This window comes from Lactobacillus hamsteri DSM 5661 = JCM 6256 (genome assembly GCF_000615445.1).
In the GTDB taxonomy this organism is placed as follows: domain Bacteria; phylum Bacillota; class Bacilli; order Lactobacillales; family Lactobacillaceae; genus Lactobacillus; species Lactobacillus hamsteri.
Genome location: NZ_BALY01000012.1, coordinates 1 through 48,332, shown reverse-complemented (window position 1 = coordinate 48,332; position 48,332 = coordinate 1). Strand labels below are relative to the sequence as shown.

General features: G+C 33.0%; 49 protein-coding genes, 3 pseudogenes and 1 riboswitch. Of the genes and pseudogenes, 10 read left to right on the top strand and 42 right to left on the bottom strand.

Annotation, left to right across the window (positions count from 1 at the left end; translation table 11 throughout):
* Window positions 1–162: 162 nt before the first annotated feature.
* The 7 genes from JCM6256_RS04590 to lysA are packed head-to-tail and all read right to left on the bottom strand — an operon-like array spanning window position 163 to window position 7,314.
* A complete protein-coding gene (locus JCM6256_RS04590) occupies window positions 163–1,221 on the bottom strand; it encodes an aspartate-semialdehyde dehydrogenase (protein ID WP_025080606.1) in 1,059 nt (352 codons plus the stop codon).
* 1 nt (window position 1,222) lies between these two features.
* Window positions 1,223–2,401, bottom strand: coding sequence for an aminotransferase class I/II-fold pyridoxal phosphate-dependent enzyme (locus tag JCM6256_RS04585; RefSeq protein ID WP_025080605.1), 1,179 nt, complete (start codon window positions 2,399–2,401; stop codon window positions 1,223–1,225).
* A 12-nt stretch (window positions 2,402–2,413) separates the two neighbouring features.
* Window positions 2,414–3,193 carry a 4-hydroxy-tetrahydrodipicolinate reductase gene (dapB, locus tag JCM6256_RS04580; RefSeq protein ID WP_025080604.1) on the bottom strand — a complete coding sequence of 260 codons (780 nt, stop codon included), beginning with the start codon at window positions 3,191–3,193 and terminating at the stop codon, window positions 2,414–2,416.
* Complete coding sequence (dapA, locus tag JCM6256_RS04575) at window positions 3,186–4,121, bottom strand: 4-hydroxy-tetrahydrodipicolinate synthase (protein WP_025080603.1); 936 nt, start codon at window positions 4,119–4,121, stop codon at window positions 3,186–3,188. Before dapA ends, dapB begins: the two co-directional genes overlap by 8 nt.
* Window positions 4,122–4,123: 2 nt before the next feature.
* Window positions 4,124–5,275, bottom strand: coding sequence for an N-acetyldiaminopimelate deacetylase (locus JCM6256_RS04570; RefSeq protein WP_025080602.1), 1,152 nt, complete (start codon window positions 5,273–5,275; stop codon window positions 4,124–4,126).
* A gap of 1 nt (window position 5,276) precedes the next feature.
* Complete coding sequence (gene dapD, locus JCM6256_RS04565; protein WP_025080601.1) at window positions 5,277–5,987, bottom strand: 2,3,4,5-tetrahydropyridine-2,6-dicarboxylate N-acetyltransferase; 711 nt, start codon at window positions 5,985–5,987, stop codon at window positions 5,277–5,279.
* Window positions 5,988–6,006: 19 nt separating this feature from the next.
* Entirely contained in the window at window positions 6,007–7,314 is a 1,308-nt protein-coding gene (lysA, locus tag JCM6256_RS04560; protein ID WP_025080600.1) for a diaminopimelate decarboxylase, read from the bottom strand.
* Between the two features lie 88 nt (window positions 7,315–7,402).
* Window positions 7,403–7,583: riboswitch (Lysine riboswitch) on the bottom strand.
* A 187-nt stretch (window positions 7,584–7,770) separates the two neighbouring features.
* On the opposite strand from lysA, the gene JCM6256_RS04555 reads away from it, so the two are divergent.
* Together JCM6256_RS04555 and dapF are read left to right on the top strand one after the other, a co-directional pair.
* A complete protein-coding gene (locus tag JCM6256_RS04555) occupies window positions 7,771–9,123 on the top strand; it encodes an aspartate kinase (RefSeq protein WP_025080599.1) in 1,353 nt (450 codons plus the stop codon).
* 13 nt (window positions 9,124–9,136) lie between these two features.
* The gene (gene dapF, locus JCM6256_RS04550) at window positions 9,137–10,138 is read left to right on the top strand and encodes a diaminopimelate epimerase (RefSeq protein ID WP_025080598.1); all 1,002 of its coding nucleotides are present in this window, start codon (window positions 9,137–9,139) and stop codon (window positions 10,136–10,138) included.
* Window positions 10,139–10,199: 61 nt separating this feature from the next.
* Here dapF and JCM6256_RS04545 read toward each other — a convergent pair whose 3' ends face one another.
* From JCM6256_RS04545 to JCM6256_RS04535, 3 genes are all read right to left on the bottom strand, one after another.
* Window positions 10,200–11,921, bottom strand: coding sequence for a glycoside hydrolase family 3 N-terminal domain-containing protein (locus JCM6256_RS04545; RefSeq protein ID WP_025080597.1), 1,722 nt, complete (start codon window positions 11,919–11,921; stop codon window positions 10,200–10,202).
* Between the two features lie 162 nt (window positions 11,922–12,083).
* Window positions 12,084–12,872: a glucose 1-dehydrogenase gene (locus tag JCM6256_RS04540; protein ID WP_025080596.1), complete on the bottom strand. Its 789-nt coding sequence runs from the start codon at window positions 12,870–12,872 to the stop codon at window positions 12,084–12,086.
* Window positions 12,873–12,975: 103 nt separating this feature from the next.
* On the bottom strand, window positions 12,976–13,356 hold the full coding sequence (locus JCM6256_RS04535; protein ID WP_025080595.1) for a nuclear transport factor 2 family protein: 381 nt from the start codon (window positions 13,354–13,356) through the stop codon (window positions 12,976–12,978).
* A gap of 141 nt (window positions 13,357–13,497) precedes the next feature.
* Here JCM6256_RS04535 and JCM6256_RS04530 point away from each other — a divergent pair, with 141 nt between their 5' ends.
* Window positions 13,498–14,097 carry a TMEM175 family protein gene (locus tag JCM6256_RS04530; RefSeq protein ID WP_025080594.1) on the top strand — a complete coding sequence of 200 codons (600 nt, stop codon included), beginning with the start codon at window positions 13,498–13,500 and terminating at the stop codon, window positions 14,095–14,097.
* A 133-nt stretch (window positions 14,098–14,230) separates the two neighbouring features.
* Here JCM6256_RS04530 and JCM6256_RS04525 read toward each other — a convergent pair whose 3' ends face one another.
* From JCM6256_RS04525 to JCM6256_RS09775, 6 genes and pseudogenes are all read right to left on the bottom strand, one after another.
* On the bottom strand, window positions 14,231–15,124 hold the full coding sequence (locus JCM6256_RS04525) for a LysR family transcriptional regulator (RefSeq protein ID WP_025080593.1): 894 nt from the start codon (window positions 15,122–15,124) through the stop codon (window positions 14,231–14,233).
* Window positions 15,125–15,289: 165 nt separating this feature from the next.
* Window positions 15,290–15,927: pseudogene (locus tag JCM6256_RS09785) on the bottom strand (NAD(P)H-binding protein).
* Between the two features lie 20 nt (window positions 15,928–15,947).
* Window positions 15,948–16,574, bottom strand: coding sequence for a GntR family transcriptional regulator (locus JCM6256_RS10365; RefSeq protein ID WP_025080592.1), 627 nt, complete (start codon window positions 16,572–16,574; stop codon window positions 15,948–15,950).
* Between the two features lie 189 nt (window positions 16,575–16,763).
* Window positions 16,764–17,927: a hydroxymethylglutaryl-CoA synthase gene (locus JCM6256_RS04510; RefSeq protein ID WP_025080591.1), complete on the bottom strand. Its 1,164-nt coding sequence runs from the start codon at window positions 17,925–17,927 to the stop codon at window positions 16,764–16,766.
* On the bottom strand, window positions 17,927–19,147 hold the full coding sequence (locus JCM6256_RS04505; protein ID WP_025080590.1) for a hydroxymethylglutaryl-CoA reductase, degradative: 1,221 nt from the start codon (window positions 19,145–19,147) through the stop codon (window positions 17,927–17,929). Before JCM6256_RS04505 ends, JCM6256_RS04510 begins: the two co-directional genes overlap by 1 nt.
* Window positions 19,147–20,309 (bottom strand): annotated as a pseudogene (locus JCM6256_RS09775) (thiolase family protein). Before JCM6256_RS09775 ends, JCM6256_RS04505 begins: the two are co-directional and overlap by 1 nt.
* Window positions 20,310–20,469: 160 nt before the next feature.
* Between JCM6256_RS09775 and JCM6256_RS04495 the strand changes: the two are divergent.
* Entirely contained in the window at window positions 20,470–21,579 is a 1,110-nt protein-coding gene (locus JCM6256_RS04495) for a glycosyltransferase (protein WP_025080589.1), read from the top strand.
* Between the two features lie 16 nt (window positions 21,580–21,595).
* Here JCM6256_RS04495 and JCM6256_RS04490 read toward each other — a convergent pair whose 3' ends face one another.
* The 6 genes and pseudogenes from JCM6256_RS04490 to JCM6256_RS04465 form a co-directional block, all read right to left on the bottom strand.
* Window positions 21,596–21,991, bottom strand: coding sequence for a DUF1828 domain-containing protein (locus JCM6256_RS04490; RefSeq protein WP_025080588.1), 396 nt, complete (start codon window positions 21,989–21,991; stop codon window positions 21,596–21,598).
* Window positions 21,988–22,461, bottom strand: a complete 474-nt coding sequence (locus JCM6256_RS10360) for a DUF6978 family protein (RefSeq protein ID WP_025080587.1) — start codon at window positions 22,459–22,461, stop codon at window positions 21,988–21,990. The genes JCM6256_RS04490 and JCM6256_RS10360 overlap by 4 nt, the downstream gene beginning before the upstream one ends.
* Before the next feature lie 126 nt (window positions 22,462–22,587).
* A pseudogene (locus tag JCM6256_RS09765) lies at window positions 22,588–24,347 on the bottom strand (ABC transporter ATP-binding protein).
* A 120-nt stretch (window positions 24,348–24,467) separates the two neighbouring features.
* Window positions 24,468–25,136 carry a putative quinol monooxygenase gene (locus JCM6256_RS04475; RefSeq protein ID WP_025080586.1) on the bottom strand — a complete coding sequence of 223 codons (669 nt, stop codon included), beginning with the start codon at window positions 25,134–25,136 and terminating at the stop codon, window positions 24,468–24,470.
* 1 nt (window position 25,137) lies between these two features.
* The gene (locus tag JCM6256_RS04470; RefSeq protein ID WP_025080585.1) at window positions 25,138–26,052 is read right to left on the bottom strand and encodes an amidohydrolase family protein; all 915 of its coding nucleotides are present in this window, start codon (window positions 26,050–26,052) and stop codon (window positions 25,138–25,140) included.
* A 29-nt stretch (window positions 26,053–26,081) separates the two neighbouring features.
* Window positions 26,082–27,119: an aldo/keto reductase gene (locus JCM6256_RS04465; protein WP_025080584.1), complete on the bottom strand. Its 1,038-nt coding sequence runs from the start codon at window positions 27,117–27,119 to the stop codon at window positions 26,082–26,084.
* Window positions 27,120–27,243: 124 nt separating this feature from the next.
* On the opposite strand from JCM6256_RS04465, the gene JCM6256_RS04460 reads away from it, so the two are divergent.
* Entirely contained in the window at window positions 27,244–28,119 is an 876-nt protein-coding gene (locus JCM6256_RS04460) for a LysR family transcriptional regulator (protein ID WP_025080583.1), read from the top strand.
* Between the two features lie 34 nt (window positions 28,120–28,153).
* Here the strand turns inward: JCM6256_RS04460 and JCM6256_RS04455 are convergent, their stop codons facing one another.
* The 3 genes from JCM6256_RS04455 to JCM6256_RS04445 form a co-directional block, all read right to left on the bottom strand.
* Complete coding sequence (locus JCM6256_RS04455; RefSeq protein ID WP_025080582.1) at window positions 28,154–29,317, bottom strand: MalY/PatB family protein; 1,164 nt, start codon at window positions 29,315–29,317, stop codon at window positions 28,154–28,156.
* An 8-nt stretch (window positions 29,318–29,325) separates the two neighbouring features.
* Entirely contained in the window at window positions 29,326–30,216 is an 891-nt protein-coding gene (locus JCM6256_RS04450; protein ID WP_025080581.1) for a DUF3737 family protein, read from the bottom strand.
* 172 nt (window positions 30,217–30,388) lie between these two features.
* Window positions 30,389–31,393: an alpha/beta hydrolase gene (locus JCM6256_RS04445; protein ID WP_025080580.1), complete on the bottom strand. Its 1,005-nt coding sequence runs from the start codon at window positions 31,391–31,393 to the stop codon at window positions 30,389–30,391.
* Window positions 31,394–31,535: 142 nt separating this feature from the next.
* On the opposite strand from JCM6256_RS04445, the gene JCM6256_RS09760 reads away from it, so the two are divergent.
* Complete coding sequence (locus JCM6256_RS09760) at window positions 31,536–32,432, top strand: LysR family transcriptional regulator (RefSeq protein WP_035438294.1); 897 nt, start codon at window positions 31,536–31,538, stop codon at window positions 32,430–32,432.
* Window positions 32,433–32,441: 9 nt separating this feature from the next.
* Window positions 32,442–33,515, top strand: a complete 1,074-nt coding sequence (locus JCM6256_RS09755) for a low temperature requirement protein A (protein WP_035438293.1) — start codon at window positions 32,442–32,444, stop codon at window positions 33,513–33,515.
* A gap of 58 nt (window positions 33,516–33,573) precedes the next feature.
* Here the strand turns inward: JCM6256_RS09755 and JCM6256_RS04430 are convergent, their stop codons facing one another.
* The 9 genes from JCM6256_RS04430 to JCM6256_RS04390 form a co-directional block, all read right to left on the bottom strand.
* Entirely contained in the window at window positions 33,574–34,398 is an 825-nt protein-coding gene (locus JCM6256_RS04430) for a dihydrodipicolinate synthase family protein (protein WP_025080579.1), read from the bottom strand.
* A 107-nt stretch (window positions 34,399–34,505) separates the two neighbouring features.
* Window positions 34,506–34,874, bottom strand: a complete 369-nt coding sequence (locus tag JCM6256_RS04425; protein WP_025080578.1) for a DUF2255 family protein — start codon at window positions 34,872–34,874, stop codon at window positions 34,506–34,508.
* A 24-nt stretch (window positions 34,875–34,898) separates the two neighbouring features.
* On the bottom strand, window positions 34,899–35,840 hold the full coding sequence (locus tag JCM6256_RS04420; protein ID WP_025080577.1) for an aldo/keto reductase: 942 nt from the start codon (window positions 35,838–35,840) through the stop codon (window positions 34,899–34,901).
* Between the two features lie 9 nt (window positions 35,841–35,849).
* A complete protein-coding gene (locus JCM6256_RS04415; protein ID WP_025080576.1) occupies window positions 35,850–36,257 on the bottom strand; it encodes a MerR family transcriptional regulator in 408 nt (135 codons plus the stop codon).
* A 117-nt stretch (window positions 36,258–36,374) separates the two neighbouring features.
* Window positions 36,375–37,271: an alpha/beta hydrolase gene (locus JCM6256_RS09750; protein ID WP_025080575.1), complete on the bottom strand. Its 897-nt coding sequence runs from the start codon at window positions 37,269–37,271 to the stop codon at window positions 36,375–36,377.
* Between the two features lie 105 nt (window positions 37,272–37,376).
* Window positions 37,377–37,895 carry a cyclophilin-like fold protein gene (locus tag JCM6256_RS10355; protein ID WP_025080574.1) on the bottom strand — a complete coding sequence of 173 codons (519 nt, stop codon included), beginning with the start codon at window positions 37,893–37,895 and terminating at the stop codon, window positions 37,377–37,379.
* A 2-nt stretch (window positions 37,896–37,897) separates the two neighbouring features.
* The gene (locus tag JCM6256_RS04400) at window positions 37,898–38,638 is read right to left on the bottom strand and encodes a dihydrofolate reductase family protein (protein ID WP_025080573.1); all 741 of its coding nucleotides are present in this window, start codon (window positions 38,636–38,638) and stop codon (window positions 37,898–37,900) included.
* A 9-nt stretch (window positions 38,639–38,647) separates the two neighbouring features.
* A complete protein-coding gene (locus tag JCM6256_RS04395; RefSeq protein WP_025080572.1) occupies window positions 38,648–38,992 on the bottom strand; it encodes a cyclophilin-like fold protein in 345 nt (114 codons plus the stop codon).
* A gap of 158 nt (window positions 38,993–39,150) precedes the next feature.
* Window positions 39,151–40,191, bottom strand: a complete 1,041-nt coding sequence (locus JCM6256_RS04390) for an alcohol dehydrogenase catalytic domain-containing protein (protein WP_025080571.1) — start codon at window positions 40,189–40,191, stop codon at window positions 39,151–39,153.
* Window positions 40,192–40,414: 223 nt separating this feature from the next.
* Here JCM6256_RS04390 and JCM6256_RS04385 point away from each other — a divergent pair, with 223 nt between their 5' ends.
* Both JCM6256_RS04385 and JCM6256_RS04380 read left to right on the top strand, forming a co-directional pair.
* Entirely contained in the window at window positions 40,415–40,672 is a 258-nt protein-coding gene (locus JCM6256_RS04385; protein WP_025080570.1) for a hypothetical protein, read from the top strand.
* On the top strand, window positions 40,672–40,983 hold the full coding sequence (locus JCM6256_RS04380) for a type II toxin-antitoxin system RelE/ParE family toxin (RefSeq protein WP_025080569.1): 312 nt from the start codon (window positions 40,672–40,674) through the stop codon (window positions 40,981–40,983). Before JCM6256_RS04385 ends, JCM6256_RS04380 begins: the two co-directional genes overlap by 1 nt.
* Window positions 40,984–41,191: 208 nt before the next feature.
* Here JCM6256_RS04380 and JCM6256_RS04375 read toward each other — a convergent pair whose 3' ends face one another.
* The 7 genes from JCM6256_RS04375 to JCM6256_RS04345 all read right to left on the bottom strand — a co-directional run bounded on the left by JCM6256_RS04375 (window position 41,192) and on the right by JCM6256_RS04345 (window position 46,297).
* Window positions 41,192–41,830, bottom strand: a complete 639-nt coding sequence (locus JCM6256_RS04375; RefSeq protein ID WP_025080568.1) for an SDR family oxidoreductase — start codon at window positions 41,828–41,830, stop codon at window positions 41,192–41,194.
* A 97-nt stretch (window positions 41,831–41,927) separates the two neighbouring features.
* Window positions 41,928–42,431: a GNAT family N-acetyltransferase gene (locus JCM6256_RS04370; protein ID WP_025080567.1), complete on the bottom strand. Its 504-nt coding sequence runs from the start codon at window positions 42,429–42,431 to the stop codon at window positions 41,928–41,930.
* A 59-nt stretch (window positions 42,432–42,490) separates the two neighbouring features.
* Window positions 42,491–43,351: an SDR family oxidoreductase gene (locus JCM6256_RS10510; RefSeq protein ID WP_025080566.1), complete on the bottom strand. Its 861-nt coding sequence runs from the start codon at window positions 43,349–43,351 to the stop codon at window positions 42,491–42,493.
* 4 nt (window positions 43,352–43,355) lie between these two features.
* Window positions 43,356–43,994 (bottom strand): ABC transporter permease, encoded by a 639-nt coding sequence (locus JCM6256_RS04360; RefSeq protein ID WP_025080565.1) that lies wholly within the window; start codon window positions 43,992–43,994, stop codon window positions 43,356–43,358.
* Window positions 43,991–44,758, bottom strand: a complete 768-nt coding sequence (locus JCM6256_RS04355) for an ABC transporter ATP-binding protein (RefSeq protein WP_025080564.1) — start codon at window positions 44,756–44,758, stop codon at window positions 43,991–43,993. The genes JCM6256_RS04360 and JCM6256_RS04355 overlap by 4 nt, the downstream gene beginning before the upstream one ends.
* Window positions 44,739–45,383 (bottom strand): ABC transporter permease, encoded by a 645-nt coding sequence (locus JCM6256_RS04350; protein WP_025080563.1) that lies wholly within the window; start codon window positions 45,381–45,383, stop codon window positions 44,739–44,741. The genes JCM6256_RS04355 and JCM6256_RS04350 overlap by 20 nt, the downstream gene beginning before the upstream one ends.
* Window positions 45,384–45,391: 8 nt before the next feature.
* Entirely contained in the window at window positions 45,392–46,297 is a 906-nt protein-coding gene (locus tag JCM6256_RS04345; protein WP_025080562.1) for a glycine betaine ABC transporter substrate-binding protein, read from the bottom strand.
* Between the two features lie 147 nt (window positions 46,298–46,444).
* On the opposite strand from JCM6256_RS04345, the gene JCM6256_RS04340 reads away from it, so the two are divergent.
* Window positions 46,445–46,900, top strand: a complete 456-nt coding sequence (locus JCM6256_RS04340; RefSeq protein ID WP_025080561.1) for an Rrf2 family transcriptional regulator — start codon at window positions 46,445–46,447, stop codon at window positions 46,898–46,900.
* Between the two features lie 52 nt (window positions 46,901–46,952).
* Here JCM6256_RS04340 and JCM6256_RS10645 read toward each other — a convergent pair.
* Window positions 46,953–48,332, bottom strand: a 1,380-nt coding sequence (locus JCM6256_RS10645; RefSeq protein ID WP_035438292.1) for a hypothetical protein, incomplete at its 5' end; no start/stop codon positions are given.

Here is a 48,332-nt window from a genome sequence, read left to right as displayed (position 1 = left end):
CCACAATTCTTTTACGCATTTTGCATCCCTCTTTCTATTTAAAGAAAGTCTATCAACGGAAATACTTTATGTGAAATATCAATAACTTAGTTTCAGCTATAATCAAATCTTATGTATCTTTTTTAACAAAAAAGAGTCCATCACTGGACTCTTTTAATATTTTTATATCAAATTCATTTTCACAAGATATTCCGCATTTTCAACAGTATTCCAAGCGGCCCCTTTCAACAAATTATCAGCAACGACCCACATATTAAAGGCACCAGGATTTTCGTAATCCGGACGAATTCGGCCAACAAAAGTATCACGTGAGCCTTCCGCATTAATTGGTTGCGGATAAATTTGATGCTTAATATCGTCTTGCAATACATCACCAGGAAACTTAGCAATTACATCCATAATATCTTGAGCAGTTGCATTTTTATCTTCAACAGTAAAGTAGACACTTTCCCCATGAGCGATTGGAACTGGCACACGCACACAAGTTGCCGTAACCTTGATATCCTTAGCATTCATATCATTTAACATGATTTTCTTAGTTTCATGAATCATTTTCCATTCTTCATGTGAATAACCACTATCTTCTAAAACATCAATCTGAGGAAGCAAATTAAATGCTAAAGGATAATGCTTTTTATCACCCTTAGTAGGCAAAATATGCGCAGCTTCTTGCATATCCTTGCCATCAAGGTAATCTTGAGCTTCATTTTTTAATTCTTCAATTGCAGATTGTCCAGCACCAGAAGCAGCTTGATAAGTAGAAACAATAATCTGTTTTAAACCAAACTTTCTTCTAATTGGTTCAAGTGCCATAACCATTTGAATAGTTGAACAATTTGGATTAGCAATAATGCCATGATGATGTTTTAAAGCTTCGGGATTTACTTCAGGAACAACCAAAGGCACGTCGGGTTCCATTCTAAACGCACTTGTATTATCAACGCAAACAGCACCACGCTTAACAGCTTCTGGTAAGAATTTTTTAGATACTGAACCACCTGCTGAAGAAAGAACTAAATCAATTCCATCAAACGATTCTGGAGTTGTTTCTTCAACAGTTAATTCTTGATCACGAAACTTTAATTTAGTTCCTGCTGAACGATATGATGCAAGCAATTTAACATTTTTCACTGGAATAGTCGATTTAGCTAATTGGTCAATCATTCTACGTCCAACAGCACCTGTAGCACCTAAAATCGCAACATTGTATTCCTTACTCATTTTAATTTGCCTCTTCCTCTAAAAATTCTCGAATTCTATTTAAAGCTGTATGCAAATTCTCATCCGAAGATGCATATGACAAACGCATATAACCTTCACCACCAGGACCAAATGCCGATCCAGGAGTAACGCCGACTTTTTTCTTATAAGCTAAATCAAGTGCAAATTTCATATCATCTTGTCCATATTTTTCTGGAATTTTTGCAAAAACATAAAATGCACCTTGCGGCTTAACCGTTGACATTCCTACCTCATTTAAAGCCTTAACTACAAAATCACGACGCTTTTGATAAACTTTGCGATAATTTTCAGGATCATCAAGACCATTTGTTAAAGCTTCAATTGCAGCTGCTTGAGAAGCATCTGTAGTAGTTGTTACCATCAAGCCATGAACTTTAGAAATTTGTTCCATAATTTCCTTAGGCCCAGCAACATAGCCTAAACGATATCCTGTCATAGCATGTGATTTAGAAACGCCAGAAATATAAATAGCTCTTTCTGGAATTTCTGTTGCAATTGAGTAATGCTTGATTCCATAAGTTAGAGAACTATAAATTTCATCTGTAATAACATATAAATTATGTTTAGCAATTACCTTGGCCAAGGCTTTAATGTCGTCTTTTGAATATTCAACACCGGTTGGATTAGTCGGATAATTTAAAACTACAGCTTTTGCTTTTGGATTTTCGGCAATGATCTCCTCTAGATGTTCAGGAGTTAATATAAAATTATCTTCTGCAGTATTAGCCAAAACAAAATCAGCGTCAGCAAGCGTAGCAACTGGCCAATATAGTGAAAAGACTGGCGTGGGAATAATAATTTGATCACCTGGATTAGTAATTGCGAATAAGGTTGCGTTAATTGCTTCTGTTGCTCCTACGGTTACAACAATTTCGCTTTCAGGATCATAATCGACATTAATAGACTTTTTTAAAAAGTTGCTAATAGCTTTTCTTAATTCAAGCTTTCCTTTTTGAGGAGCATAATGAGAATCATTATTTTGAATACTTCTAATCGCAGCTTCTTTAACATGTTCAGGTGTATTCATATCTGGCTCACCCAAAGTCAGCTTAATAATTCCAGGAATTTTTGAAACTTTATTATCAAAAATTCTGATACCTGATGCCTTTAAATCTGTGACTTTTTGACTAAATCCAAGATTTTTTGCTAATTCTGGCATAATTTGCTTCCTTTATAAAATATTTTCTAATCCAATTACTAATTCAGAAAAGTCTGAAATTTTTTCAAGTGCCACTTTCACACCACTCATAAAAGAATCACGGTCAAATGAATCTTGACGAATCGTTAGTGCTTCACCATTTCCACCAAACAAAACTTGTTCATGAGCAATATAACCCGGCAACCGAACAGAATGAATTTTAATACCTTGATAATCTCCACCACGAACATTATCCAAAGTTTCCATCTCGGCAGGCGAAGTTTCATGTTCTGGACGATTTTGGGCGATTAACTTGGCCGTACTTAAGGCCGTGCCAGAAGGAGCATCTTTTTTATCAGCATGATGCATTTCAATAATTTCTACATCAGGGAAATACTTAGCAGCTTCTTGAGCAAATTTCATAAGCAAAACTGCGGACATTCCAAAGTTAGGAGCAATTAACCCGCCAACTTTTTCTTTTTTTGACAGAGTAATTAATTCGGATTCTTGGCTATCCGTTAAGCCAGTTGTACCAACAATTGGTGAAATGTGATTTTCAATTGCATATTTAGTATTTTCATACACTGAAGTTGGCATCGTAAAGTCAATCCAAATATCTGCAATTTTTTCAGGAATATCAGTTAATTGATTAAAAATTTGTACATTCTCATTCAAACCATATTTCTCTGAATCATGTTTAGCATGAGGAGCATAACCTGCAGAAATTTCAAAGCCATCCATACTATTGACTAATTTAACTGCTTTTTGTCCCATAGCTCCTGTAAAACCCGCAATTAAAACTTTTTTATTCATCTTTTTCAGCCTCTTTTAAATCTAATGGCAATTTTTGTGATAATGCATTATCTTTTAATCCTAAATGTTGAGCTAAAATAATTTTTTCTTCATTATTTAAACTAACTAAAGGCAACCGACAATCGCCAGTCTTAAATCCCTGAGCGTTTAAGACTGCTTTTACCGGAGATGGTGACGGATACATGAATAATGCCGCCATCTTAGGCGTTAACCATCTTTGAATACGGGCTGCCTTGGGATATTTTCCATCATATAAAGAGTCATACATTTGACGCATTTGCTTACAATAAATATGCGAAGCCACCGAAATAACGCCATTTGCTCCTAAAAGACGAGCCGTCAAAGCTTGTGCATCTTCACCAGTAAAAACCTGGAAATCAGTATCTTTATGATCAACGATATATTCCAATTCTTCCAATGAGGCACATTGTTTAATACCTTTAATGTTTTCTAAATGTGATAATTGCACGATAGTTTCTTGCGACATCTTAACGCCTGTACGGCCAGGGATATTATAAATAAAGATTGGCATTTCAACATTATTAGCAACTTCGGTAAAATGAGCTACCATGCTTCGTTGATTAGGTTTGTTATATGGAGGAACAACAACTAAGGCATAATCGATACCATGAATTTTAGCTACTTCATTAGTAAATTGAATTGTTTCTGCGGTATTATTGCTACCTGTTCCAGCAATTATTGGAACTCGATTATCAACCATCTCTGCAAATTTAGTATACAATTCGATTTTTTCATCATGACTTAAAGTAGGAGTTTCGCCAGTTGTCCCACCAATCACAAAGCCGTTGCATCCCTGATCAATCAGATAATTCGTCAATTTTTTTAAACTATCAAAATCAATGTTCTTGTTTTCATCAAACGGTGTTACCAAAGCTGTTAATAAATCTGAATCAATAATAGTTTTCATTTTTAATTTTCCATCCTATCAATTAAAAATCCTTTAATTACTTCAATACCGCGCCAAATACTTTTTTCATCAGGAGTCAATGTTGCCGAATGAAGTTGAGAATCATCTTCTACTCCTAGCCAAAACATTGTTCCGGGAAATTTTGCAAGTAAGTAACCAAAATCTTCCCCCGTCATCGCAGGTTTTGTTTCGATGAACTCGACCTTCGGATTATTTTTCATGTAAGAAATAAATCGCTTAGTTAATTTAGGATTATTCTCAACCGGCCAATATCCTCCTTGGTTAAGCTCAATATTTACCTCCATGTTATAGCTACGGGCAATTCCTTTACACAAATCTTTTAAACGTTGATCAATTTTCAAAATCATTTTTTGCGTTAATCCACGAATCGTACCTTCAATACGAGTATGACCTGCGATTACATTACGGATCGTACCTGCTTCAACTTTTCCTAGAGTAATTACCCCACTCTGAATGGGATCAATACTTCGTGAAATTACGGTTTGAATTTGCATAATTAAACTTGCTGCAGCGACAACTGTATCATTAGCCTCTTGAGGAAACGCAGCATGGCCACCTTTGCCGATTAAATCAATATTTACTTCTGTCGTTCCGGCAAATAAAGTCCCTTCTCTGCATCCAATTGCGCCAGCAGGCAAATCTGGATTATCATGCAAACCATAGAATTCATCAGGTTTCCATTTTCCATGAAAAATTCCTTTTTCATAGGCAAGTTTCCCACCACTTTTGCTTTCTTCGGCGGGTTGGAAGAAGAATAATAGATTGTCTTGAGTTTGGTTTTCACTGAAATAATTCAACAAGCCCAATGCAACTGTCATGTGAATATCATGACCACAGGCATGCATAACTCCTTCATGCTTAGAAGAATATGGCAAATTGGTCTTTTCACTAACTGGAAGAGCATCAATATCTGTTCTATATCCAATTGTTCTCTGCGGATTACTTCCTTTAATTAAAACCATAATTGCAGTTGGTAATTCAGCGGGAACATTTATTTCTAAATTATCTTGCTTAAATTTTTTTATTACTTCGAGCAGATATTGATGTGTCTCAGTCTCTTCTAAGGCTAGTTCAGGAATTTCATGCAAATGTCTGCGTATTTTTATTAATTCTTCTTCATTTAAAACTGTCATATTAAATCTTTCTCAAATTTTCTTCTAGACCTGTTTTGCTTTGTGTTTTTTCATCAACATTTTTAATAAATTTAGCAGGAACACCAGCAACCATAGTATGAGGAGCAACATCATGAGTTACAATTGCGCCAGCCGCAACAACTGCGCCTTCGCCAATATGAACACCTTCAATTACAACAGCATTTGCACCAATTAATACATTATCGTCAATTTTGACCGGCTTGGCGGAAGCGGGCTCGATAACTCCGGCTAAAACTGTTCCGGCGCCAATGTGACAATGTTTACCTACAATTGCACGTCCACCTAAAACGGCACCCATATCAATCATTGAATCATCACCAATTTCGGCGCCAATATTGATAATTGCCCCCATCATAATGACGGCATTATCACCAATTTCAACTTGATCACGAATAATTGCACCGGGCTCAATACGTGCATTAAATTTCTTTAAATCAAGCAAAGGAACTGCTGAATTACGCGCATCATTTTCAATGTGATAATCTTCAATTAAAGCCTTGTTATTATCTAATAACGTTTTGACATCTTTCCAATCGCCAAAAATCACTCCGGAATGTTCTTCAGTGAAATTTTCAATATTTTTTGGAAAATCAATTTTTGTTAATTCACCTTTGATAAAAACCTTTACAGGCGTTTTCTTGGGTGCATTTCCTATGTAATTGATAATGCTTTGCGCATCTAATTTTGTCATTTTCTTACCTTCTTACATGTTATTCATAAAAACGATCCAAACTAATCAAATTATCTAAAGTTTCTCTCTTTATTACTAAACTTGCTCGCCCATTTTCTGCAAACACAACAGCTGATCGCGGATTACGATTATAATTTGAAGCCATTGAATATCCATATGCTCCTGTATCAAGCATAGCCAAAATATCACCTGGTTTTGTTGATGGTAAAGCTTGATTTTCGACTAAAATATCACCTGATTCACAATATTTTCCTGCAATTCGAACAGTTTCAGTTGCCTTAGCTCGAGGATCACTTGCCAAAACCGTTTCATATTTTGCTTGATAAAGAGCTGGCCGGATATTGTCACCCATTCCACCATCAACCATGACATATGGTTTCAAGCCTTGAACATCTTTACGACTGCCAACTGTATATAGGTTATAACCAGCTGGGCCAACAATAGATCTTCCTGGTTCAATATCAATTTCAGGAATTGGAAAATCAAATTCTTGGGCTTTTTCTTTAATTGTTTTGACAATTGCCTTAACAAATTCTTCTGGTTTTAATGGATGATCACTTTGAACATACTTAATACCAAAGCCACCGCCAACATTAATTATCTTAGCTGTATAGTTGTATTTTTCACGCCAGTCATTAGCAATCTCCATCAACTTTTCAGCGGCCATTTGAAAACCATTTAATTCAAAAATCTGCGAACCAATATGGGCATGAATTCCTAGCATATGCATACGTGAATTCTTTAAAACCTTTTGTAAGGCTTCTTCTGCTTGCCCCGATTCAAGATCAAAGCCAAATTTGCTATCGACTTGACCAGTTTGATCGTATTCATGCGTATGAGCTGAAATTCCAGGCGTAATTCGTAGCATTACATCAATTTCACTATTTTTTTCTTTTAGAATTTCACTTAATAAATCAATCTCGTGAAAATTATCTATTATTATTTTGCCAACACGATTTTCAACTGCCATTTCTAATTCTTTACGAGATTTATTGTTGCCATGGAAACTAACTTTTTTCATTGGAAAGTTTGCTTTTAAGGCCGTGTATAATTCTCCGGCAGAAACAACATCTGTATATGCTCCTTCTTCATTGGCAACTTGATACATTGCAATAGCAGAAAAGGCTTTGCTTGCATAAGAAATTGCATAATCAACATTTTCTTCTTCAAAAATTTGCTTAAAAGCACGAATCTGTTGGCGAATTTTTTCAACATCATAAACTACTAATGGTGTGCCATATTGATGTGCCAATTCAACACTATCAACACCGCCAATTATTAAATGTCCATTTTGACTGATTTGATTTTCTCTAATTTGTGAATTCATATTTTCTCCTACAAAATCTTAGTAGAAGCGCCAAATAAAAAATCCATTGTCTGCGCCAACAAACAATGGATTAAATACTTTTTAATCTTATGGTCGATAGCGCTCCGCGAATCATACGTTTTTTCGCGACAGTCCGTAACTTATTAAATTACGGCCCAGCAAACAATTTTAGCCTTTTGCTTACTTCGGCAACCTCCCCTTTTGTAATTCGTCATTGTCTTGCTAGACTCAGAATTATTACTCATGTCGGCTGCGCCTCTTCGATTTGACTAAAGTGTATATTTTATTAAAATTTTTGTCAATATATTTTTAATATTTTAAATTAAATCATTTATTTATTTTGCTTATATTTCAACTTTTTGTTGCATATTCAAAAGTTAATGTTAGAATTCAATTAAATTATCTTGCTTAAATTTTATAAAATGAATCAAAAATTAATTATGAAAGAAGCACAAAATGAAGGTATTGAAGTTCGGTGGTAGCTCGCTTGCTAATGGTAGCAGCGTTGACCAAGCTATAAACATTTTACTTAACGACAACGAACGCCAAGTAATGGTTGTATCGGCCCCTGGAAAAAGATTTTCTGATGATATTAAAGTAACCGACTTATTAATTAAATATGCAAAAAATATTTTAAATAATACAAATCCAAATAAAACGGTAGAAGAAATCTATTTACGCTATCAAGAAATTGGTACATATTTTGATTTGAGCAATTCTGATTTAGATATCATTAAACAAATATTACTTGATTTACCCAATCATTCTTACCCCAATGATGACTATCTATTAGCAGCATTCAAAGCTCATGGTGAACGATTAAATGCTCGCTTGATTGCTATGATTTTAAATAAAAAAGGCATCAATAGTCGCTTTTTAGATCCAACCGAAGCCGGCTTAATCGTAACTGGCGAACCTAACGATGCGATTGTAAGTCCAGAAACTTATATTAATTTAGATAAGATTAACATCTCACCCAATGAAAAAATAGTTTTCCCCGGCTTTTTTGGAATTACGCCTTCAGGTCATATTGCTACATTTTCTCGTGGAGGTTCAGATATTACAGGCGCTATTTTAGCTCGCGGACTACATGCCGACCTTTATGAAAACTTCACAGATGTTAACGGTATTTTTTCCGCAAATCCATCTATCATAGATCATCCCGATTCTATTAAACAAATGACTTACCGCGAAATGCGAGAATTATCTTATGCCGGTTTTTCGGTATTCCACGACGAAGCATTGATTCCTGCCATTCAAGGAGGAATTCCAATTAACGTTAAAAACACGCATGATCCTATAAATCCTGGAACAATGATTGTCCCAGAAAAGAGATTTAAACCAACGAATATAATTACTGGGGTCGCAAGTCAAAAACACTTCTCTGCCTTATATCTTCACAAATATTTGTTAAACAAAGAAGCTGGGTTTACTTTACGAATTTTGCAAATTTTGTACCGTCACAATATTCCTTATGAACATATGCCTTCAGGAATCGATGATATTACTATTATTTTCAATCGAAAATTTTTAAATGATCAATTAATCGATCTCATTTGTAACGAAATTCAAGCAACAATTAATCCTGATCAATTGGAATGGATAGATGATTACGCAATTATTATGGTTGTTGGTGAAGGAATGAAATATCACGCTGGCGTAAGTGCTCAAATTTTATCATCACTTAACCAGCAAGGGATTTCTCCACAAATGATTAATCAAGGTGCATCCCAAATTTCAATCATGATCGGTACTAAAAAAGAAGAAGCCGATCAAACCGTCAAAACCATCTACAAGCAATTTTTCTAAGGAGGATATAACTATGGTTTTTTTATTAAAAGTGCATGGCTCTCAAAACTCATTTTTCATTCTTGACCAAACAGAATTAAAAAAACAATTAACTGATAATGAACTTGTATCCTTAACTAAAAAAATTACTAGCCAAAAAACCGGAATTTTAAATGGCGCTGATGGCGTATTGGTTGTTAATAATTCGTCCCATCCTAATGTCTTAGGACAAATGCGTGTAATTAATGCCGATGGTAGTGAAGCTTCGATGTGTGGCAACGGCTTACGTACAGTATCACGCTATCTAGCAGAAAAATATCATCAAAATAATTTTCAAGTTGAAACTTTAAATGCCGATCTTCGTGTTAAAAAGTACGAAAACTTTACTGAAGGCGTCCCAGCATATGCTGTTGAAATCTCACCTGTTCGTTTTAACAAAGAAGATTTACCTTTTGATAATTTAGGACATAATCGTTTAATTGATCAATATGTACCAGAACTTTATCCTGGCCTAAAATTTACTTCAATCGCTGTTCCTAATCCTCATTTAATTAGTTTTATAAATCAAAAACAAATTGAAAGCAATATTCTAGGAAATTTAGGGAAAAGATTAAATGACAAAAATATTTATTATCCTGATGGCGTAAATGTTAACTTTGCACAAATATTGGGTAAAAACAATCTCTTCGTAAGAACCTATGAACGTGGTGTTGGCTTTACAAATGCATGTGGGACAGGGATGTCCGCGACTTCGCTCGCCTTTTGTTTAACCCATCCTGAAGAAGCAAAATTTAACGAACCAATTACAGTCTATAATCCTGGCGGTATGGTCAAGACTATTGTTCACTATGAAAAAAAACAATATTGGATCGAATTAATTGGAAATGCCACATTTACTAATAAAATTGAAATTAGCGAATCTGATTTACATAACGCTAACTTTGAAAATATAAAAATCACCTCAACTAGTGAGCAAGAAGCATATTTAAAATTTATTAATAATTTACCTCATTTCAACAATGTAAAAACAATATAAAAATACCCTCTAACTATTAGTGATGAGACTAAACAGTTGGAGGGTATTTAATTTTATAAAATTATTTAGCTTTTAAAACAACATTTTGATCAGCATAATCACTATTATTTTGGGCACTAACTTTTATAGTTTCATTCTTTTTACCTACTGACAATTTAATTGAGAATTTACCGTCTTTACCTACAACGGTTGATCCTAAATTCTTATTTGTTTTTGCATCCTTAAAAGCAATAGTCAATGAGCCTTCTTCGCCACTATCTGCAACTTGACCAGAAATCGTCGCAATAGTGTTAGACTTATTATATTTCACTTTATTTAAATTAATTTGTTTTTTAGCAACTTGATTCTTGCCTGAATTAATGTGAACATTCGTACCAAGGTAATTATCGCTATTTAAAATAAAGTTTTGTGTAGTTGCTTTTAATGGAACAGTAAGTTTGAATTGTCCCTTTTTATTTGCTTTACCTGTTAAAACTTTCTTTGTATCAGTATTATCTAAAGAAACTTTAGCGTATTTATGGGCCACACCAGAAATTACTGCAGTATTTTTCTTAGTGTAGGAAATATTGTTTAACTTAAAGAACTTCTTGCTATTTTTTCTTACTTGCAAATCACTTGCAGATAACAAGCCCAATTTATTCTTCATAGTCAAAATACGTTTAACTGATTTGTTAATTTGTGACTTAGAAATTTCACCCTTATTAACTGCCTTTGCAATAGCAGGGATGCCCTTGGCATAATCCGCAGTCATTAACATATCATTGCCAGCTTTAACGGCCAGTACATCTACGCTTTGGTTGCCATGTTTCTTAGCAAAGTTTTGAATAGCTCCCATTTCTAAAGCATCAGTAACAATCACGCCATTAAATTTGCAATCCTTGCGCAATAAAGAAATTACCTTTTTAGAAAGAGAAGCTGGATAAGTAGGATCGATTTTATCATAAATAACATGAGTAACCATCACCGAATCAGCGCCAGCTTTAATTCCTGCTTTAAATGGCAAAATGTCCGTCTTCATAATATCGGCTTTAGATTTTTTAACATGAGCAAAATCAGTATGTGTATCTGTTGCATCACTATAGCCTGGAAAATGCTTCAAAGTCGCAGCAACCAAACCATCATGTTGCCAAGCAGGAACAACATTTTTAATATAATTAGCTGTAGCATTATAACTGCTTCTACCCTTTACGCCGCCAAAACCACGTTGATAAATAAATGACGAAGAATCATCACTATAGTCGGCATCAGGTGCATAGTTCCAATTAATCCCTAATTTATGAAGCAAACTAGCATTGTCACGAGCATACTGAACAACTGTACTCATGCCACTGCCTTTTTGTGCTCTCTCAGCATTTTCATATTGATCACGTGGAAACTTGAATTCATCCCCATTAGATTTGACAAGGCCACTATGAGTCAATCTGGAAACAGAGCCACCTTCTTGATCAATACCAACTAGCAAAGGAAGCTTGACATTTTTTTGATAACTAGCCATTTTATTTTTAAATTGCTTTTGAGTGTAATTTTGCATATCTGCATCATAAACAATATAACCACCCAAGTTATATTTATAAGCATCATGTTCCGCTTGACCTAATTTTTGTGGAGTTCGAGCAATAAACATTTGACCAATTTTTTGTGATAAACTTGCCTTTTTAATATACGTATCAATCTGATGATTTGTGGCTGCTGCTTGCACCTTATTAGTCGAAATACTACTTAAATAACTAGCAAGAGTTATTCCTGCAACTGCTAAGGTTGCTGCTTTCTTTATAAATCTCATTTTTTCTTTCCCTTAAGTAAATATAGAAATTTCATTTTAAAAGGAAGTTTACACATTTTATTTGATTTTTGGATAACAGTACCATTACAAAGCAATTAAAAAACGACGATAGAATATTGCTCCATTGCCGTTTATTATTAAATATATAAATTACTTATTAATCTATCCACGACCGCCTTGGAATGATGGGTAAAGCGTCATCCCACCATCAACGAACATGGTAATACCAGTTACGTAACTTGATTCATCAGATGCAAGCCAAGCTGCTACTGCGGCAACTTCTTCAGGATCACCAATTCTGCCCATTGGAATCATTGAAGTAGTAGTTGCCTTTTGTTCAGGATCAGCAAATTTTTCAGCGTTAATTGGAGTATTGATAGCACCAGGTCCAATAGCATTAACACGGATATTTTGCTTAGCATATTCCATAGCAACTGTTTGAGTGAAAAGCTTTACTCCACCTTTACTTGCTGCATAGTGAGCAAAAGTTGGCCATGGAATTTGTTCATGAACACTTGACATGTTAATAATGTTACCTTGCTTGTTATGATCGGTGAAGTAACGAAGAGCCATCTTAGTACCTAAAAATACACCAGTTAAGTTAACATTAATAACTTTGTTCCAATCATCAAGTGACATATCCTTGGTTGCAACTTGATTTTCCATACCTGCATTATTTACCCAAACATCAAGATCACCAAAATTTTCGACAGCTGCATCGATTAATTTTTGAGCACCTTCTTCAGAGCCAATATCAGCTTGAACAATAACAGCATCTCCGCCGTTTTTCTTTACAGTATCAGCTGCTGCTTGGGCACCTTTTTCATCTGAGTGATAGTTGATGACAACTTTCATCCCCTCTTTACCAAAGCGTTCTGAAATAGCAGTTCCGATACCCTTTGATCCGCCTGTTACAACAGCAACGCGATTTTTCAATTCTGAATATACCATAATTTTTTCTCCTTTAATTTATATACAGTATAAATTATTCTTATGATTTTTTGTTGTATGAAGTCTTACAGAAAGTAAGCAATTTATTTATTTGCAAAAATAATTAATAAGTACTAATTTCTTGTTTAGTAATTATCCAATTATCATTATCTTTTACAAAGTGTACTTTTGCTTGTAACGGCATTGTTTTGATACCGTTATTCCAAAAATTGCCTTTAACTTGATTTTGACCTACTAATGAAGCTCTATTGTCATTAATTTTAATATCCTTGATATTCTCTTCAATTGAAGAATAATATTTCATTTCTTCATTTTGTATTTGATCAATCCATTTAATTTTAGACATTACATATCCAGTAGTGAGTTTCAATTCCATACTTGGAGCCAAAATTTTATTTAAAGTACTGATATCCTTATCAACAACAGCTTGAGTTTCCATATGATATAAATCAATCAATTTTTTTCTTTCAGTTAGTTCAGTCATTGTTGTTCACACCCTCCTACTATCAATTTCATTTAAATTATAGTTAGAAAGCTATATCCAACCAATCGTAAAAACTTTAATTTTGTATAATCCTAACTTATGGAGAAATATAGTAAAATAATTCCGAAAGGGGTTGTCTTAATGAATAAAGAAAGAACTACTGCATTTACAGACGCTATTTTGGCAATTATTATGACCATTTTAGTTCTTGAATTAAAGGAACCATCACAACTATCATTTTCTGGTCTTTGGGCATTACGGGAAAGCTATTTCTCCTACGCCTTATCATTCTTTTGGCTAGGTACGATGTGGATTGGTATTCATAATGAATGGGAACATGTTAATATAATTTCCGGTACAACTCTATGGGCCAATTTAATGTTATTGTTTTGGGCATCATTTTTCCCATATACCACCAAGATTGTTAGTGCGAATTTCAATAACAAAACTGCGCAAATAATGTATGGTACAATTGCCGCATTAACAACCTTATCTAACATTTGGATGAGTCACACTTTAACCAATATTTCTGCAAATGAAAAAATACGTGCAAAATCTATTTTTAGACAAAGATGGCTCTCAATCGATTTAGTTATCAAAATTTTAGGAATTACTATAGCAGCAACTATTTATCCGCCTGCTGCAATGTACGCCGTAATGTTAGCAGCAATCATAATTGCTGTTCCTGCTCACTTTTTAGAAGCTAAAAAAGGTAAGAAATTAATAAAAAATAATAATTAAAAAATACGTTGCCTAATATTAGACAACGTATTTTTAATTCTTGATTTAATTTGATTAGCTAAACGTTTTGCAGATCCGGTTTTGAAATAAAATACATTAATGTCTTCATTTTATTGCCTCTTGAAATAATTATTTACTTTTCAAATTGTTCCTTCAAAATATCCGCAAAAGTTTCAATATAAAAACCTGAATTATTTGCTTTCCAAAATGCGTAATAATCTTGAGTCATTTCCTTACCATTATTAAGCAAAGTCATAGTTTGCAAAGCATCTTGATGGGCAATTAGTTTACTTGTACGGTCATTCATAAGTAAGTATCCTTGGCCAGAAGCCGCCATAACTGCTGCTTCATCATAAGTTTGTGCGGTAATAAATGTACTACGAACACCTAAAATATTACGATAATAATCTTCCTCAGCAGCTTCTTCATTTGGCCCCACAATTAAAATACATGGCATATCTTTTAGGTCATCAGTCGTAATTGTTTTTTGATCAGTAGGAAACTTGTTATTACTGATAATAACCTGAAAATGACTTTCAGTAAGAAAATCATTAACGTAACTATTAGATGGAGCACGACGGAGATCACTGAATGCAAAATCAATTCGATCAGTTCTAAGTAAATCATATAAATTTTCGTGACCAGAACTAGTAATTCTAACTTGAACGTCTGGATACTCTTTTGAAAATTTAGAAACAGCTTCTAAGAATTCACTTGTACCAAAGTTTCTTAAATACCCCGCACGTAATACATAAGGTTCTTTTTCTTGCGTACCTATTTCTTTTGTTTGTCTCAATAATTCATCAAGATTTTTAATGATATCTTGACCATGTTGATAAAAATATTGACCAGCTGGGGTCACCTTAAAACTCCTTCCCTTACGATCAAGCAATTTAACGCCAAGATTACCTTCTAATTCTTTAATTTGTTGCGAAATAGCAGGTTGTGAAATATGACATTCTTCTGCTGCTTTGGTAAAGTTATGATTTTTAACAACAGAGATAAAATATTGAATTTGATTAAACATCCCTAAACCCACTTTCTATTTTTTAACTATGCCAATTATAGTGATAAGCAAAAGTTATTAATAGTTCTAATTGAGTATAGTGGTATTCGCAAAATGTATAGTAAAAAATCAGCCAAGTAAATAGAACTTGACTGATTTTTCTAATAATAACGGTAATATTAAATTTTAATACCAACTCGGCTTATCGCTTCAGTACCTGGTTTTTCTAAACCAATAGATTCACGAATATCTTCAGAAGGATTCTGAATCAATTCATAAACATAAGAAGCAATCGACTTTCTTGAAACTTCAGTATTTGTAATGGGCTCACCCTTCTTAGACTTTTGATAATCGACTTCATCCTTGTTAGTCATCCAACTAGGACGAACAATTGTGTAATCAAGGTCTGAATTTTCAATTCTTTTGGCTGCTTTAGCATATTCAGTGATGTAATTACCTAATGTAGCTTTATTCCATTCGCCAAATTTACCAGCTACTTCATCATAAATACCCAATGTTGAAATCCAAATCAAGCGTTTAACACCTAATTTATCCATAGCCTCAACAACAGCTTTGGCTTGCTTATCAATAGTTCCTGTTCCAGCTAAATTTGCATAAACAACATTTTGACCCTTAATTGCTTTTTCAAGGTCGACTTCTTTAGTAGCATCCCCATCAATAATTGTTGCCCTGTCTTTATCCTTTGCTAATCGACTAGCATTTCTCAAAAATAAAGTGGTTTCGACATCTTTATCATTAAACAATAATTCTTCAGTAAGTTGTGCTACTTGACCATGTGCACCTAACACTGCAACTTTAACCATAATTTTCTCCTTAAAAATGACTACTCATGCTGCTCAAGATAAGAAGATTCCCATTCATAGACACTCTCAATGTGTTGACGTAATTTTTTAATGGCTTGATCTTGGTCATCTTCTCTGATTGCAGAAATGATTTCTAATATTTCTTTTACAGAAGACTTCATACAACGCTGATCATCACGAATTGCATATCTCATTCGATTTGTCTGGCTCTGCAACAAGTCTAACTCTTTTTGCAAAGTTACTTTATCTTCACTTTTTGTTAAATAGCAATGAAATTTTTCATCACATTCAAGATATAACTGCCAATTTTTTTGATCTAGCGCTGAACGAAATTTACTTTCGAAACTATTCAGTTGATTACGATCTAAATTTTTAAAAGACTTATTTAAAGCATAACCTTCCATCATCGATCGCAATTCATAATTTTCTTTTAATTCTTCAGAATCAACTTTGGTCACCTTTGTTTCTTGTCCATTACGTTCAATCAGACCATCATTTTCTAATTTCTTAAAAGCTTCACGAATCGGAGTCCTAGACATATTTAAGCGAATACTTAATTGATTTTCTGAAAAAACATGTCCTGGCTGATATTTACCCGCAATAATTTGATCTTTGATGTACTTATATGCTTGATCTTGATTAGTCATTTTTATACCTCTTAATCAAATTATAGCAAATATCTTGTCTCCGTCGCTTACATTTGTATAGTATGATACTAACTAAAAATAAGCAATAGATTAGATAATATAACCTGTATACAAGTTTTTAGAATGAAAAAATACGAAAGCAAATATGCTTTCGTAATAAATCTTTAATTAATTAAAGATAACAAATATCTATTTTTGCTTATATTGGCGAATATGATTCTTAGTACCAGCAAAATACCAAACACCTTCTGCTTCATCACTTGAAAGTTCTTCGCCATCTTTTGGCTCTTCCAATGCATTGTTGAAGGTATCTTCATATTCCTTTACAGTCAATCTTTGACGACGATCAAGTAAAGCAAGATCACCCTTTTCATCAAGTTGCTTTTGATAATCAGCTACAACATTGCCTGAGAAAAATTCAGCCATTGCGCCCGAACCATATGAGAAAAGACCGACTAACGCATCAGAATCAAGTTCATCATTTTCAAGCAAACTAAGCAAACTCATGTACAAAGATGCAGTATAAACGTTACCTACACGCATACTTAATTGCTTTGATGCTTCAAAACTATTTTGCAAACGGTTAGTGGTTTCTTCATCTTGATTTTCTATAGCAATTCGATTTGCTTTAAGGCCTTGCTTAGTAAATGGCAAGTGATAAATAATTGCATCAAAATCTTTAGTTTCTAAATGCTTATCTTCTTTATATTTATCAAAAACATTCTTGAAGAAATCTAAGTAAACTTGCGTAGAATATTTTCCATCTACCATAGCAAGTTTAGAACCATTTGGACGCCAAAAGTCATTAATATCTTGGCTATAAGCACTATGACCATCATTCAAAGCTAAAATTGCAGGATCGCTTTTAATTAACAAACTAATTGAGCCTGCGCCTTGAGTGACTTCACCTGGAGTACCCACACCATAGCGGGCAATATCGCTACCGATAATAATTGCCGTTTCATCGGAATGAACGCGAACAAAATCACGTGCAATCATAAGGGATGCAGTCAAACCGAAACAAGCTTCTTTCACTTCAAAAGTTCTAACTTCTGGACGTAAATTAAGAGCTGATTTTACAAATAATGAAGCCGATTTAGATTGATCAACACTACTTTCTGTACCGAAGACTAAAAGTCCAACCTTTTTTTTATCAATTTGATCGATGTATCTCAATGTTGCATTAATTCCCATTGATACGGCATCTTGAGTTTGATCAGCAACGCTCATTTGCTTTTGACCAATTCCAATCAAATATTTGTTGGGATCTTCGTTACGAGCATGTGCTAAATCCACCATATCTACATATTTATTTGGCGTAAAAAAGCCAATTTTATCAATACCAACTTGCATTATTTATTCTCTTTTCCCTGTAAATCTTTCAAAATTTTCCGTGCAAACTCTTTAGTATAAGTTTTATTAGCAATCAATTTTTTCATTACTATATCTTTTTCTTCGTCGCTTGCATTTAAATTAGCTACAAGATTACGAGCTTGGAGCTTCATGTGTCCTTCTTGAATGCCTACTGTCGAAATAGCTAAAATTGCGGCTAAATTATTAGCTAATCCAATACTAGTAATGATATCTGCCAAAGTTTGTACGTCAATTGTTTGTCCTAAAATATTATAAGATTGCTTTACATCTTTACGAGCGCTAATTGAGCCACCAACGGTACCAATTGCCATTGGCAAAGTTAATTTTCCAACTAACTTATCATCTTCAATTTGCCATTCACTCAAACTGCAATATTGGCCAGATCGACTTGCTAATGCACCGCATCCCGCTTCAATCGCACGATAATCATTTCCTGTAGCAAGCAAAACCGCGTCAACACCATTCATAATACCTTTATTATTTGTTGTTGCTCGGTAAACGTCTTCTTTAGCAATTTTACTTAAAAGAACAATTCTTTTCGCAACTTCTTTACCACCAACACTGGCAAAATTGAGTTCAACTTTTGCAGTTGTCAATTGACTAGGATAATTAGATAAAATGGCAAAAAGTTTTTCTTCTATTCCAGAAATTACCAGAAGCTTTTTAGCTAAAAATTCAAGAATTGCATTTGTTTTATTAGCGCCCATTGCCTCAGCAGGATCAACTAAAACGCGAAGATATAATAAATTATCTTCTTTTACTTGAGCAGATATTTTTCTTAAACCACCACCATGACGAACTAAACTGGCAAACTCTTTATTTGTTTCTTCAATTAAAATTGGAGTTTTATTTTCCAACTCTGATATTTGAAAATTATCACTAATTTTCATCACGATTTGCCCATAAATGCCATCTCGCTTGCTGTGGCTTATCACACCACCATTTTTAGAGAAAATATTTGCACCATGATTTGCGGCCGCAACCACCGATGGTTCTTCTGTAGCCATTGGCACCCAGTAACTTTTGCCGTTAACGATTAAATTTTGAACAACGCCAAGAGGCAAGGTCAAACTACCAATTACGTTTTCACTTAATTGATTCAATCTAGTTAACAGTTCTGAGTCAACTTGCTCAAGTTTAATCCCTTCTTCAGTCAAAATTTTTCGTCGTTCCTCAGGCTTTAACTGATAAAATTTCATTATTTTTCACGCTTAACTTCATATGCAATGGCTTGACCACCACCGATACACAAAGTTACCAATGCACGTTTACCATTAATTTTCTTAAGTCCACTCAAAGCAGTTTCAACCAAACGTGTTCCCGTTGCACCCAAAGGATGACCTAAAGCAATTGCACCACCTAAGATATTTAATTTTTCATCTGGAATATGCAAGTCTCTTTGTAAAGCAACAGATTGTGAGGCAAAAGCTTCGTTGATTTCAAATAAATCATAGTCATCAACAGTTGTATGTGCTTTATTAAGTAATTTTTGAACAGCATAATATGGCGTATAGCCATCAAGCTTGGATCGAAACCAGCTTCCGCAAATTCACCTAATTTTGCAATTGGCTTTAAGTTTAATTCCTTAACTTTCTTTTCCGTTGCCAAAATAAGCATACTTGCTCCATCGTTCAATGGTGAAGCATTACCAGCTGTAACTTGACCGTCTTCTTTGAAAACCGGCTTTAAATTTGCTAAAGCTTCTTTGCTTGTATCAGCACGGACAGATTCATCATGATCCAAAGTCTTGCCATTTAATGTAATAGGAATAATCTCATCTGAAAAAGCATCTTCTTCAATTGCTTTTGTAGCTTTACGATGTGAATTCAAACTGAAATTATCCATTTCATCACGATTTACATTGTATTTTTCAGCAACATTTTCTGCAGTAATTCCCATATGCTTTTCAGAAAATGCATCCATTAATCCATCAATCAAAAGTGTATTCTTCATATGACTTGCTGGATCATCTTTATATTTTTTATCAACAACGTATGGGGCGTTAGTCATACTTTCGGCTCCACCAACAGCTACCATGTCGAGATCGCCCATCATCATTTGTGATTGGGCTAAACGCAAGGCTTTCAAGCTAGAACCACAAACATCATTAATAGTTGTGGCAACAGTTGTTTCTGGCAAACCTGAATTTAAGGCAACCTGACGAGCCATATTTTCACCTAAACCAGCAGAAATTACGTTTCCCATAAAAACAGCTTCAATTTCAGCTGGATCAATATTTGCAGACTCTAAAGTTCCTGTTAGTGCCATTACCCCTAAATCAACGGCACTTTGATCACTGAAAAAACCACGATATTTGCCAAACGGTGTACGTTTAGCAGCAACTATATATATATCTTTCATAACTAAAATCTACCCTCTTTAATTTATAACAAATAAATTTTAGCTATTTTCTTAAATTCATGCTAGTCTAAACCCTTCAATTAAATGAAAACTTATGAAAATTGTATAATTAATTCATAGACTAAAAATAAGTTCAATTATTTCTAACGAGGTGAACAAAATGCGAATTTTAATTGTAATTGATGACTTTTTTAACAAAAGCAATGGCATGTGTATTTCAACTCAGCGTTTTGCTCATGAATTTAAAAAAGCAGGTAATGAAGTTCGGATAGTTTCTTACAATTTTGGTGGCCAAGCTGACTATCCCTTACCCGAAATGATTATTCCTTTTTTCAGAAAAATCATTGCCAAAGAAGGCTACCATATGGCTCTTCCCAAAAATAAAGTTTTAAAAAAGGCTATCGATTGGGCTGATATTGTAGCTGTAGAAACTCCTTTTCCAGTTTCTTGGCGTACTGCAAAATTAGCTAAAAAAATGAATAAGCCAACTTACGGAACTTTTCATATTTACCCTGGCAACATCACTGAAACTTTGCACATCAATAATCGGTTTTTTAATGACTTCTTTATGTACTTTTTCCGTGAAGTCTCCTTTCGTAATTGTCTTGCTTTGCAGTGTCCAACTGATAAAGTAAAGAAACAATTAGAAAAATATCATTTTAAGCAAAGACTATATGTAATTTCTAATGGGATTACTGAGGACTTTATTCAAAATCCTCATAAAGAAAAAATCGGTCATCCCTTCACAATCTTATGTATTGGTCGTTTTTCTCGCGAAAAGCATCAAGAAGTTTTATTTAAAGCAATGAAATTAGCTAAGCACAATCAAGAAATCAAATTAATCTTTGCAGGTAAAGGTCCTTTAAAAAATGAATATCAAAAATTGGCTAAAGAATTGCCAAAAAGGCCTATTATGAAATTCTATACTTCTGAGCAATTACGAAAAGTTATGAGCAAGGCTGATTTAGTTGTTCATTGCGCTGACGTAGAAATTGAAGGCATGGCTTGTATGGAAGCTTTTGCGGCAGGATGTGTTCCAGTAATTGCTAACAGCGAGTTATCATCTACTGCTGACTACGGTTTGACCAAACATAATCTTTTTCCTGCTGGAGATAGTGAAAAACTAGCTGATCGAATTGATTATTGGTTTGAACATCCCGATAAATTAAAGAAAATGCGCAAAACTTACCGTGAATATGCTAAAACTTTGACAGTACATACATCTGCTCAAAAGGCTTTAAAAATGATGAATGATATAAGATATAAGTAAAAAATGATTAGTAATTTTAATTAACACTCAACAAGATGGCATCCCTAATCAAAAATACAAAATCTCGAATCGCAGGTGCCAAATTATTTATAGAAATATTATCAATTTTTAAAATTGAATTATTAAACTCAATTTCATATTTTTGAGCAATTTTTCGAATTATAGGTGTGGGGTCTATAGAAAAAGAAGTGTTTTCTTGTATTTCATCAAATGTACTACCTAGATCCGTTAATGAAAATATTCCTGCATTTTCATCAAGATAAAATGAAATACTATTTGAAAAAGCATCTAAAATAGTAGTCGATATTTCTATTCGTTTTTCATCTATACGATTAAAAGTAAATTGTTTGCTCTCCCAGTCTTGCCAAATTTTTTCAATCCCCATCAAGCTTAAGTCTGTCATATCGATCATATCAGATTCTCCTCCATTTCTACTTTTAATTTTTCATAAAAATCAGTATTTGTAAAATTCAATACTTCCATTATTGCGAAAACGAAATTAGTAGGTCTATTTAATTTTTTATATGGTAATTTATATGCCTTCATATAAGCAAAATGTCCCTTTTTTGGACAATACTCAGATAAATCAAATATATTTACCCTATAATCTCTAATAATTTCACCATTCAGATTTTTATGAAATTTATTATCTAAATTCAATCTTATTAAACTAATACCTGTCGATTTTTCATGAATATTAATATGCATATTCATTTTTGTTCGATACGTACAAGTCATAACTAATTTATCTTTATTCTTTGTACTTAATTCTAACTTATTAATACTATTTGCACTAATTTTTAAATCATATTTTTCTGCTAATACTTTTAATTCAAACAATAATTGATTTGCTTGTTCTTGCGTTAAAGAAATCGAAAACATTATTTTCCTCCTTTTTCTCTTCATTATTAAATACGAAAAAAAGAAAGATTTTCTTCTTACAATTCCCTAACTTTAAATTTTTTCAAAAAACTCCTAACTGCATCTGAGCAATTAGGAGTCTTTCGTTTATTTCTTAAATTGATTATGAACATATTGAGCGTAAAGTGGTGTCGATTCAATTAATTCTTCATGTGTTCCTGATCCAGAAACTTGCCCATGATCAATAAAATATATTTTATCCGCATCAACAATCGTACTTAATCTATGTGCAATGACCAAAGTCGTACGATTTTTCATCAAAGTTGCTAAAGCTTTTTGAACCATAGCTTCTGATTCAGAATCTAAGCTAGCTGTTGCTTCGTCAAGCATTAAAAGTTTAGGATCACGCAAAAACGCTCTTGCAATCGCAATTCTTTGACGTTGACCACCTGATAGTTTAATTCCTCGTTCACCAATTTGCGTATCTAAGCCATCATCCATTTCCTTAACAAAGTTATCAGCATAAGCCATTTTCAAAACATGCCATAATTCATCATCATTAACTTCATGATCCAAACCGTAAGCTAAGTTCTCACGAATCGTGCCTGGCATAACTGCTGAATTTTGGCCTACTAAACCAATTTGCTTACGCCATTCGGCTAAATCAATACCATCAATATTTTTATCGCCAATTGTTATTTCGCCCGAAGTTGGCTGATAAAATCTTTCAATTAATGAAAAGATTGTTGATTTACCACCACCTGAGGGACCAGCAAATGCAACAACAGTATTAGGTTTAGCCTGCAAATTAATGTTACGTAAAATTTGCTTATCCTTTTCATATGAAAAGAAACATCAGAAAACTTTAAAGTTTTGCCACTAATATCACTTTTTTCTTTATCTTCAGAAAATTCTTCATCTTCTTCCAAAATTTGCTGAATACGTTCTGTTGACCCACTCGTTCTAGAAAGCTGGTTAAAGAATTGACTAATGATAATAACCGGACTCATGATTTGAAAAAGATACATTAAAAATGAAACTAACGCACCCATAGTCATTGAACCGTTCATTACGCGAATAGCTCCATAACCCAGAATCCCTAGAAACATAATCATCATCAACATATTGATAATTGGTGATGTTAAAGAATTAATAAATGCTTCTTTAACACCTATTCCATATAAATTATCAATTCGACTATTTCCATTATTTAATTCTTTTTCTTCACCATTAGAAGACTTAACTAAACGTATTTCTGACAAAACATTAGTTGAATCACTTGAAAAATTAGCCAATTCATCTTGCCGCTTTCGCCCAATTTTTCTTGATTGCTGCATAATTGGCAACATGGCTAACAAAATGATTGGTACAGCAACAAACATCAAAATTGTCATTTGCCAATCCATAGCTAACATAATGAACAAAGCACCAAAGAATTGTAATATTGATGTCATTGCATTAGGCAAAGTTGTTGCAAGCAATTCTTTAACTTGTGAAGTATCGTTGACTAATCGTGAACTAATCTCACCTGTTTTCGTATTGTCGAAATACTTAACGGGCATTTTCAATAACTTTTGCCACAATTTTTTTCTTAATTTAGAAACAACCTCTTCGCCAAAAATCCCCAAAATTAAGCCTGACAAGGCACTGAGTACCAATCCAATAATAAAAATAGAAATCGTTAAAATCACTAAATTAGGGCTTAAACTTTTGAAATCATTGATCAATCTTTGCGCAAACTGCGGTACAAGTAAGTTAGTTCCCGTCGCAATAAAACCTAAAATAATTCCAATAATTAATTTTGAATAACGGGGATTAAGTTGGTTAATCAACTTAAAAAAGTTTCTAAATTTAAATTTTTCTTTTCCTTTCGGAATATCTTTTGAACTTATTCTTCCTCTATGCATATCTACCTCAAAAAAGTCATAATTATGTTTTAATGAAATAATATAATTATATCAATAATTACCCAAGTGAAACTAAAAACCTTAACTTAGATCTTGAACTGAACTAAGTTGAGGTTTTCATTAATTATTAAATTCAAGTTGATCTTGGCTAGTTAAAATATCGCCATTCAAAACTTGTAATTTCTTATCCGTTAACCAATCTTGACTTCCTGAAATATAATCTTTAAATTGTTGACTTCTAATATGGGTATTATAAGCATCATCATTTTTATAAATTTCGTAGAAGTACCAATCATCAGTACTATTCTTATCAGTTCCCGCAAACATCGCAATTACACCTGGTTCTTCGGTTACGGAAATACGCATTTCATTTTCGACTACGTCAGCGAATTCTTGCTTCTTCCCCTTTTCAATTGAAACTTTCGCCAAATGGATTGAAAAATCATTGTCGCCGACAACATCCAACTTATCGGACTTAGTAGCAATAAATTCTGTTTGTAAATCCCACATTAAAGTTGATTGAACAATTCTTGGAGCATTCTCACGATAACGATTAAATTGAGGGGAATTTACATGAGTTTGATAGGCATTATTATCGCGATAAACTTCAACCATGTAATTTTTGTCATTTTCTTCACTATTATGAGCCAAAAACATTGCTAAAGTTCCAGGCTCATTTTTAATGGAAGTTAAAATATTATCTTTACCGCCTTCAAGAAAAGCATTGCGATTTTCATCATTTACATCTAATTGATAAATTCTAAAAATTGGAGCATTAGACAACTTCATCTTAATTACCTCCTACAATTTTTAAATAATTTTGTTGATAAATTTTATCTAAGTTATCAACTGATAAGCAAATCGAATTTATTGCATCAGAAATTATTTCTGTCGCTCCCGCAGGCATTACAGCAAATGGCGCATCAGTTCCAAACAGAATATGATCAACTCCATAATACTTAATTGCCAAACAAAGGGCAGCCGAATTTCCTAAAATCGCTGTATCAACATAAAACTTTTTAAAATCATCGGCATGTTTTTCATCCAAAATATGATTAATTCTACCTGAGAAAAATGGCACCATAGCTCCAGCATGATGAATAATAATCTTTATATTTGGATATTTTTCAAATAGATCATTTTGAACTAATTGAAGCATTGCTTGAGATAACTCATATTCCCATGAAAATACCAAGTTATTATCAGGTTTACGATTGTCAAAAACGGGATGCATCCATAGTGGCAACCCTAATTCTGAAGCCTTTTTAAAAATTGGCTCAAATTGTGGATCGGCAATACTTTTACCCAAATGACGCGTAAAAATTTGTGCACCAACTAAATATTTGGACTTTTTAATTTCTTCCAAAATATCACATGCAGCAGAAATATTGTTCATCGGAAGCATCCCTACTCCTGATTCAAAATATTTAGAATTATTTTTTACTATTTCTGAAAGCTCCCGATTAGCTTCTCTGCACAAAACTGCTGCTTGTTTTCCATCAACATAATCCTCAGCATTAATATTAGCAAAAGAAATAACTTGCTTAACATCTTCTGCGGGCCAATACTTAATTCTTTCATCTAAATCAAGCAAGGTCTTTATTTTGATAAAAGGATATTGTTTAGGAATCTCGGGTGCAATTTTTAGCATTTCTTGATAATAATTTGGCGTCAATATATGAGCAAAAGCATCAATCCTTGTCATGTTTTTCTCCTACCTATTACTTTAATAATTTAATGTTTCTTCAAATAATTTTGCCAGTTATTCTCACGATTACGATTATCAGCCATAACTCCTTCTAAGTCATGAACCTGATATGGTTCTTCTAAATGAGAAATTTCTTGATCGGTTAAGTTCAATTCCAGTGCTTTTTCTAAAGCCTCTAAGTGATGAACCTTAGTTGCACCAACGATTGGAGCCGTAACTTTAGTTTTTAGCCAAGCAAGAGAAACAGCCGCCATTGGCACATTATGCTTTTCGGCAATTTCTTCAACCCGATCAATAATTGGTTTATCAATTTGAGTATAACGCCCATATTTATCTTTTTCTGAGAAAAGATCCTGCTTTCTTCTGGCAGTTTGAGTACCAAAAGGATGAGCCAATCGACCACTAGCAAGTGGACTGTATGGAGTAATACCTAAATTATCTTCATGAGCAAAAGTAAATAGTTCTCTTTCATCTTCTCTATAAATCAAATTATAGTGATCCTGAATAGAAATAAATTGAGGATATCCTTTTGCCTTCATATAATTATTCATTTGAGCAATTTGCCAAGCATAAGCATTGGAAATACCAATATAACGAGCTTTTCCTTGCTTAACAACTTCATTCAAGCCCTCGGCAATTTCTTCCATTGGAGTAAGCCAATCCCAAATATGGTAAATATATAAATCAACATAGTCCATATTTAAATTTTTCAAACTTTGATTCAACGAATTGATAACGTGTTCTTTACCAGAAATATGATTATCGATTTCATCTTGTGTTCTTGTGGCAAATTTAGTTGCAATAACTACTTTATCACGATCAGCAAATTTATTAATTGCGTTGCCTAAAATTCGTTCACTTGCACCGGCTTGATAAGCTGGAGCTGTATCAAAGAAATTTAAGCCTAAGTCTAAAGCTTTTTGAATTACTTGATCTGCTTGTTCCTGACCAACAGTCCATGAGCGATCATTAACGCCGTTTCCTGAACCTTTACCGAAACCCATGCATCCCAATGCAAATTGCGAAACTTTTAAATCTGAATTACCTAAATTATTATATTTCATAATTGATTGCCATCCTTCTAAACAACCATAATCTTATCTTCACTTAAAACTATAAAATAGGTTATAATTTATGTGAAATACTTTGTATATGTGCTTAATTATAAATTTTAGTTATGGTATTAATATGGAACTCAGACTACTCAGATATTTTTTAGCTGTATGTGAAGAACGTAATTTTACTAGAGCCGCTGATAAAATGCATGTCTCACAACCAGCTTTATCAAAACAAATTAAAGATTTAGAAGACGAACTCGGTGTCAATCTATTTATCCGTGAACACCGTAAGGTTTCTTTAACCCAAGAAGGCTACTTTTTACGTGATCGTGCACAAGATATTTTAAATTTAACCGATGCCACCGAAAAATCATTGCAAAAAGATAAAATTATTTCTGGCGTTTTGAGAATCGGTGCTGGTGAAAGCCCGCTATTAAATAAAGTAATGAAATTATTAGGTGAAATTGCTATTAAATATCCTGATGTACAAATAGATATTGATGATGCCAACGGTGATGAAATCGAAGAAAAAATCAATAATGGCATTTATGACTTTGGTATTATCATGGGCAACCGTGACCTTAGTAATTTTGAAAGCCTAATTCTACCAGAAAAAAATAAATTTGTAGCCTACTTTGACCAAAGCTTGCCTTTGGCAAAAAAGAAGGAAATCACTTTACATGATTTAATTGATTATCCAATTGTTATGAGTAAGCAAAGTGGCTTCCTACAAAAATTAAAAACTGATTTAGGTAATGATGCTGATAAATTAAAAATTATCGCTAAATCTAACCTATTGTATAATTCCTCTCTTCTTGCTCATGAAACAAACTCAATTTTGATTGGTTATAGAGATTTATCGGCAATTAAAGATCCTAACTTTGTTATGCGGCCTCTTTCACCTGAAATTTGGGATCCAATGATCTTGATTTGGAAAAAGAATTCAGCGATGTCTAACTTATGTGCCAAGTTTTTAGAAGAGTTAAAAGCACAAATTAAGGCGTAAATAAAAGCTCTAGAAAATTCTAGAGCTTTTTTCTTTATTCAGAATATTTTTCAATACCGTTTTTCAAACGATTCATACCATCTTTGACCATTTCTAACGGACACGCTAAATTCATTCTCAGAAAATCATGCCCATTTCCACGATATACGCTTCCTGCAGAAACAATCAAGCCAGTTTCTTTACGTAAAAAATCAGCTAAATTTTGTGAATCATCAGTAATTTCACTAACATCAAGCCAAATTAAGTAGGTAGCACTTCCTGAAACAGACTTGACTTGTGGAATATGCCTTTTGATAAATTTTTCTGTATAATCAAAATTCTCATTCAATTGTTTGAGTAAGCATTGGCGCCATTCATGACCATGTTCGTATGCCGCAATTGTTCCTGGAATTGCTAACAAATTTGGTTCGGCAACTTCATCACTATTTAAACCACGATTTACCATATTTCGAAGGTTTTCATTAGGAACGATAGCCGTAGCAGCGTGAAGTGCTGCAACATTAAATGTCTTACTTGGTGAAACAAGTGAAATCACATTATTACGCGCACTTCCTTCTACAGAAAAAATTGGCGTATAATCATTTCCTTTACGAATCAAATCACCATGAATTTCATCGGAGAGCAATACAACATGATGCTTATAACAAAGATCGGCAATCTTTTGCACTTCATCTTTCGTCCAAACTTTACCTGTTGGATTATGAGGATTACAAAAGATCATCAAAGTTGTTAACGGTAAAGCCAATTTTTCTTCTAGATCTTTCCAATCGATCTGATAACTTTCACCATTAAATACTAAGTCACTGGACAAAACATGGCGACCATTATTTTCAATTGAATTATAAAAGATATTGTAAACAGGTTCTTGTACTAAGACGTTATCACCAATATGTGAAATTCGACGTACAATCGATGAAATTGCAGGTACAACCCCTGTTGTAAAAACCATCCATTCATTTTTTGGACGATGATTGTGTTCTTTTTCATACCAATCAGCAACAGCATTGAAGTAATCTTCGCCTGGCCATTCATACCCAAAAGCACCCAATTCAATTTTGCGCTTCATTGCTTCCATAATTTCAGGAGCGGTTTTAAAATCCATATCTGCAATCCACATCGGCAATTCGTTAGTTTTTACATCCCATTTAACTGAATCTGTGTCCTTACGATTGGGTACAGTTACAAAATCATATTTCATATTTATCACTAATCCTTTGGAAGTTGATTTTGATCTGAATGATTTGTCTTCACATCGATCTTATCACAAACAATCTCCGTCTTGCTTGGATCAACTTTATCAGCATCCATAATCAATTCACCAATTGCTGGTGCAACAATTTTTCCAGAAATAGGATTCTTAACACTTTCGATTTTTGTTGTAATTTCTGCATCAATATTTGAAACATATTCAAAAGCTAAGTCAGTATGAATCAAGCTGGTATTTTTCATTTCAAGATGATCAATGTAATTAAGTCCCTGATCACTTTCAATCTTACAATTGATAAATTTAATATTTTTGGTATTCCAAGCTAAATATTCTCCATCGATTGTTGAATCATAAATAGTCACATTATCACAATTCCAAAATACATCTTTAGAAACAAACGTAGAATTGTGTACTTCAATATTTTTAGCACCATCAAAACAATAATTACCAATAATGCTTACATTATCAAGGTAAATATTTTCACTATCTTTACCAAAGTAATCACCGTTGATTTGAGTGTTGGTAATTTTAATATCTTTACAAGTCCACATTGTTTCTTCCGCATCAGAGAAATGAACATTGTCTAAAGTAATACCTTCTGCTCTTCTGAATAATTTTGGCGCTTGCAACGCAGAATTTTTAATAGAAATATTCTTGGTATACCAAATACCACTGCGTGACATAGTTTCAAAAGTAGTATTTTCCACTTCGACATTTTCATCGTACCAAAGTGGATATTTCCATTTAAAAATTGAATCCGTAAGTTTAATATTTTTAGCTTCTTTAAGTGGCGATTCACCATGACCAAAAGTAATGCTATTAAGTTCTGCATCTTCAAGACCATAAAGAATACGTTCGCCTTCAAAGTAATGATTATTAATTGCTTTCATATGGTTAATTCTTTCTATATTAATAATAAAAGTTGTTTGCTCTACTTACTTAAAATTATAAAGCTTATTAGATATTATGTTTAATACTTAATTTTTCGCGATATCTATAACTTTTATGTATGAAAAAAGATTACGTCACAAGACGTAATCTTCTAATTATTATTAATTTATATTACTTCAAATTTTCCTTAAAGAAGCTTTCAAACTTATCAAATGGAATCTTATCCATTTGGTCATATAAGTCAACGTGTGTAGCATCTGGCACGATTACTAATTCCTTAGGATCATTCATCTTTTCATATGCTTCTTCAGCCATGTAACGTGAGTGTGCCTTTTCACCAGTAACAACAAGCTTAGGAGCAGTAATTTTATCAATTCTTTGTTGTAATGGGAAGTTGTAGTAACCCCATGGAGTCAAAGCATCCCAAGCACCATTTGAGTTAACTGAGCGTGGGTGGAAAGCACGACCAACATAGTAGTTAAAGAAATCAGTAGTTACAGGATCTGCACCTTCAGGCAAAGTCTTGCCAAACATCTTATCCCAGTAAATTGGCTTGTTGTTTTCATCAAAGGCTAATTCATGAGGACCGTTAACTTGACCTTCTTCAGCTTCCTTCCAACGCATGTCAGCTAAGTACTTCTTTTCAAGCTCACATTGTTGCTCAGTCTTAGAGTTGTTAAGACCATCCCACATTGATTCTGACATATCGTACATAACGCTAGTAGCAACGGCCTTAATACGAACATCAATTGAAGCAGCAGTTAAAACGTGTGAACCAAGGCCACAAATACCGATCGCACCGATTCGTTCACGATCAACAAACTTTTGCATACCTAAGAAGTCAACGGCTGCTGAGTAATCTTCAACGAAGATATCAGGAGAAGCCATGTTACGCTTCTTGCCTGAACTTTCACCAGTAGTTGAGTTGTCAAAAGCAAGAGTTACAAAGCCACGTTCAGCTAAAGTTTGTGCATATAAACCACTTGATTGTTCCTTAACAGCACCAAATGGACCTGAAATAGCAATTGCGGCATACTTCTTGCCATCTTCAAAATCCTTTGGCAAGTAAAGATGACCAGCTAAAGTAAAACCATAACGATTATCAAAGCGGACATTTTGTACTTCAATACTTGGATCAATCTTAAATACTCTTGTATCGTTTGCTAATTTTGTCATATTTTTTCCTTTCTTATCTATCATTTTTTAATTAAAAATTATGTCTTCAAATTTATTAATTAAATTATATGGATTTCCAATTAAAATGTTAAATACCTATTTCATTTGGTATATTATAGGTATTAACTATAGGAGGAATAATATGGATGTTAGAGTATTACGCTATTTTTTAGCAGTTTGCGAAGAAAAGAATTTCACTAAGGCTGCACAAAAATTGCATATTGCACAGCCTTCTTTATCAACCCAAATTAAAGATTTAGAAAATGAACTTGGCGTAGATCTTTTCATTAGAAATCATCGAAAACTAGCCTTAACCGAAGAAGGATATTTTTTAAAAGATCGTGCTCAAGAAATTGTTGCCTTAACGGACAATACAACTTCATCCCTTGAAAGCAGAAAAGTTGTTTCGGGAACTTTAGCAATTGGTGCAGGTCAGACTTTAGCCATGCGTCATATTATGAAAATTATTGATCATATCTTATGTGCTCATCCTGATGTTCAAATAAGGATTATTGACGCTAATGCTGATGATGTAGAAGCTCGAGTTAATAATGGTACGCTTGATTTTGGCGTTGTTATGGGCGAACGTCCTTTAGACGATTTTAATACTTTGGTTTTGCCAGAAAAGAATCAATTCGTTGCTATTTTTAATAAAAATTTATCTTTAGAAAAAAAGAAAACCGTAACTCCGGCAGATCTTTCGAATTATCCAATTATTTCATCCAATCAAACCTTGGTTAGCGATAAATTCAAAAATTGGTGGGGTAACAATGATGTTAAAAATCCCGTGAATTGTAATTTGAGTTTTAACTCTTCCTTATTAGCTGAGCAAGGACATATGGTTCAACTTACTTATGCCGGACTTTTAGATAAAGGGTTAGATAATAACTTAGTTGCACGCCCGCTTGAGCCTGAAATATTTGATCCTAATATTGTCATTTGGAAGAAAAATATTAAACTTTCCAATTTAGAAAATTTATTTTTAAATGAATTAAAAAAATCATTAAAAGGAGAACATCATGAAGCAGGCATTAACTAAAAAAGTTCCATGATCGAATTATTTTATGACTTGGTCTTTGCATACATGATTTCGCAAGCTACCGAGCTGCTACACAATCTTCAGCACGGCATTGTCGGTCTCAATTCATTTTTACTATTTTTCTTAGTCGTTATTGTCTTCATCAATTCTTGGATGATTCAAAGCGTCTTTACTAACCGTTACGGTCAATCTAGCTGGACTGATATTACTTTTTATTTTGTTAACATGATCATCCTTTTGTTTATGACCAATTCTTTTTCAGTGACAGTTTTTAAAAATCTTAGAATTTTCTTTGTTGCAGCTGGCTTGCTCTCTTTAACTTTGGGGATACAGTATTTATTCATTTATTTCAAAACAAATGAAATTATCGATAAAACAATAAGTATAACTTTTTTCAAAATCACCATGATCAGGACTGTTTTTCTATTTATCGGTGGCTTCTTAAACAATTTATTTGGTTTTATTATCGCTTTATTAGGAATTCTATTTAGTTGGATCTTGCCTGCTTTTACTGGAAAAGTTACTAAAAAGCATCCGATTATTTTTAGTCATTTGCTTGAACGGTTAACACTATTGATCATTATTACATTTGGTGAAATGATTATTGGAATTGCTGATTACTTTAAACCGGCTTCTTTCTCAATTTATTCTATTATTGTGTTTCTAATCGTAGCAGGACTGTTTTTCTCATATATCACTGAATTTGATCATTTAATTAACGAAAAACAAGACAATACAACTGGGAATTTATTGATCTACTTACATTACTTTATTTTATTTGGATTAAGCTTAATGACTGTTACTTTAAAGTTAGTCAATGAACCTGAAACCAACATGGTATTTGCTAACAGTTGCCTTTATGGCGGGATGCTTTTATTCTATATTGGTTTGTTTTTAGCAAATACTTACAATGCCGAGCGCTATAAGTTTAAATTAAACGAGGGAATTATAATTATTTCTTTAATTCTCATTGGATATATGATAAATATCTTTACTCTAAAGTTTGAATGGATCGTCATTTCATCGGCAATCGTTGTACTTCTCAATTCAGCTATTCTAGTTAAAAAATTATATCAAAATTAAGTTATTACAAAATCAAAAACCGTAAAGGCTATTATAGTCTTTACGGTTTTTTGTATTCTTAATTTCCCAATGGTGTTCTACAAATACCAAAATCAATATGTTCTTTTTTAGAAATTTGTTTCTTTATATATGGAAGTGGTGAATTACTAAAAATTTCATCAATCTTAATTTGTAAATCATCATAATTATCATTCACATCTTTATTCAGCAAAGCACTGAACCATTGCTCAATTTCTTTTGGATATACGTTGCCCGCAATTGAAGACAAACTGTTATAGCCAAATTTAATTTTGGATTCTAGCTCTTTTTCACCGCCAATATAATAATTTAAAGATTTAGTAACACCTTTCTTTATTTCTGAAATTTTATGAGGATCGCCAGCCTCTTTTAACCCCACTATTAAATCATTATCATTCACAATTTTTTCAAAAGAATCAACAGATAGATCAAAGCCTGTTCTTAAAGGATTATTATAAATAATTGCTGGCTTACCTGCCGCACTTATTATTAAATGGGTATATTTTAATGCCTCATCTTGTGTTGGCAATATATAAGGTGAATATCCTATCAAAATTGTTGAGACTTCTGGAGTATCATGGACTTTTTTAGCAAGCTGTATAGCCTCTTTTTGTCGAATACTAGATACACCAAATATCAAATTAAAATCCTCATTTAAGTTCAAATTTGATAAACAATCTAATAGTTCAAATTTTTCCTTTAAAGTTAATGAATGCTGTTCACCCGTTGACGCACAAACTAAAACAGATTTTATTCCAATATCATTTAAATATTGAATATGTTTAATAGTTGCTTCGGTATTTAGATCTTCATTCTTGTCAAAAGCTGTTGGTACAGCAATATGATAATTTTCTAATAAACTCAAATTTCATACTCCCTTTAGTGTAATTTGGAATAAGTATAGCATAGCAAAAAACTCTAAAGTCAGAATCTAATCTAACTTTAGAGTTTTTGTATAAATTACATTAAATATTACTTTAATCTCAATTCAACAGTGGCTTCAGCGCATTTGTCAGAAACCATCATATCAATTGGGTATTGACCATGATACTTCTTTTCATATGCATCAGTTACAGACTTAATTTCTGCGGGATCATCAACAGCTACGTATTCAACTTCATAGTTTTGACCATCAAGTTCGATTGCTCCGCCATTCTTCAATCCTGATTTATACCATTTGCTTTCCTTGCCTTTTCCGGCACGAAGATAAACTTTATCGTTATCAGTTACAACCCAAATTGGATAATCTTGAAATGAATTTCCTTTATCGTCATTAGGGTGATTTTGTACAGTAGTTACTTCATTTAATTTATCCAAAACATCTTTAGTCCAATTTTTCATAATATATTATTTCCTTTCAAAAAATTATTTATCTTCTCTCATATCTTGTTCCCAGCTACCAATAGTATTTACGCCAGCTTTATCAGCAACTTCTTCTAAAGTTTCAATTTCTTCGGTAGTTAAATGACTTTGCGCAACGCCGGCAGCATCATCAACCTGTTTCACCTTGGTTACACCAATAATTGGCAAAGCACCCTTAGCTAAAGCCCAGGCCATCGCTGTTTGAGCAGTACTTAAGTCATGTCTTTGACCAATTTCATGCAATGTGTTAATCAAATCAGTCAATTGTGGAAGCTTATTATTATAAACGTGCGCTCTTACACTGCCAGCTGGGAATGGATTATCAACGTTATACTTTCCAGTAAGCGCACCTTGCTCCAATACCATGTATGCAAAGAAAGTAATATCATTTTCTTTACAGTAATCCAAAATTCCGGCTTGTTCAGAAGTTCTATCCAAAAGACTTAAGTGATTTTGAACTGCATCTAACTTAAATCCTGCTTCACCCAAGATTTCTTGAACGCGTTTAATTTCAGTTAAAGTATGGTTGGAAACTCCAACATGCTTAATCTTGCCTGATTTAAGCAAAGGAATAATAAGTGGCGTCCATTTTTCAACATCCGCATCATTGTGAATCCAATAATAATCAATGTAATCAGTATTGAGACGTTTTAAGCTACCGTTAAACATTGATTCAATAGGATTTTCACTATTATCTGCCATTTGAGGAGTAAATTTTGTAGAAATCACTAGCTCTTCACGTAGCGTATTTTTCATTAAATTGCCAAGTAAAGTTTCTGAAGCACTATTACCGTAAGCAACGGCAGTATCCCAGAAGTTCAAACCATTTTTAATGGCTTCATCGTAAACTTCTTGAAAGTGTGCTTGATCATAATTATTTCCAAAGTATGAATTGTTGTCGCCCCAAGCCCATGCACCTAAGACTACTTTTGCTTGTTTTGTCATATACATCACCTAATCATCTAAAATTTTATATTCTTCAAAATAAGATTTATTCTTTTTGATTTCACCAGATTCATAAAGCGAAATCTTATGCTTTAGTCTTTTAATTGAACGATTTAAATTTTTCTTCTTTATTTCTAACTCATCAAGTTGTTCTTTTAAAAGATCTTCCCTTGCCTGTAAAGTTGAATCACCTTCACGAAGCATGTCAGAGTAATCAATTAATTTTTCAACGGGGACACCAGAGTGACGTAAACAAACAATCATTTCAATCCAGCCTTGCATCCCTTCGTTATAATAACGATTGCCATTTTCTTTTCGAGGTACCTCAGGCAATAAACCAATTCGTTCATAATAACGTAGCGTATCAGGTTTAAGATCATATTTTTTGCTTACTTCTGTGATAGTTAAATTTGTCATCTTCTTGCCTCCAGAAAATAAGATATCACTTGGAGTTAACTTCAAGTCAACAAATAAACTAAAAAAACTTATATTTTTATTCAAAAAAATAAGCAGATATTTATCTGCTCATCCTTTCTATCTCCATAAGAAGTTAACAATTGCTTGGTTAACTTGACGATTATTATGCAACTTGCTATGTTGTGCATTTTTGCCACGAATCATTAATTCACGATATGACTTAGCACGACCATTAATAAGATATCTAAGTGAACGCGCTGAAGCATTCGAAACTGGACCATCAGAATTAGTTCCATCTTCACGGTTACCAAATATGTTTAAAACACGTGTATTTCTAGGAAATGTTTTTCTCAATGGAAGCAATCCGCGATATTCAGGTCTCATAAAGCTTGGCTTTCCAGTTTTCTTATCAATCTTTAATTGATTTGGCTTGTCATTTTCACCAATAATTCCATCATAGTGGCCAGCCATTGAAATAAAGTGATTTACCTGAATCTGTTTTTGCAATTCTGGATAACGCTTAAAGTAATATGCAACTTCCAAGTTTCCCATTGAATGAGCCACAATATTGATCTGATTGTAGTGATACTTGGAAGTAACTTTTTGGATGACGTTTTTAACATAACGTGAACCTGCATTTTCATATGCTCTGACATAATCGCCTTGATAACCGCTGAGTTTATTATCATCAAAATTAACTTCAATTATTGGATTACGCGCATTTTTATTAAGTCTTCCATGTAAAATAACTTTTCCACTTCGGGTTACATTTGCTCTAATTACACTTTTGGTAACACCAGCATGTTTAATTGCCTTTACCATATCTTCTTCAGCATGATAACTACTGCCCCAACCATGAAAAAAGAAGGTTGGAACTGTTCTTGATTCAACTTTAACTGATGCTATTTCTTGAACTTCATTTTGCTTTGAATAATTTTTAAAAATGAAAATTCCTGCGATAATTGCTACCACAGCAATAGCTATTGCAATTATTGAATAATTTCTCTTTCTCATAAGTTTCCCCTCTTAAATGAATTTAGCTAAATTCTACTAGCAAGAATAATCAATGTGAAATATAAATAAATATGCATGTACTATAGCTTTTAGATATAGTAATAATTATTTAACCTTGGTGATTCGTACACGAGTATGATTTGGCATATTTGAAATCACTCTTTGATAATTTTTAGAGTCAAATTTACCAATAATATGAATACCTGGATAAAAATCAACATGACCATAATAGAAAATAATTCTGCGATCTGGTGACCAATAACCAATAGTTCCCTTATCTCCGGCATGTCCACTTGGCATTCCCTTTGTTGACAAACTATAATTCAAATCTGCCATTTTTTCTGAATTGTTTCTAGGGAAATCAACAAAGGTCAAAGTCGTTGGTAACTTCTTTGAAAATGCTCGAGCTGCGCTTGAATTATTCAAATGTGCGCGTACAGTATGACCATTAATCTTAATTTTTAAATTTGTTCTGCTTACTTTCTTTCTAGACTTAACCGGCTTTTTTTTGCTTTGTGCAGAAACAGATGATGAAATCTTTTGAGAAGAATTATTATTTTGCGAGCAACCTGCTAATGTTATTAAACCTACGGCTACTATAGCTGTTAACAATTGCTTTTTCATTTTTATTTTTCCTTTCTATTATTTGAAGATATTGTATATCTAAGCCACAAAGCTCCATTGCTACCAACTATTGCTTTTTTCAACTTTAATCCAATTGCATGAGGATCTTTTGTATATTTAGAATTAAAAACTTGAGCTGTTAACGGATTACCATCAAAACTTGGCGCTACAACCAATAAAATCTCATCAACTAATCCTTGATCAATAAAACTCCAATTAAGTATTCCGCCACCGCCTAACATCAAATTACGTCGATCATAAATCGTATATAATTTGTTAAGAATTAACTCAAAGTCGATTTCATCTTTTCCACAAATAAGATATGGAATTTTTCTTTTCTTAAGAAAATTCTTGTATTCATCACTTGCCCTATCTGTCAAAATTTCAATTACATAAGCTGTTTGACCTGCATAAGAGCAAGTATTCTTTTCCCAACCAATTTTTCCAGAACGATTGACAGAAGCATAGTAAAGCTTTTGACCTTTATTTATAAGATAGTCGCCTGCTTCAACGGGAGTATGATCACTTAAATCTGGTTTTTTATTCTGACCAAAGCCCTCTTGAGCAGTAATTCGACCATAAATCCATCCGTCAAAATGAAAACTATTATTTGAATTATTATTAAAACCAGTACTTTCAAATAATTTCCCAGCGTCCTTGGCTTCTAATGATTTACCAAATTGGCCAGTTATTTTTCCATCCAAGGAAGTAAAAATGTGAAGCGTAACATGTGGTCTTTTCATATTAAACTCCTAATCTAGCTTAGTAATAGTAAGACTACCCTTTAACTTTTGAATATTTTCTTTACCATTAATAACTTTACCTAAACTATATAATCCACCAGCCGGACTTGTAGCTTTGTAGTACATAACTACATCTCCCCAAGGTGAGTAGTAACATAAGTCACCTTTTTGCGGATCTGCTAATTTAGTATCTGTTACATTCAATTTTTTATCAGGATAAAAAATCTTTTCATTGTCACCAAAATTATCTACATCTAAAGTAAGTGGCAATTGTTCAATTAAAGTTTTCGCAGCTGGGCTTTCATTTAATTGAAAGTCAATTTTTAAATCATTATTTTGTACTCTAATTTGCATATTTAAGACTCCTTTGTCGATTTCATATTCTAATTTACTAGCTTTAACATAAGGTGTGAAATATTTATAACTAAGTAGCCATGCTAACTTTTAGTTATAGCTAAAAAGAGATTAATTCATAATAGAATTAACCTCTTTAGATAATATTCACTTTTTAATTAATCGCTAACTTTAACGTATGACTTAATAGTCTTACGATCGGCCATATCTTGGTACGCATCATTAATTTCATCCAAAGTATATTCTTTAGTAAATACCTTACCTGGATTAATTTGGCCATCAAGAACTGCTTTAAGCAAAATTTCCTTATCGTAAGTAGTTACTGATGCTGGACCTCCAGCCAAAATCTTGTTTTGGTAGAAAGTTTCGGCAGGATTAATCTTGCTTCCATGAGGAAGACCAACTCTTCCGATGATTGAACCTGGACGGCCAACCTTCATTGCCTCATCGCTAGACATTTCTGTACCTACACATTCAAGAACAGCATCGGCACCACCATTTGTTGTTTCAAGTAATTTCTTAATGCCTTCTTCACCACGTTCAGCAATATTTTCAGTTGCACCAAATTCTTTAGCCAAAGCTGCACGGTCGGAGTGGCGTGAAGTAGAAATAATTCTTTTGGCACCACGCATTTTAGCTGCAATAATTGCACATTGACCAACGGCACCGTCACCTAAAACAATGACAGTATCACCTTCTTTAACATTGGCAACGCGAGCTGCATGGTAGCCAGTTGCCATAACGTCGGCCAAAGTAAGAAGTGACTTAAGCATTCCTTCACTGTAGTCGCTTGGCTTGCCAGGAACTTTTACTAATGCCCATTGACCATGTTGGAAACGAATGTATTCAGCTTGATCACCATCACTAAAGTTATCAGTATGATCCATGCAAACACCGTCAAAACCAGCTAAACATGCTGGGCAGTGTCCACAACCATGAGTAAATGGAGCAATAACGAAATCACCGGGTTTAACAGTTGTAATATCCTTACCAACTTCTTCAACGATACCGATTGCTTCGTGACCTGAGTTTTCTGAGTTTGGAGCTGCTTGATCAAAATCACGGTATGACCATAAGTCTGAGCCACAGACACATGCTTTAACAACACGAATAATTACATCATCATCTTTTTCAATTTTTGGCTTTGGCATATCTTTAACTACCATTTGGCCAGCTTTTTCAAATCTTGCGTCTTTCATGGAATTTCCTTTCATCTTCTACATCTTATCTATATTATTAAATAAAATAGAATAGAACTGAAATACTTATCATTAAGCAACAGCTATTCTTTTTAGTTATGACATGAATATAGACAACTTTTAATCAAATATTTAAATAAAACTTATCTTAATAAGGTTATTTTGTACACAGTTATAACGTGTTATAATTTTTATAAAGATTATTTTGAAAGAAGTGAAATATATGAAAGAATTAAAAGTACGGAAAATTGGTAATTCTGTTGGTAGTATTTTTCCAAAAGAATGGCACGTAGAAGAAGGCGCAAAGTTAAAATATAAAATTGACAATAAAAATCATCAAGTAATTATCAACCTCGAGCCCGAAAATATTAAACATGATCGAAACTTAATTGAAAAAAGCTTCGAAGATTTTGATAAAGGTGATTGGATTTCTGATAAAGAAATGAAAGCCCAATTTGGCAAATACGGTTGGGGTAAATAATGTACCAAATTCAATACAGTAAAAGTTTTGCTGCGTCTTTGAGTAAAACAATAAATTATTGGGAAAAGCAATTGAAATTATCGGATAAAGCTATTACCAAATACGTTTCTCTTATTTATCGCAATATTAATTTATTAAGTGAATATCCTTATATTAGTGAAGACGTCAGCAAAAAATATCATTTTAATAAATCAACTTATCGGATTACAATTGGCAATCAATATTGCATCTTTTATCGTGTTGACGAACATAAAAAAATTGTACAAATCGGCAGTTTATTCAATAATCGACAAATGCGTATTAAATTCTAAAATGAAAACTAAGGAAGTTTAACCACTACCCAATTATTTTTTATTATGATGAAAAACCTCGACTTAGATTTTTTGATATAGTCCTACTTTAGTAGACAGTACAAATATATAAACTGTACTATCTATGAAAGTAGGACTATATCATTTCTAAATCGAGGTTTCATTCGTGTTCACAAAATTATTAATAATAGATAAAATTTATAAAGTTTTAGATGTTAGATAATGCATCATCAATTGGCATATCGCCACTACGCATCATAATTACTTTTCCAACAGTATTATCATGCTTCAAAATTTCAGCTAAAGTTTTTGCCACGTCAGGAATTGGATTACTTGTAACTCCAGAAACATCCAAGCTAATTTTGCCTGTTGCTGGTTCTTCAGTTAAATTAGTTGGTTGCAAAATAGTATATTTAAGATCACTTTGATTTACCAAATAATTATCAGCAAAGTATTTAGCAACATTATAATCCATTATTTGATTCAATCCATCAAGATTCCATTTTTCTGGTTGAAGCGCAAAAATTGAACTAAGCATAATATATCTTTCAATGCCTAGCTTCTTGGCAGCCTGCATAGTCTTCACAGCACCAAAAGCATCGGTTTGAAGCAAATCTTTACCACGAGAACCAGCTGTAAAGTAAACAGCATCGCTACCCTTCATTAATTCAGCAATTTGATCAACATCAGCATGTAAATCCATATGAACAGGACGAACGCCATCTAAATTAATAATATTGTCTTCATGACGAGCTCCTGCCACAACAGTATTTCCATCAGCAACCAAATTCTTAATTAATTCAGTTGCTACACGACCTGAGCCACCAGCTACAAAAATTTGCATAATTTGCCTCCTTACAATAAATAAGATCTATAAATATAGAATATCTTACTTTTTGTAAGCTATCAAATGATATGTATTATATTAAGGCGATGAATTATCGCTATTTTAACATCTTTACCATATTATATGTAGTTTCATCTTCAGGCGTTGGGATATCTTCGGCCTTTCCTTCATTAACGTAACCATTTAGTTCATAGAATGGTATCAGCTTTGTTAAGCAAGTTAAAGAAATTGCCTTCCTACCTTGTTTTCTAGCTACCTCATCCATCTTCTTCAATAAATGACTCGCAATTTTATGATGGCGATACTTTTCGTCTACGACTAGAGATAAAATCATTTGGTATTGATCAACATCACGATTAGGATGATTTTTGAAATAGATTTCGTCTTCAATATAACGTTCAGAAAATGCTGGTCCAAAGGTATAACCTACAACTTGATCACTTTCTTGATCTTCAGCAACTAAAAAGGTATCAGGATAATTTTTAATACGGCCAATCATATCTTTTTCGGTCATCTTTTTACTCATATGAAAAGCTTCGGCTTCCAAATCAACGATTGTACTTAAATCTTTTTCTTTAACGTTTCGATATATTATTTTCATTATTATGACTCCGATGTTTTTGATGCTGATTATATCAAAATTCACCTAGAACATGTTTCTTAATTCTGATATTTTCTCATCAAAAAATGTTCCATTGATTCTGGTTCGTGTCCAGTTATATGGGCAAAATCATCACTTAAACCATGCAAATAGCCCATTGCTCCTCCAGCATACATTGAAGCAAGCTCATTTCCGTCACCTTCAGAAGCATAAATTTTCCCAAATTCTTCAACACTAACAGGATGGTAGCCAATTTCATGACCTGTAACTTTTGTCATAATTTTTCCGAGTTCAAGCATCGTATACGAGCGACTTTGAGTTAAAAGATACATTTTTCTGCTTTTCAAAATTTCATTATTTATAGCCATCTTGGCCATTGCTTCTGCAGAGTCTTCTATGCTAATAAAACTCATTTTTTGATTACCAACCGGATAAATTAAGCCTTTACGTTCAATTAGCTCCGGCAAATATGGTATTAACGGATCGGCATACAAACTATTTTTTGCAATTGCGTAATTTAAATTTGTTCCAGCGAGGCGTCTTGGTAAATATCCATAAAATGGTGACATTACAAAGGGATTATCTTCTTGATCCGCAATAAAACTCATCGCAACTATATTTTTAATATTATTTTCTTTCATTGCTGCTAAAACATTTTCAAGTTCACGAACACGGTCAAAGACTGAGTAAGTTTTGCTTGCTACATAAATTAAAGTATCGATGCCTGCAAAAGCTTTATTTAAAGTCTCTGCTTTTTGAAAATCGATTTCTCTAACTTGATACCCATTTTCAATTAAATTTTGTGCATGATTTTTATTATGAATTAACGCAATAATGTTTTCCTTTTTCATATTTTTGCTTAATTCTTCAATAGTTTTACTCCCTAAGTGACCTGTTGCACCTGTTACTGCAATTCTCATCTAATCATCCCTTCTGTACATCTAACCAATCGCTAATAATAATATTTTTAAGTAATTTTAAAATCCAAATAAAAATTAAGGTTAATGCTACAGTAAGAATCGTTCCCCATAAAATTGGTACAAGTCTTCCTGTTTGCAATCCTTCAAACATCAAATCGCCAAGTCCACCTGCACTGATTGTCGATGCAATTGTAGCTATCGCCATCGTTGAAGCTAACGCAACCTGCAGACCTGAAAAAATCGCTGGCATCGCGAGAGGAAGTTGAACTTTCATAAAAATTTCTCGCCGCGTCATTCCTAGTCCCTTAGCAACATCAATATATTCAGGATTTACTTCTCGAATTCCCGTAATAAATGTTCTAAGCAAAATATATTCGCTATAAAAAGCTAAAACGATAATTGCTGTTGTTTCTCCCAATCCTGTAATTGAAATTAAAAGTGCAAAAAAAGCATAACTTGGAACTGAATATAATAAGGAAAAGAAATAAATTAAACAATTTAACCAATTCTTTTTTCTCAAAAATAAGGCAATTAACAAAGTTGTTACAACAAACGATATCAACAAAGAAGTTAAAACCATCTGGCCATGTTCAACAGTTAATTGGAACATATTTTGATAATTTTCTTGCCAATATTTAATCACTTGAATTGCTCCCATAATGATTTATTTTGATTAACGGTCGACAAAAGCTGTTTAATATAGTCTGTAGCAGGTTTAGATACAATATTTTTGGGTGTATCTAATTGCTCTATTTTGCCATGATTCATAACCATCACTCTATCGCCTAAAAACAAAGCTTCATTAATATCATGAGTTACGAAAAAGAAAGTTTTATCATTTAATTTTTTATGCAAGTCCTTCAATTCGTGTTGTAATTTTTGACGAGTAATCGCATCAAGTGCGGAAAATGGTTCATCAAAAAGCATAATTGGCGGATTGGTTGATAAAGCACGCGCCACCCCAACTCTTTGTTGCTGACCACCTGACAGTTGAACAGGATAGCGATTTTGATATTCTTCGGGTTTTAAGCCCACTAAATTAAGTAAACTTTTAATAGTATTCGTAATTTTCGCTTTATCCCATTTAAGCAAATTGGGCGTTACCGCAATATTTTGGGCAATTGTCATATGTGGAAAAAGTCCAATTGATTGTACAACATAGCCAATATGGCGACGAAGATCAACCAAATTACAACTTTTTACATTATTTCCATTAACAATTACATCCCCGACTGTTGGCACTTCTAAACCATTAATCATCCTCAATGTTGTGGTTTTGCCTGAACCCGATGATCCTAAAACTGTTACAAATTCGCCCTTATTAATTGAAAAATTAAGATCAGAGATTACATCATTTTTTCCAAATTTTTTATTTACGTGTTCAAATTTAATAATTTTTTTGATCATTTTCTCTAACCTTTCTAATTAAAAAATCCATTAATATCATTGATAAAAGCGATAGCATTGCCACGCTGACTGCACCAATTACAACATATTGCATTTTATAAAGACCTAATCCTGTAAAAATCAAAGTCCCTAATCCTCCGGCACCAATATACGTTGCCAAAGTCGCACTTGAAATAATTTCAACGATTGCCAATTTAATCCCATTCAAAATATATGGCAAAGCTAGCGGCAGAGAAATTTGCTTTAAAAGTTGTATTTGCGTCATTCCCAAAGAAAGTCCTACTTCTTTTAAAACTGGTGAAACTTCGTTAAAACCTAAAATGGTATTAACAATTAATGGAGGAAGCGCTAAAACAACTAAAGCAATTAAAGCTGGAATAATCCCAGTCCCCATAAATGGGATCAAAATAAATAGTAAAGCCAAACTTGGAATAATTCTAAGAAGCTGACTAAAAGTTTGACAAAATGTAGCAACAATTTTATTTCTTGATCCTAAGTAGCCAATTGGCAAAGCAATAATCAATGAAATACTTAGAGCCGTTAAACTAATAAATATATGTTGACCAACATAACCCCAATATTCAGAAGAAGAAGTTTGAAAATAATGAATAATTTGTGTTAACATTTTTCACCTTAATAATTTTTATCGATCCATTTTTGAGCAACATTTTGATAACTTTGACCTTCAACATCCACCTTTTTATTAAGTTGTTGCAACTCAGAAGTTGTAAGCTTTCGATCAATTTTATTCAAAATATTTCTAATCTTTGGATTTTTCTTTAAAGTTTGCTCTCGGACTAAAGGCACCAAATTATAAGCCGCCCAAAACTTTTTATTATCTTTCAACACTTGATATTTTTCTGTCGCAAGTTGTCCTTCCGTAGTTGATGCAGGAGTAATATCACCTTCATCTTTATCTAAAATTTGATATTTCAAACTTGGATCATAAACTTTGTGACTCTTAAAATTAAACTTGCCATATACTTTAGTTAACCCAGGAATGCCATCTTCGCGTTTATCAAACTCTCCTTGTGATACAAAACGAATTTTATCGGCATTTTTTTGCAAATCAGAAATTGTCGTAATTTCATATTTGCTTGCTATTGAAGTACGAATTGCAATTCCTTGAGCATCATTACCAGGTGCGTAGTTCAAAGTAACTAAATTTTTATGGAGCATCCCGCGACTTGCCATATCGTTAACTTCATCCGCATTTTTACCAATAATATTTTTATTCAAATATGTCGAAGCAATCGTCCCTGTATATTCAGGATAAAGATCTATTTGCCCTGTTTTTATCGCTTGATAAACCACAGAACTAGAAATATTAGGTTTAGTCTCTATCGAATAACCCTCTTTTTTTAATGCATCCGTCCAAATTTGCATAACAATTTTACTTTCGCTAAAATTTTTTGAGCCAATAACTATTGCATTTTTACTTTGAGAGCTTTCATTCTTTTTCGTCCAAATAACTATCCCAATTATTGCTATAATAATTATGATTAAATTAATAAGTGACCATATTTTCTTTTTACTCATATTTTTCTCCATATGTAATTATTGATGTTACATATAATTTGCTTGTGTATTTTAATATAGTTCTATAAATATGGCGTGTCAATCAATTTGCACATTTTGCTTGTAATTTTTATAATTACATCATGTAGTATAAACGGAGATGATTTAATGAAAATTTCAACACGATTTAGTGATTCAATTCATCTATTAGCCTTTATTAATATTTATTCAGGAAAAATTCCTCTTTCCAGTGAAAATATTGCCTCTAGTATTGAAACATCCCCTGTTATGGTTCGTCGCTTGATGGTGGAATTAAAAAACGCGGGTTTGATTGAGACAACACACGGGATGCCAGATCCTAAATTGGCTAAACCGGCCGATCAAATTTCTTTATTAGATGTCTATTTAGCCATTGAAAAAGATAAACCTCTATTTGAAATCGACCACAAAACAAATCCTCAGTGTATTGTTGGTGGCAATATTCAAGAAACTTTGAAAGAATATTATAGTCAGGCAGAAGTTGCTGCTAAAGCCAAGCTTAATAGCACAAAACTTTCTGACGTAATTGATAGAATTTTAGTAAAGCAAAAAGAAAAAGAATTTAGACAAACAAATAAGGAGTAGTGTAAGATCACTACTCCTTTATTTTTTATTAAACTACTATATTTTACCTTACCTATTCATCGTCCTGCAAATCCTCTATCCTTATCAATTGATTTGTTTTTAAAAGCTGTTGATTCTCATATTGCTTTTTAGTATAAATAATCTCATCTATTTTTTGACTAAGATATTTTTTAGGAAAGAAAGTTACCGAAGTTTGATGGAAACGAATGAATCCAGAAAGAAGCTCTGACAAATTGTCTTTAATAATTTCACAAATTTCTTCAGATCCTTCAAATTGATAAATAACGGGATTCTTAGAAAAGGATTGTTGGAAATTCTTTTCTATCACTCCGGCTGAAAAAAGCAGTTTTGTATGATTATTATTTAGAAAAATAGCATAATTTAAATCAAGAAAGCCTGCATAATTTTCACCGAAACCACTATCTTTAGATTTACTCATAAATATATTTTGACCGAAATATTTATGACACAGTTTATTAAATTCCTTTAGTCCGTTCCCTTTAGGTAAACATTTATTTAGCTTGCCTTCGACATCATTAAATACCTTCTGAGGATCTGAGCCTTTTGAACGAACCATTAAATAAATATCGTTTAAACTGTACTTCATTTTGGAAGACATGTCGATCATATCTAATGCATTAGAAATTAATTGAAGATTAATTATTGGCGATTCATCAACTGCTTTTAAAAAGGATTTAACTTTCGTTTTTTCTACGTTTTTATCAAACAAATTTAATTTGAATTTAGTAGCCTCTGCTGACGGTAAAACACGCAACGGAGTCCTTGTAAGGATCGCAAATTTTTCTGGATTTTCCAAATCAAAAATAATCATTTCATTGTTAACAGATTTACGATCTTTATATAAATTACGAATTTCCTTTTCTTTTTGTTCAAAAACAGGATCTTGTCGTAATTGCCTATTATCGTATTCATGCCAACCTTTTCCATCACATTTTCCGCTAACTATAATTTCTTTTTTAGTTTTAAAGTTTTTATTTAACATAATAAATCCAACTTTATGATCAGAAAATGTAGATACTAGGAGACCCTTTTTTCTATTTTCTTTAAACCACAATTCACGAATAGTTGTATTTAATTCTTGTATAAGTTTTGAAGGTTTACGTTTAAGGCTTCTCTTTAAATCGCTATATTTTCTTTCCTTGATATAGAAGAAATCAGATAAATCAATATGCTGAACTGCATATGAATTAATTTTATCAAAATAAGTATCATAAACTTTAAGTTGTGGATTTTCATTAACTTTACGCAAATGTTTTTGCATACTTAAAAAATAATTTTTATGAGGAACAAATACAAGAGCTGGAAGAGTTGAATCTATACTTTTTTCATCATCCACAAACTTGAAATCAACCTTTTTTTCATAAAGATTAATATCATTATCTATTAATTCTGCTACAAATTCCTTAAGGTC

Excerpts from the sequence above, each read along its gene's own strand:
- JCM6256_RS04370 (WP_025080567.1), bottom strand. The coding sequence starts at position 42,431 with ATGAAAATAATATATCGAAACGTTAAAGAAAAAGATTTAAGTACAATC.
- JCM6256_RS10510 (WP_025080566.1), bottom strand. The coding sequence starts at position 43,351 with ATGAGAATTGCAGTAACAGGTGCAACAGGTCACTTAGGGAGTAAAACT.
- JCM6256_RS04465 (WP_025080584.1), bottom strand. The coding sequence starts at position 27,119 with ATGAAATATAATAATTTAGGTAATTCAGATTTAAAAGTTTCGCAATTT.
- JCM6256_RS04355 (WP_025080564.1), bottom strand. The coding sequence starts at position 44,758 with ATGATCAAAAAAATTATTAAATTTGAACACGTAAATAAAAAATTTGGA.
- JCM6256_RS04545 (WP_025080597.1), bottom strand. The coding sequence starts at position 11,921 with ATGAGATTTATAAAGAAAGCAGCAACCTTAGCAGTTGCAGGAATAACT.
- JCM6256_RS04460 (WP_025080583.1), top strand. The coding sequence starts at position 27,244 with ATGGAACTCAGACTACTCAGATATTTTTTAGCTGTATGTGAAGAACGT.
- JCM6256_RS04340 (WP_025080561.1), top strand. The coding sequence starts at position 46,445 with ATGAAAATTTCAACACGATTTAGTGATTCAATTCATCTATTAGCCTTT.
- JCM6256_RS04495 (WP_025080589.1), top strand. The coding sequence starts at position 20,470 with ATGCGAATTTTAATTGTAATTGATGACTTTTTTAACAAAAGCAATGGC.
- dapD (WP_025080601.1), bottom strand. The coding sequence starts at position 5,987 with ATGACAAAATTAGATGCGCAAAGCATTATCAATTACATAGGAAATGCA.
- JCM6256_RS04470 (WP_025080585.1), bottom strand. The coding sequence starts at position 26,052 with ATGACAAGGATTGATGCTTTTGCTCATATATTGACGCCAAATTATTAT.
- JCM6256_RS04455 (WP_025080582.1), bottom strand. The coding sequence starts at position 29,317 with ATGAAATATGATTTTGTAACTGTACCCAATCGTAAGGACACAGATTCA.
- JCM6256_RS04540 (WP_025080596.1), bottom strand. The coding sequence starts at position 12,872 with ATGGTATATTCAGAATTGAAAAATCGCGTTGCTGTTGTAACAGGCGGA.
- JCM6256_RS04345 (WP_025080562.1), bottom strand. The coding sequence starts at position 46,297 with ATGAGTAAAAAGAAAATATGGTCACTTATTAATTTAATCATAATTATT.
- JCM6256_RS04400 (WP_025080573.1), bottom strand. The coding sequence starts at position 38,638 with ATGAAAAGACCACATGTTACGCTTCACATTTTTACTTCCTTGGATGGA.
- JCM6256_RS04420 (WP_025080577.1), bottom strand. The coding sequence starts at position 35,840 with ATGACAAAACAAGCAAAAGTAGTCTTAGGTGCATGGGCTTGGGGCGAC.
- dapB (WP_025080604.1), bottom strand. The coding sequence starts at position 3,193 with ATGAATAAAAAAGTTTTAATTGCGGGTTTTACAGGAGCTATGGGACAA.
- JCM6256_RS10360 (WP_025080587.1), bottom strand. The coding sequence starts at position 22,461 with ATGTTTTCGATTTCTTTAACGCAAGAACAAGCAAATCAATTATTGTTT.
- JCM6256_RS04390 (WP_025080571.1), bottom strand. The coding sequence starts at position 40,191 with ATGAAAGACGCAAGATTTGAAAAAGCTGGCCAAATGGTAGTTAAAGAT.
- JCM6256_RS09760 (WP_035438294.1), top strand. The coding sequence starts at position 31,536 with ATGGATGTTAGAGTATTACGCTATTTTTTAGCAGTTTGCGAAGAAAAG.
- JCM6256_RS10365 (WP_025080592.1), bottom strand. The coding sequence starts at position 16,574 with ATGACTAATCAAGATCAAGCATATAAGTACATCAAAGATCAAATTATT.
- dapA (WP_025080603.1), bottom strand. The coding sequence starts at position 4,121 with ATGAAAACTATTATTGATTCAGATTTATTAACAGCTTTGGTAACACCG.
- JCM6256_RS04510 (WP_025080591.1), bottom strand. The coding sequence starts at position 17,927 with ATGCAAGTTGGTATTGATAAAATTGGCTTTTTTACGCCAAATAAATAT.
- JCM6256_RS04590 (WP_025080606.1), bottom strand. The coding sequence starts at position 1,221 with ATGAGTAAGGAATACAATGTTGCGATTTTAGGTGCTACAGGTGCTGTT.
- JCM6256_RS09755 (WP_035438293.1), top strand. The coding sequence starts at position 32,442 with ATGATCGAATTATTTTATGACTTGGTCTTTGCATACATGATTTCGCAA.
- JCM6256_RS04350 (WP_025080563.1), bottom strand. The coding sequence starts at position 45,383 with ATGTTAACACAAATTATTCATTATTTTCAAACTTCTTCTTCTGAATAT.
- JCM6256_RS10355 (WP_025080574.1), bottom strand. The coding sequence starts at position 37,895 with ATGAAAAAGCAATTGTTAACAGCTATAGTAGCCGTAGGTTTAATAACA.
- JCM6256_RS09750 (WP_025080575.1), bottom strand. The coding sequence starts at position 37,271 with ATGAGAAAGAGAAATTATTCAATAATTGCAATAGCTATTGCTGTGGTA.
- JCM6256_RS04530 (WP_025080594.1), top strand. The coding sequence starts at position 13,498 with ATGAATAAAGAAAGAACTACTGCATTTACAGACGCTATTTTGGCAATT.
- JCM6256_RS04525 (WP_025080593.1), bottom strand. The coding sequence starts at position 15,124 with ATGTTTAATCAAATTCAATATTTTATCTCTGTTGTTAAAAATCATAAC.
- JCM6256_RS04425 (WP_025080578.1), bottom strand. The coding sequence starts at position 34,874 with ATGAAAAATTGGACTAAAGATGTTTTGGATAAATTAAATGAAGTAACT.
- JCM6256_RS04475 (WP_025080586.1), bottom strand. The coding sequence starts at position 25,136 with ATGAAGTTGTCTAATGCTCCAATTTTTAGAATTTATCAATTAGATGTA.
- dapF (WP_025080598.1), top strand. The coding sequence starts at position 9,137 with ATGGTTTTTTTATTAAAAGTGCATGGCTCTCAAAACTCATTTTTCATT.
- JCM6256_RS04570 (WP_025080602.1), bottom strand. The coding sequence starts at position 5,275 with ATGACAGTTTTAAATGAAGAAGAATTAATAAAAATACGCAGACATTTG.
- JCM6256_RS04555 (WP_025080599.1), top strand. The coding sequence starts at position 7,771 with ATGAAGGTATTGAAGTTCGGTGGTAGCTCGCTTGCTAATGGTAGCAGC.
- JCM6256_RS04450 (WP_025080581.1), bottom strand. The coding sequence starts at position 30,216 with ATGAAAGCAATTAATAATCATTACTTTGAAGGCGAACGTATTCTTTAT.
- JCM6256_RS04395 (WP_025080572.1), bottom strand. The coding sequence starts at position 38,992 with ATGCAAATTAGAGTACAAAATAATGATTTAAAAATTGACTTTCAATTA.
- JCM6256_RS04445 (WP_025080580.1), bottom strand. The coding sequence starts at position 31,393 with ATGACAAAATTAGCAAACGATACAAGAGTATTTAAGATTGATCCAAGT.
- lysA (WP_025080600.1), bottom strand. The coding sequence starts at position 7,314 with ATGAATTCACAAATTAGAGAAAATCAAATCAGTCAAAATGGACATTTA.
- JCM6256_RS04505 (WP_025080590.1), bottom strand. The coding sequence starts at position 19,147 with ATGAAATTTTATCAGTTAAAGCCTGAGGAACGACGAAAAATTTTGACT.
- JCM6256_RS04490 (WP_025080588.1), bottom strand. The coding sequence starts at position 21,991 with ATGATCGATATGACAGACTTAAGCTTGATGGGGATTGAAAAAATTTGG.
- JCM6256_RS04415 (WP_025080576.1), bottom strand. The coding sequence starts at position 36,257 with ATGACAAATTTAACTATCACAGAAGTAAGCAAAAAATATGATCTTAAA.
- JCM6256_RS04585 (WP_025080605.1), bottom strand. The coding sequence starts at position 2,401 with ATGCCAGAATTAGCAAAAAATCTTGGATTTAGTCAAAAAGTCACAGAT.
- JCM6256_RS04380 (WP_025080569.1), top strand. The coding sequence starts at position 40,672 with ATGTACCAAATTCAATACAGTAAAAGTTTTGCTGCGTCTTTGAGTAAA.
- JCM6256_RS04385 (WP_025080570.1), top strand. The coding sequence starts at position 40,415 with ATGAAAGAATTAAAAGTACGGAAAATTGGTAATTCTGTTGGTAGTATT.
- JCM6256_RS04535 (WP_025080595.1), bottom strand. The coding sequence starts at position 13,356 with ATGACTGAACTAACTGAAAGAAAAAAATTGATTGATTTATATCATATG.